At 71.8% G+C, this 56,376-nt stretch carries 50 protein-coding genes (2 of these 50 running past the window's edge); 27 read left to right on the top strand and 23 right to left on the bottom strand.

Features of this window, described 5'->3' with window-relative positions; genetic code table 11:
- Window positions 1-1,600, bottom strand: the 5' portion of a protein-coding gene (iolD, locus tag DWV08_RS14555; protein ID WP_115414455.1) for a 3D-(3,5/4)-trihydroxycyclohexane-1,2-dione acylhydrolase (decyclizing). 329 nt of this gene lie to the left of the window's left edge; 1,600 of the gene's 1,929 nt are visible here — the first part of the coding sequence; its start codon is at window positions 1,598-1,600; its stop codon lies beyond the left edge, outside the window.
- A 565-nt stretch (window positions 1,601-2,165) separates the two neighbouring features.
- On the opposite strand from iolD, the gene DWV08_RS14560 reads away from it, so the two are divergent.
- From DWV08_RS14560 to DWV08_RS14600, 9 genes are all read left to right on the top strand, one after another.
- Window positions 2,166-3,359, top strand: coding sequence for a Gfo/Idh/MocA family protein (locus tag DWV08_RS14560; protein ID WP_115414456.1), 1,194 nt, complete (start codon window positions 2,166-2,168; stop codon window positions 3,357-3,359).
- A gap of 302 nt (window positions 3,360-3,661) precedes the next feature.
- Window positions 3,662-4,684, top strand: coding sequence for a sugar phosphate isomerase/epimerase family protein (locus DWV08_RS14565; protein ID WP_115414457.1), 1,023 nt, complete (start codon window positions 3,662-3,664; stop codon window positions 4,682-4,684).
- Window positions 4,685-4,836: 152 nt separating this feature from the next.
- Window positions 4,837-5,226 carry a tautomerase family protein gene (locus tag DWV08_RS14570; RefSeq protein WP_115414458.1) on the top strand — a complete coding sequence of 130 codons (390 nt, stop codon included), beginning with the start codon at window positions 4,837-4,839 and terminating at the stop codon, window positions 5,224-5,226.
- A 263-nt stretch (window positions 5,227-5,489) separates the two neighbouring features.
- A complete protein-coding gene (gene iolC, locus DWV08_RS14575; RefSeq protein ID WP_115414459.1) occupies window positions 5,490-6,515 on the top strand; it encodes a 5-dehydro-2-deoxygluconokinase in 1,026 nt (341 codons plus the stop codon).
- Window positions 6,512-7,429, top strand: a complete 918-nt coding sequence (locus DWV08_RS14580) for a Cgl0159 family (beta/alpha)8-fold protein (protein ID WP_115414460.1) — start codon at window positions 6,512-6,514, stop codon at window positions 7,427-7,429. Before iolC ends, DWV08_RS14580 begins: the two co-directional genes overlap by 4 nt.
- A 44-nt stretch (window positions 7,430-7,473) precedes the next feature.
- Window positions 7,474-8,367, top strand: a complete 894-nt coding sequence (iolB, locus tag DWV08_RS14585) for a 5-deoxy-glucuronate isomerase (RefSeq protein ID WP_115414461.1) — start codon at window positions 7,474-7,476, stop codon at window positions 8,365-8,367.
- A gap of 80 nt (window positions 8,368-8,447) precedes the next feature.
- The gene (locus DWV08_RS14590; RefSeq protein ID WP_115414462.1) at window positions 8,448-9,488 is read left to right on the top strand and encodes a Gfo/Idh/MocA family protein; all 1,041 of its coding nucleotides are present in this window, start codon (window positions 8,448-8,450) and stop codon (window positions 9,486-9,488) included.
- Between the two features lie 194 nt (window positions 9,489-9,682).
- The gene (locus DWV08_RS14595) at window positions 9,683-11,161 is read left to right on the top strand and encodes a sugar porter family MFS transporter (RefSeq protein ID WP_115414463.1); all 1,479 of its coding nucleotides are present in this window, start codon (window positions 9,683-9,685) and stop codon (window positions 11,159-11,161) included.
- Window positions 11,162-11,249: 88 nt separating this feature from the next.
- Window positions 11,250-12,005, top strand: a complete 756-nt coding sequence (locus tag DWV08_RS14600) for a GntR family transcriptional regulator (protein WP_115414464.1) — start codon at window positions 11,250-11,252, stop codon at window positions 12,003-12,005.
- Window positions 12,006-12,232: 227 nt separating this feature from the next.
- Here DWV08_RS14600 and DWV08_RS14605 read toward each other — a convergent pair whose 3' ends face one another.
- The 3 genes from DWV08_RS14605 to DWV08_RS14615 are packed head-to-tail and all read right to left on the bottom strand — an operon-like array spanning window position 12,233 to window position 15,725.
- Window positions 12,233-13,150 (bottom strand): nucleoside hydrolase, encoded by a 918-nt coding sequence (locus DWV08_RS14605; RefSeq protein WP_115414465.1) that lies wholly within the window; start codon window positions 13,148-13,150, stop codon window positions 12,233-12,235.
- Entirely contained in the window at window positions 13,147-14,958 is a 1,812-nt protein-coding gene (locus tag DWV08_RS14610; protein ID WP_115414466.1) for a D-apionate lactonase family protein, read from the bottom strand. Before DWV08_RS14610 ends, DWV08_RS14605 begins: the two co-directional genes overlap by 4 nt.
- Window positions 14,955-15,725: an SDR family NAD(P)-dependent oxidoreductase gene (locus DWV08_RS14615; RefSeq protein WP_115414467.1), complete on the bottom strand. Its 771-nt coding sequence runs from the start codon at window positions 15,723-15,725 to the stop codon at window positions 14,955-14,957. Before DWV08_RS14615 ends, DWV08_RS14610 begins: the two co-directional genes overlap by 4 nt.
- Before the next feature lie 206 nt (window positions 15,726-15,931).
- Here DWV08_RS14615 and DWV08_RS14620 point away from each other — a divergent pair, with 206 nt between their 5' ends.
- Entirely contained in the window at window positions 15,932-16,402 is a 471-nt protein-coding gene (locus tag DWV08_RS14620; protein WP_115414468.1) for a VOC family protein, read from the top strand.
- Window positions 16,403-16,465: 63 nt separating this feature from the next.
- Here the strand turns inward: DWV08_RS14620 and DWV08_RS14625 are convergent, their stop codons facing one another.
- Window positions 16,466-18,061: a M81 family metallopeptidase gene (locus DWV08_RS14625; RefSeq protein ID WP_115414469.1), complete on the bottom strand. Its 1,596-nt coding sequence runs from the start codon at window positions 18,059-18,061 to the stop codon at window positions 16,466-16,468.
- Between the two features lie 131 nt (window positions 18,062-18,192).
- Here DWV08_RS14625 and DWV08_RS14630 point away from each other — a divergent pair, with 131 nt between their 5' ends.
- A complete protein-coding gene (locus DWV08_RS14630; protein WP_115414470.1) occupies window positions 18,193-19,557 on the top strand; it encodes an alpha-L-fucosidase in 1,365 nt (454 codons plus the stop codon).
- 57 nt (window positions 19,558-19,614) lie between these two features.
- Here the strand turns inward: DWV08_RS14630 and DWV08_RS14635 are convergent, their stop codons facing one another.
- On the bottom strand, window positions 19,615-20,367 hold the full coding sequence (locus DWV08_RS14635) for a TSUP family transporter (RefSeq protein ID WP_115414471.1): 753 nt from the start codon (window positions 20,365-20,367) through the stop codon (window positions 19,615-19,617).
- 232 nt (window positions 20,368-20,599) lie between these two features.
- On the opposite strand from DWV08_RS14635, the gene DWV08_RS14640 reads away from it, so the two are divergent.
- Window positions 20,600-21,433, top strand: coding sequence for an aldo/keto reductase (locus tag DWV08_RS14640; RefSeq protein ID WP_115414472.1), 834 nt, complete (start codon window positions 20,600-20,602; stop codon window positions 21,431-21,433).
- A 152-nt stretch (window positions 21,434-21,585) separates the two neighbouring features.
- On the opposite strand, the gene DWV08_RS14645 is transcribed toward DWV08_RS14640, so the two are convergent.
- Together DWV08_RS14645 and DWV08_RS14650 are read right to left on the bottom strand one after the other, a co-directional pair.
- A complete protein-coding gene (locus tag DWV08_RS14645) occupies window positions 21,586-23,184 on the bottom strand; it encodes a family 4 glycosyl hydrolase (protein WP_115414473.1) in 1,599 nt (532 codons plus the stop codon).
- The gene (locus tag DWV08_RS14650; protein ID WP_115414474.1) at window positions 23,181-23,951 is read right to left on the bottom strand and encodes a DeoR/GlpR family DNA-binding transcription regulator; all 771 of its coding nucleotides are present in this window, start codon (window positions 23,949-23,951) and stop codon (window positions 23,181-23,183) included. Before DWV08_RS14650 ends, DWV08_RS14645 begins: the two co-directional genes overlap by 4 nt.
- Before the next feature lie 178 nt (window positions 23,952-24,129).
- Between DWV08_RS14650 and DWV08_RS14655 the strand changes: the two genes are divergently transcribed.
- From DWV08_RS14655 to DWV08_RS14675, 5 genes are read left to right on the top strand one after another with little or no spacing between them, the layout of a single operon-like run.
- Window positions 24,130-25,494: an ABC transporter substrate-binding protein gene (locus DWV08_RS14655; RefSeq protein ID WP_115414475.1), complete on the top strand. Its 1,365-nt coding sequence runs from the start codon at window positions 24,130-24,132 to the stop codon at window positions 25,492-25,494.
- 4 nt (window positions 25,495-25,498) lie between these two features.
- Entirely contained in the window at window positions 25,499-26,410 is a 912-nt protein-coding gene (locus tag DWV08_RS14660; protein ID WP_115414476.1) for a carbohydrate ABC transporter permease, read from the top strand.
- Window positions 26,407-27,210: a carbohydrate ABC transporter permease gene (locus DWV08_RS14665; protein WP_115414477.1), complete on the top strand. Its 804-nt coding sequence runs from the start codon at window positions 26,407-26,409 to the stop codon at window positions 27,208-27,210. The genes DWV08_RS14660 and DWV08_RS14665 overlap by 4 nt, the downstream gene beginning before the upstream one ends.
- Entirely contained in the window at window positions 27,210-28,496 is a 1,287-nt protein-coding gene (locus DWV08_RS14670; RefSeq protein WP_241237328.1) for a carbohydrate kinase family protein, read from the top strand. The genes DWV08_RS14665 and DWV08_RS14670 overlap by 1 nt, the downstream gene beginning before the upstream one ends.
- Window positions 28,497-28,527: 31 nt before the next feature.
- Window positions 28,528-29,760: a cation:proton antiporter gene (locus DWV08_RS14675; RefSeq protein ID WP_115414478.1), complete on the top strand. Its 1,233-nt coding sequence runs from the start codon at window positions 28,528-28,530 to the stop codon at window positions 29,758-29,760.
- A gap of 12 nt (window positions 29,761-29,772) precedes the next feature.
- Here the strand turns inward: DWV08_RS14675 and DWV08_RS14680 are convergent, their stop codons facing one another.
- Genes DWV08_RS14680 through DWV08_RS14690 form a run of 3 tightly spaced genes read right to left on the bottom strand, consistent with a single transcriptional unit; the run spans window position 29,773 to window position 31,518 of the window.
- The gene (locus DWV08_RS14680) at window positions 29,773-30,270 is read right to left on the bottom strand and encodes an SRPBCC family protein (protein ID WP_115414479.1); all 498 of its coding nucleotides are present in this window, start codon (window positions 30,268-30,270) and stop codon (window positions 29,773-29,775) included.
- Complete coding sequence (locus tag DWV08_RS14685; protein ID WP_115414480.1) at window positions 30,267-30,965, bottom strand: DUF899 domain-containing protein; 699 nt, start codon at window positions 30,963-30,965, stop codon at window positions 30,267-30,269. The genes DWV08_RS14680 and DWV08_RS14685 overlap by 4 nt, the downstream gene beginning before the upstream one ends.
- Window position 30,966: 1 nt before the next feature.
- Complete coding sequence (locus DWV08_RS14690; protein WP_115414481.1) at window positions 30,967-31,518, bottom strand: dihydrofolate reductase family protein; 552 nt, start codon at window positions 31,516-31,518, stop codon at window positions 30,967-30,969.
- 83 nt (window positions 31,519-31,601) lie between these two features.
- Here DWV08_RS14690 and DWV08_RS14695 point away from each other — a divergent pair, with 83 nt between their 5' ends.
- The gene (locus DWV08_RS14695) at window positions 31,602-32,267 is read left to right on the top strand and encodes a TetR/AcrR family transcriptional regulator (protein ID WP_115414482.1); all 666 of its coding nucleotides are present in this window, start codon (window positions 31,602-31,604) and stop codon (window positions 32,265-32,267) included.
- 361 nt (window positions 32,268-32,628) lie between these two features.
- Here DWV08_RS14695 and DWV08_RS14700 read toward each other — a convergent pair whose 3' ends face one another.
- Both DWV08_RS14700 and DWV08_RS14705 read right to left on the bottom strand, forming a co-directional pair.
- Window positions 32,629-33,366, bottom strand: coding sequence for a sulfite exporter TauE/SafE family protein (locus DWV08_RS14700; RefSeq protein WP_115414483.1), 738 nt, complete (start codon window positions 33,364-33,366; stop codon window positions 32,629-32,631).
- Window positions 33,367-33,456: 90 nt separating this feature from the next.
- Window positions 33,457-34,683 (bottom strand): amidohydrolase, encoded by a 1,227-nt coding sequence (locus DWV08_RS14705; protein ID WP_338142899.1) that lies wholly within the window; start codon window positions 34,681-34,683, stop codon window positions 33,457-33,459.
- Window positions 34,684-34,967: 284 nt separating this feature from the next.
- On the opposite strand from DWV08_RS14705, the gene DWV08_RS14710 reads away from it, so the two are divergent.
- Window positions 34,968-35,150 (top strand): hypothetical protein, encoded by a 183-nt coding sequence (locus DWV08_RS14710; protein ID WP_115414485.1) that lies wholly within the window; start codon window positions 34,968-34,970, stop codon window positions 35,148-35,150.
- A 22-nt stretch (window positions 35,151-35,172) separates the two neighbouring features.
- Here DWV08_RS14710 and DWV08_RS14715 read toward each other — a convergent pair whose 3' ends face one another.
- Complete coding sequence (locus DWV08_RS14715; protein WP_115414486.1) at window positions 35,173-35,835, bottom strand: class I SAM-dependent methyltransferase; 663 nt, start codon at window positions 35,833-35,835, stop codon at window positions 35,173-35,175.
- A 171-nt stretch (window positions 35,836-36,006) separates the two neighbouring features.
- Between DWV08_RS14715 and DWV08_RS14720 the strand changes: the two genes are divergently transcribed.
- Together DWV08_RS14720 and DWV08_RS14725 are read left to right on the top strand one after the other, a co-directional pair.
- Window positions 36,007-37,311 (top strand): acyltransferase family protein, encoded by a 1,305-nt coding sequence (locus DWV08_RS14720; protein ID WP_115414487.1) that lies wholly within the window; start codon window positions 36,007-36,009, stop codon window positions 37,309-37,311.
- A gap of 42 nt (window positions 37,312-37,353) precedes the next feature.
- On the top strand, window positions 37,354-38,316 hold the full coding sequence (locus DWV08_RS14725) for an HNH endonuclease (protein ID WP_115414488.1): 963 nt from the start codon (window positions 37,354-37,356) through the stop codon (window positions 38,314-38,316).
- Window positions 38,317-38,567: 251 nt separating this feature from the next.
- Here the strand turns inward: DWV08_RS14725 and DWV08_RS14730 are convergent, their stop codons facing one another.
- The 7 genes from DWV08_RS14730 to DWV08_RS14760 form a co-directional block, all read right to left on the bottom strand.
- Window positions 38,568-41,708, bottom strand: coding sequence for a DEAD/DEAH box helicase (locus DWV08_RS14730; RefSeq protein ID WP_115414489.1), 3,141 nt, complete (start codon window positions 41,706-41,708; stop codon window positions 38,568-38,570).
- Window positions 41,708-42,136: a (deoxy)nucleoside triphosphate pyrophosphohydrolase gene (locus DWV08_RS14735; protein WP_115414490.1), complete on the bottom strand. Its 429-nt coding sequence runs from the start codon at window positions 42,134-42,136 to the stop codon at window positions 41,708-41,710. Before DWV08_RS14735 ends, DWV08_RS14730 begins: the two co-directional genes overlap by 1 nt.
- A gap of 151 nt (window positions 42,137-42,287) precedes the next feature.
- Window positions 42,288-42,938 (bottom strand): VOC family protein, encoded by a 651-nt coding sequence (locus tag DWV08_RS14740; protein ID WP_115414491.1) that lies wholly within the window; start codon window positions 42,936-42,938, stop codon window positions 42,288-42,290.
- A gap of 178 nt (window positions 42,939-43,116) precedes the next feature.
- Window positions 43,117-45,027, bottom strand: a complete 1,911-nt coding sequence (locus DWV08_RS14745; RefSeq protein ID WP_241237329.1) for a glycoside hydrolase family 127 protein — start codon at window positions 45,025-45,027, stop codon at window positions 43,117-43,119.
- Between the two features lie 8 nt (window positions 45,028-45,035).
- Complete coding sequence (locus DWV08_RS14750) at window positions 45,036-45,851, bottom strand: carbohydrate ABC transporter permease (protein WP_115414493.1); 816 nt, start codon at window positions 45,849-45,851, stop codon at window positions 45,036-45,038.
- The gene (locus tag DWV08_RS14755) at window positions 45,848-46,675 is read right to left on the bottom strand and encodes a carbohydrate ABC transporter permease (RefSeq protein WP_162801586.1); all 828 of its coding nucleotides are present in this window, start codon (window positions 46,673-46,675) and stop codon (window positions 45,848-45,850) included. Before DWV08_RS14755 ends, DWV08_RS14750 begins: the two co-directional genes overlap by 4 nt.
- A gap of 160 nt (window positions 46,676-46,835) precedes the next feature.
- Window positions 46,836-48,116 carry a sugar ABC transporter substrate-binding protein gene (locus DWV08_RS14760; protein WP_115414495.1) on the bottom strand — a complete coding sequence of 427 codons (1,281 nt, stop codon included), beginning with the start codon at window positions 48,114-48,116 and terminating at the stop codon, window positions 46,836-46,838.
- A 123-nt stretch (window positions 48,117-48,239) separates the two neighbouring features.
- On the opposite strand from DWV08_RS14760, the gene DWV08_RS14765 reads away from it, so the two are divergent.
- The 3 genes from DWV08_RS14765 (at window position 48,240) to DWV08_RS14775 (ending at window position 51,823) form a co-directional block, all read left to right on the top strand.
- Entirely contained in the window at window positions 48,240-49,265 is a 1,026-nt protein-coding gene (locus DWV08_RS14765) for a LacI family DNA-binding transcriptional regulator (RefSeq protein WP_241237330.1), read from the top strand.
- A gap of 169 nt (window positions 49,266-49,434) precedes the next feature.
- Window positions 49,435-50,475, top strand: a complete 1,041-nt coding sequence (locus DWV08_RS14770; protein WP_115414496.1) for a M14 family zinc carboxypeptidase — start codon at window positions 49,435-49,437, stop codon at window positions 50,473-50,475.
- 205 nt (window positions 50,476-50,680) lie between these two features.
- On the top strand, window positions 50,681-51,823 hold the full coding sequence (locus tag DWV08_RS14775) for an intradiol ring-cleavage dioxygenase (RefSeq protein ID WP_115414497.1): 1,143 nt from the start codon (window positions 50,681-50,683) through the stop codon (window positions 51,821-51,823).
- A gap of 66 nt (window positions 51,824-51,889) precedes the next feature.
- Here DWV08_RS14775 and DWV08_RS14780 read toward each other — a convergent pair whose 3' ends face one another.
- Window positions 51,890-52,114, bottom strand: a complete 225-nt coding sequence (locus DWV08_RS14780) for a hypothetical protein (protein WP_115414498.1) — start codon at window positions 52,112-52,114, stop codon at window positions 51,890-51,892.
- A 135-nt stretch (window positions 52,115-52,249) separates the two neighbouring features.
- On the opposite strand from DWV08_RS14780, the gene DWV08_RS14785 reads away from it, so the two are divergent.
- The 3 genes from DWV08_RS14785 to DWV08_RS14795 all read left to right on the top strand — a co-directional run bounded on the left by DWV08_RS14785 (window position 52,250) and on the right by DWV08_RS14795 (window position 55,747).
- Window positions 52,250-53,317: an aldo/keto reductase gene (locus tag DWV08_RS14785; RefSeq protein WP_206516750.1), complete on the top strand. Its 1,068-nt coding sequence runs from the start codon at window positions 52,250-52,252 to the stop codon at window positions 53,315-53,317.
- Window positions 53,318-53,363: 46 nt separating this feature from the next.
- Entirely contained in the window at window positions 53,364-54,815 is a 1,452-nt protein-coding gene (locus DWV08_RS14790) for a sulfatase family protein (RefSeq protein ID WP_115414500.1), read from the top strand.
- Window positions 54,816-54,949: 134 nt separating this feature from the next.
- Window positions 54,950-55,747 carry a sulfite exporter TauE/SafE family protein gene (locus DWV08_RS14795; RefSeq protein WP_115414501.1) on the top strand — a complete coding sequence of 266 codons (798 nt, stop codon included), beginning with the start codon at window positions 54,950-54,952 and terminating at the stop codon, window positions 55,745-55,747.
- 17 nt (window positions 55,748-55,764) lie between these two features.
- Here the strand turns inward: DWV08_RS14795 and DWV08_RS14800 are convergent, their stop codons facing one another.
- On the bottom strand, window positions 55,765-56,376 hold the 3' portion of the coding sequence (locus DWV08_RS14800; protein ID WP_115414502.1) for a hypothetical protein. 192 nt of this gene lie beyond the right edge of the window; 612 of the gene's 804 nt are visible here — the last part of the coding sequence; its start codon lies beyond the right edge, outside the window; the stop codon is at window positions 55,765-55,767.

Genomic DNA, 56,376 nt, shown 5'->3' on the forward strand with positions numbered 1-56,376 from the left:
GCTGGCTGCCGTGCGACTCGGAGAGCGAGCCGATCGAGGACCAGCCGTGGTTCTGGAGGATCACCAGGATCACCTTCACCCGCTCGGAGACGATGGTGGCGATCTCCTGCGGCGCCATCTGGAAGGTGCCGTCGCCGATGATCGCGACCACCTCGGACTCCGGTGCGGCCATCTTCGCGCCCAGCGAGGCGGGCAGCTCGTAGCCCATGCAGGAGAAGCCGTACTCGAGGTGGTACTGCAGCGGCGAACGGGCCTTCCACAGCGCCTGCAGGTCGCCGGGCATGGAGCCGGCGGCGTTGATCACGATGTCCTGATCGCCCATCATCTCGTTGAGCGCGCCGAAGATCTCGGTCTGGGCGGGCAGCTCCTGATCGTGTGGGGCGAAGCAGGGGGCCACCAGCTCCTCCCACTCGGCGCGCAGGGCGCGGGCGCGGTCGACGTGCGCGGAGGGGGCCCCGTACTCGGCCAGCGCCTCGCGCAGGGCGTCGAGACCGGCGCGCGCATCGGCCACCACCATGGTCGCGGAGTGCTTGGCGGCGTCGAAGGCCTTGACGTTGAGGTTCACGAAGCGCACGTCCGCGTTCCGGAAGGCGGTGTGGGAGGCGGTGGTGAAGTCGGTGTAGCGGGTGCCCACGCCGATCACCACGTCGGCCTCCGCGGCGAGGTCGTTGGCGGCGTTGTTGCCGGTGGCGCCCACGCCGCCCACGCACAGCGGATGGTCGGCGCTGAGCGCGCCCTTGCCGGCCTGGGTGTCGAGCACGGGGATCGAGGTGGCGTCGGTGAACGCCGCCAGCGCCTCGCTCGCCTCGGAGTAGATCGCACCGCCGCCGGCGATCACCACGGGCCGCTGCGCGGAGCGGATCACCTCGACGGCGCGGTCGAGGGCGGCGGGCTCGGGCACCGGGCGGCCCACGTGCCAGGTGCGCTCGCGGAAGAACTCCAGCGGCCAGTCGAAGGCCTCGGCCTGGACGTCCTGCGGCAGGGAGAGGGTCACCGCGCCGGTCTCGGCGGGATCGGTGAGCACGCGCATGGCCTGCAGCGCGGCGGGGATCAGCTGCTCGGGCCGGGAGATGCGGTCGAAGTAGCGCGAGACGGGCCGGAAGGCGTCGTTGACGGAGACGTCCCCGCCGGTCTCGTCCTCGAGCTGCTGCAGCACCGGGTCGACGGCGCGGGTGGCGAAGATGTCGCTGGGCAGCAGCAGCACCGGGATGCGGTCGATCGTGGCCAGCGCCGCGCCGGTGACCATGTTGGTGGAGCCGGGGCCGATGGAGGCGGTGCAGGCGAAGGCCTGCATCCGGTTCTTCGTGCGGGCGTAGGCCACGGCCGTGTGCACCATGTTCTGCTCGTTGCGGGCCATGTGGAAGGGCATCGGCGCCTGGCCCTCGGCCGGCTCCAGGGCGTTCTGCAGCAGCGCCTGGCCGAGGCCGGCCACGTTGCCGTGGCCGAAGATCCCGAACGCGCCGGGGATGAGGCGGTCGCGCACCCCGTCCCGCTCGGAGTACTGGGCGGCCAGGAACCGCACCAGCGCCTGGCCGACGGTCAGGCGGACCGTGCCGGCGGGGCGGTCGCTCCGGTCGGGCGCCGTGGGGTTCTCGCTCATGCTGCCTCCGTTGTGCAGGCCCGCCGCGCGGGGGCGGGGCGTGGGTGGCACCGTCGGACGCGGTCCACTCGACGGTGAGTTCGTCAGCCCCCAGCATGGACCGCCCGTGGCGACATGTCAAGACAATGTCAGGACAAGATTCTCCGCGACGTTCGCCCTGTTCGGAGCGGTTTCGCCCGGCTCCAGCACGCCTCGAGGGCTTCCGGAGGGCCGAGATGCCGTGCTAGCTTGCCGCCAGGTTCGTACGGCGAAGCCCAAAAGACCGGACAAGCCAGCCAGTCGTTGCCGACGAAGCCTGACATATCGGGCGCTCCGGCGCCCCGCCGCACGTCAGCCGGCCGCACTCTGGCCGGCCGCACGTCAGCCTGCCGCACGCCCGCCGACTCGCACTCCGACGACGGGGTGCGGATCCCGGCCTCAGGAGGGGCCACCGCCCCGCCTTGGCGTCGGCCCGCTCGAGCCCCACCCGCACGCCGCCCCTCGTAGGTCGCTCCCCGCGAGCCCGTCCGCACACCGCTCCCGCGCACCGCGCGCCTCGCACGACCTCCCCAAAAGGATGTGCCCCATGGCCACCACCCCGCTCTCCGTCGCCGTGATCGGCGCCGGCATGGCCGGCCGCACCCACGCCAACGCCTGGCGCCAGGCCGGCACCGTCTACGACCTGGGGCTGCCGCCGGTGCGGCTGGCCGCGATCGCCGACGCCCACCTGCCCTTCGCGGAGGACGCCGCCGCGCACTACGGCTACGAGAAGGCCGTGGGCGACTGGCGCGACGTCGCCGAGGACGACTCCATCGACATCGTCTCCATCGTGGTGGGCAACGCCCTGCACCGCGAGATCGCCGAGGCGATGGCCGCCGCCGGCAAGCACGTGCTGTGCGAGAAGCCCCTGGCCGGCACCCTCGAGGACGCCGCGGCGATGGCCGAGCTCGAGCAGCGCCACCCCGACCTGGCGCTCGCCACCGGCTACACCTTCCGCCGCAACGCCGGAATCGCCATGCTCGCCAAGCTCGCCGCCGAGGGCGCGCTCGGCACGATCGCCCACCTCGACGCCCGCTACTGGACCGACTACGGCGCCGACGAGAACGTGCCGATGGCCTGGCGGTACAAGGGCCCCATGGGCTCGGGCGCGCTGGGCGACGTGGGCTCCCACCTGGTGGACTCCGCCGAGCTGATCCTCGGCCCGCTGGTGGAGGTCTCCGGCGCGCAGCTGGTGCAGACCATCACCGAACGGCCCGTCGCCTCGGACGCGGTCGCGGGAGGCCGCGGGGTCACCGCGAACGCCGACGCCCCCAAGGAGCCCGTGGAGAACGACGACGTCGCCACCTTCACCGCACGCTTCGCCTCCGGCGCGGCCGGCACCTTCTCCGTGTCCCGCGTGGCCCAGGGCCTGCCCAACTACAAGGCGCTGACCGTGCTGGGCACCGGTGGGACCGCCAGCTGGTCCCTGGACCGCACCGGCGAGATCCAGGTGGCGGACCGCACCTCCCCGGAGGGTCTGGGCGGTCTGCGCCAGGTGCTGGTCAACCCCGAGTTCCCCTACTTCGCGAACGGCTCTTCGATGGCCTTCGGCGGCGTGGGCCTGAACCAGATCGAGCAGTTCACCTACCAGGCCCACGCCTTCCTGCAGCAGGTCGCCGGCATCACCGAGAACGCGCTGCCGCGCTGCGCGAGCTTCGCCGACGGCTACCGTCAGATGCGGATCCTCGACGCCGTGGCCCGCTCGGCCGCCGCCGGGGGCGCCGCGATCACCCTCGACTGAGGCCGACGGGGCGGGCCGCGGCCGCCGTGCGTGTCGGCCGCCGCTCCCGTCGGCCGCTCGCACGCCGACCCGCTCGCCCGCTCGACCCCATCGCCCGCCCGTCGCGCCCACCCATCCCGATACGCGGCGCAACTGTCGGATTCCGAGCCACTTTCGGCGCGGATCTGGTTCAGAATCCGGCACTTCGCACTTCGCACTTCGCACTTCGCACTTCGCACTTCGCACTTCGCACTTCGCACTTCGCACTCCACCTCGTCTCCGCCGCCGACCCGTCGGCGGCACACCCCGAAAGGGCCCCCGCCATGGCACTCACCTACGGCGCCTACACCGCCTGCCTGCAGGGCCGCACGCTCGAGGAGGCGCTGGACGTCCTCGCCGCCGCCGGGCTCTCCGGCGCGGAGATCAACACCGGCGGTTTCATCCCCGCCCCGCACGCCCCCGTGGACCTGCTGCTGGCCAGCGAGCGGGCGCGCACCGACTACCTGCGGATCTTCAAGGAGCGCGGCATCGCGCTCACCGGTCTGACCGTCTCCGGCAACCCGCTCTCGCCCCTGCCCACCGAGGGCCTGCCGCGCGCCCACGACCTGCGCCGCACCATCGAGCTGGCCGGGAAGCTCGGCGTGCGCGACGTGGTGGCGATGTCCGGCACCCCTGGCACCGACGCGGGCGCCCGCTACCCGGCGTGGATCGTGAACCCCTGGAACGGCATCGACCTCGAGATCCTTGAGTACCAGTGGTCCGTGGCGGTGCCCTTCTGGAAGGAGATCGACGCCCTCGCCCGGGAGCACGACGTGCAGGTGGCGCTCGAGATGCACCCGCGCAACCTGGTGTTCTCCCCGCTCACCTTCGAGCAGTTCGCCCAGCGGGTGGAGCCCACGAACATCGGCGTGAACCTCGACCCCTCGCACCTGTACTGGCAGCAGATGGACCCTATCGCCTGCATCGAGCGGCTCGGCCGGCACATCACCCACGTGCACGCCAAGGACACCGCCGTGCTGCCCGGCGCGGCCCTGCGCGGCGTGCTGGACACCGTCTTCGGCCCGGTGCCGGAGGATCCCGCGCAGCGCACCCCCACCGGCATCGGCCACTACTGCTCCACCTGGCCCGAGGACCCGGCCTGGCGCTTCGTGGCGCTCGGCGAGGGGCACACCCCCGGCCAGACGCACGACGTCGACTACTGGGCGAGCGTGCTCGCGGCGCTGGCCGCCGTGAACCCCGCGCTGAACGTCAACATCGAGCACGAGGACGCCGCCTACTCGCAGGTGGACGGCCTCGAGCGCGGCGCCCGCACCCTGCTGGCCGCCGCCGAGCGCGCCGGCGTCTGAACCGGCGCGAGCGCTCGGGGCGTCCGGCGCGCTCGCGCCGCGCACGTCGCACAGCGCGGCCTGCGCCGCCCCGCGCGTCCACGCACCCGGCGCGTCCGCGCAGCCCGCACCCCCACCCCACCCTCACCCCACCCCTCCAGAAGGAGCCCGTCATGCCCCTCGTCCGCATCACTCAGCAGGACGTCCGCACCCCCGAGCAGTCACGGCAGCTGGCCGACATCGTCCAGGACGTCATGCTCGAGCACTTCAACGCCCCGCCCGGGGACCGCTACCAGATCCTCGAGACCCACCCCGCGGGCGCGATCATCGCCGAGGACACCGGTCTCGGCATCGAGCGCAGCGACGGCGTGGTGATCATCCAGGTCACCCAGCAGGGTCGCAGCACCGAGCAGAAGGAGGCGATCTACGCCGCCCTCGCCGAGCGTCTGGGTGCCGCGGAGCTGGTGCGCCCCGAGGACCTCATCATCTCCGTGGTCCACAACGACCGCGAGGACTGGTCCTTCGGGTACGGCCGCGCGCAGTTCCTCACCGGCGAGCTCTGACCGCCCTCGGCGGGCCGTCGGCGCACGTCGACGGCCCGCCCCACCGGCCGGCACCAGGCCGCCCGGCCCGCCCCGTCGGCCGGCTCGGCGCCGCCCCACACCCACCTCACACCCCTTCCGAACAATCTTCAGGATATGTCTGGACAAAGACGGGGCCCCATGTGATCATGGGAGCATCCCCGGACCGCCGGCCACCGTCGCCCACGGCAGCAGTCGCCTTCGGCACCGACTCAGGTTCTCAACGCAGGGAGGCATGGAGACCCATGGCAGCAGACCTCGACATCATCACGTTCGGCCGCAGCGGCGTGGACATCTATCCGCTGGAGATCGAGAAGGGCCTCGAGGACATCCACAGCTTCGGCAAGTTCCTCGGCGGCAGCCCGATGAACGTGGCCGTCGCCGCGGCTCGTCTCGGCCATCGCCCCGGCGTGATCACCGGCGTGGGGCAGGACCCCTTCGGCCGGTACGTGGTCAAGGAGATGGAGCGGCTCGGCGTGGACAGCCGCTTCGTGGTCGAGAACGACCGCCTCAACACCCCGATCACCCTGTGCGAGATCTTCCCGCCGGACGATTTCCCGCTCTACTTCTACCGCCAGCCCTCCGCGCCGGATCTGCAGGTCGCCCCCGAGCACCTCGATCTCGACGCCCTCCGCGAGGTGCCGCTGTTCTGGTTCTCCGGCACCGGGCTGTCCGAGGAGCCCAGCCGCGCCGCGCACCTCGCGGCCCTCGAGGCCCGAGGCCGCACCGCCCACACCGTCTTCGACCTCGACTACCGGCCCATGTTCTGGTCCAGCGTGGAGGAGGCCCGCGAGCAGTACCGCGAGGCGCTGAAGCACACCACCGTCGCCGTGGGCAACAAGGAGGAGTGCCAGGTCGCGGTGGGGGAGACCGAGCCCGAGCGCGCGGCGGACGCCCTGCTCGAGGCCGGCGTGCAGCTCGCGATCGTCAAGCAGGGCCCCAAGGGCGTGCTCGGCAAGACCGCCGACGAGCGCGTGGAGGTGGCCCCGAACATGATCCAGGTGATCAACGGCCTCGGCGCCGGCGACAGCTTCGGCGGCTCCCTGTGCCACGGCCTCCTGGCCGGCCAGGACCTGGAGACCATCCTCACCCGCTGCAACGCGGCCGGCGCGATCGTCACCAGCCGCCTGGAGTGCTCCACCGCGATGCCCACCGGCGAGGAGATCGACCTCATGATCGCCGGCGGCGACCCCAACCACGGGCAGACCGTCGAGGAGATGCTCACCGCGCTGCGCAGTCGCGGCACCGTCCAGGCAGGAGCCAGCGCATGAGCGCCACCGCCACCGATTCCTTCGTCTCCTCCTACGAGGAGGTCACCCGGGTGCGGATCGAGGATCCGGGCCGGTTCGCCCGCCTCGCCGCCGCCCGGACGCGCCGCACCGTCGCCGACACCGACGGCACGATGATGATCATCGCCGCCGACCACCCGGCCCGCGGAGCCCTCGGCGTGGGAGCCCGCGGCCAGGCGATGGCCTCCCGCACCGAGCTGCTGGACCGCATGCGCGAGGCGCTCGCCGTGCCCGGCGTGGACGGCGTGCTGGGCACCGCGGACATCCTCGAGGACCTGCTGGTCATGGGTGCGCTTGAGGACAAGATCGTGTTCGCCTCGATGAACCGCGGCGGCCTGCAGGGCGGATCCTGGGAGATCGAGGACCGCTTCACCGCCTACGACGCCGCCTCCATCAAGCAGGCCGGCTTCGACGGCGGGAAGATGCTCACCCGCATCGACCTCGAGGACGACCGCACCTCCTTCATCCTCGAGGCGAGCGCGCAGGCCGTCACCGACCTCGCCCGCCACGAGCTGATCGCGATGGTGGAGCCGTTCATGTCCTCCCGGCCCGGCGGGCCGGGCACGAAGGTGGTCAACGACCTCTCCCCGGAAGCCGTCATCCAGTCCATCCACATCGCGCAGGGCCTCGGCGCCACCAGCGCCTACACCTGGCTGAAGCTGCCGGCGGTGGAGGACATGGAGCGCGTCATGGACGCCACCACCATGCCCACCCTGATCCTCGGCGGCGATCCGGCCGACGACGACCCGGAGACGCTGCGCGCCTCCTGGGGCAGGGCCCTGGCCCGGCCGAACGTCCGCGGACTGGTCGTGGGCCGCACCCTGCTGTACCCGGCGGGGGACGATGTCGCCGCGGCCGTGAGCGCCTCGGTGGACATGCTCCGCAGCGTGTCCTGACCCCGATCCGCGACCACCACCCGCTCGAGACGAGGAGAGAGTCCATGTCCAGCACGACCACCGGCGAGTTCCACCTGCCGGCCGGCTCCACCGGCCGCGGGAACTACGAGACGATCATCGACCCCGGCGCCCGCGAGGGCTGGGTCCACACCGGACTGCGCGTCCTCGCCCTCGCTCCGGGCGGCAGCGAGGTGGTCACGGCGAACGGCGTCGAGGCGATGGTGGTGCCGCTGAACGGGGCGTGCGACGTCTCCGTCGGCGGCGAGTCCTACGCGCTGCGCGGCCGCACGGACGTGTTCGCCTCCGCGACCGACGTGCTCTACGTGCCCGTGGGCTCCCAGCTCACGCTCTCCTCGCCCGGCGGCGGCCGCTTCGCGCTCGCCACCGCGGTGGCCACTGGGAACCATTCCGTCACGCTGATCCGTGCGGAGGACGTGCCGGTGGAGATCCGCGGCGGCGGCACCATGACCCGCAAGGTGCGCAACTTCGGCGCCGTGGGCGCGTTCGACGGCATGGACTCCCTGATCGCCTGCGAGGTCATCACCCCCGGCGGCAACTGGTCCAGCTACCCCGCGCACAAGCACGACGAGACGATCGACGACGGCGAGCATCGTGAGAGCGAGCTCGAGGAGATCTACTACTACGAGATCCAGGACGGTCCGGCCGGGCCCGGCTTCGGCTACCACCAGACCACCGCCAGCGGCGAGGACCGCCCGATCGACGTGCTCACCGAGGTGCGCACCGGCGACACCGTGCTGGTGCCCCACGGCTGGCACGGCCCCTGCGCCGCCGCCCCCGGCCACGACATGTACTACCTCAACGTGATGGCCGGCCCCGAAGTGGAGCGGGCCTGGAACATCACCGACCACCCCGCGCAGACCTGGGTGCGCGGCACCTGGGAGGCGGCCGGGACCGACCCCCGGCTCACCGCCGACTGACACCGACCCACCGGCACCGGCCCCGACCGAGGACGGCCCGCACCCCACCGCACGCCCCTCGTCACGAAGGAGAGACGATCATGACCTCAGCAGCACAGGACACCGCCCCCGCAGACCTCCGCGTGGGTGTGATTGGCGTGGGCCAGATGGGCGCCGACCACGTGGCCCGGATCAGCCGGCGCATCAAGGGTGCCCGCGTCAGCGTGGTCACCGACTACTTCCGCGACAAGGCCGAGGAGGTCGCCGCGACCGCCCCCGGCTGCCGCGTGGTGGACAGCCCCGAGGAGCTCATCGCCGCCGACGACGTCGACGCCGTGCTGATCGCCAGCCCCGGCACGTTCCACCGTGACCAGGCCATCGCCTGCATCGAGGCGGGCAAGCCGGTGCTGTGCGAGAAGCCGCTGGCGATGAACCCCGAGGACGCCTACGCCGTGGTCGAGGCGGAGAAGGCCGGCGGCGCCCCGCTGGTCTCCCTCGGCTTCATGCGCCGCTTCGACGCCGGCTACGCCGACCTCAAGGACGCGATCGCCGGCGGCGAGCTGGGGCAGATCAGCATGCTGCACTGCAAGCACCGCAACGCCACCACCCTGCCCGGCTTCTCGGACACGATGATGGTCTACGACTCGGCCGTCCACGAGGTCGACGCGATCCACTACTTCCTCGAGGAGGAGATCGAGGCGGTGCAGGTGGTGTTCCCGACCCCCGGCCCGCGGGCCGACGAGGGCCAGCACGATCCGATGCTGCTGCTGTTCCGCACCGCCTCCGGCGTGATCGTCACCGACGAGCTGTACGTCAACACCGACGCCGGCTACGAGGTGCGCACCGAGGCGATCGGCTCGAAGGGCATCGCCACCATCGGCCTCGAGTCCGGCCGGGTCACCACCCACCTCGCGGGCGCCCGCTGGGGCGGCGCGATCCCGAAGGACTTCCGGCCCCGCTTCATCGACGCCTACGACGCCGAGGTCCAGGCCTGGGTGGCCGCCGTGCAGGACGGCACCAACATCGCCGAGCGCTCGGCCACCTCCTGGGACGGCTACCTGGGCGCCGCCGCCTGCCAGGCCGCCGAGAAGGCCCTGACGGCCGACGGCTTCGTCCCGGTCACCACCCGGCCCCGGCCCTGAGCGTCTGACCGGCCCCGTCGGCCGACGCGAGCAGGCTCGGCGACCGGCGGACCCCGTCGGCCGACGATCCCCACGCGGAGACGTCCGCCCCCCCCCTCCCGGGGGCGGGCACCCCCGAATCCACCCTCGGCGCGGACCCTCGCGGTCCCTGCCTGCCTTCGCTCACCCATTTTCCGACTGACAATGGAGTCGACATGTCACACAGTCCCGTCCCCCCGGTCTCACCGGGCACCACACAGCTCCCGCCGCTGACCGCCGGCCCCTACCGGCGGCGCCTGGGCCGGGTGGCGCTGATCGCCACCCTGGGCGGCCTGCTCTTCGGCTACGACACCAGCGTGATCAACGGCGCCGGCGGCTTCATGTCCGAGGACCTGGGGCTCAGCCCCCTCGGCCTCGGCGTGGCCGTGAGCGCGCTGCTGTTCGCCAGCGCCGTGGGCGCCCTCACCGGCGGCCGGATCTCCGACGCGATCGGCCGGCGCACCACCATCCTCATCATGGCCGTGCTGTTCATCGTGGGCGTCGCCCTGGTGGTCACGGCGCCCGGCCTCACCCTGGTCGTCGCCGGACGCATCGTCCTGGGCCTCGCCGTGGGCACCGCCTCCGTGGTGGTGCCGGTGTTCCTCGCCGAACTCGCCCCCTACGAGATCCGCGGCTCCCTGGCCGGGCGCAACGAGTTCATGATCGTGCTGGGGCAGCTGCTCGCGATCATCATGAACGCGATCATCGGCAACCTCTGGGGCGAGCAGTTCCCCGGGGTGTGGCGCGCGATGTTCCTGCTCGCCGCGGTCCCCGCGGTGTTCCTGCTGGTGGGCATGCTGCGGATGCCGGAGTCGCCCCGCTGGCTGCTGGACAAGGGCAGGCGCGACGAGGCGCTCGAGATCCTCACGAGGCTGCGTCCCGAGAACCGGGCCGAGCCCGAGCTGGAGGACATCGCCCGAGCCCGCCACGCCGAGTCGCAGCGTGTCTCGATGGACCTCAAGAGCATCCTGCGCAACAAGAACCTCGTGAAGATCGTGCTGATCGGCTGCGGCCTGGGCATCTTCCAGCAGACCACCGGCATCAACGCCATCCAGTACTACGGCGAGCGGGTGCTCGAGGTGGCCGGCTTCGCCCGCGGCGGCGCCCTCATCGCCAGCATCGCCCCCGCCACCATCTCCGTGGTCGCGGCCGTGGTCGCGCTGCAGATGATGGACCGCGTGAGCCGCCGCAAGACCTTCCTGTGGGGCTACGGCCTGGTCTCCGGCTTCCACGTGCTGATCGGCGCCACGGCCCAGCTGATGCCGGAGACCGACGCGAAGCCGTTCGTGCTGCTGGCGCTGATCACCGCGTTCGTGGGCTCCATGCAGCTGTGCCTGAACGTGGCCACCTGGGTGACGCTCTCGGAGATCTTCCCGCAGAAGATGCGCGCCTTCGGCATGGGCATCAGCGTGTTCATCCTCTGGATGACCAACTCGATCCTGGGGCTGTTCTTCCCCACCATCATCGCGGCCCTGGGGCTGTCCTCCACGTTCTTCGTGTTCGCCGGCCTGAACGTGGTGGCCTTCCTGTTCGTGCTCAGGTGGGTGCCCGAGACCCGTGGCCGCACCCTCGAGCAGCTCGAGGAGGACGTCACCACCGGCGAGATCTACCTGCCCCGCGCCTCCCGCGCGGAGGCCCGCTCCGACAAGAGCTGACCCTCGCCGCAGAGCCCGGGACCGGACACGCTCCGGTCCCGGGCCGTATATTTGTCCAGACCAATGCACGGCGACGAAGGAGTGCACCATGGCCACGATCCCTCCCGAGGGGACGCTCGTCCGGATCGAGGTGGACAGGTCCTCGTCGACTCCGCTCTACCTGCAGCTGGCCAGCGGGATCGAGGAGGCCATCCGCGGCGGGGATCTGCCGGCGGGCAGCCGGCTGGAGAACGAGCTGGCGCTCGCGAAGCGGCTGGGGCTCTCCCGCCCCACGGTGCGCCAGGGCATCCAGGAGCTGGTGGACAAGGGCATGCTGGTGCGCAAGCGCGGCGTGGGCACCCAGGTGGTGCAGGCGCCGGTGAGCCGCCAGGTGGCGCTGACCTCGCTGTACGACGATCTGCGCACCGCCGGCAAGGAGCCGCGCACCGAGGTGGTGGAGTACCGCATCGGCCGCCCCTCGGCGGAGGCCGTGAGCCGCCTGCAGCTGGGCGCGGGCGAGCAGGTGCTGGACCTGATCCGGGTGCGCTACGCGGACGGCGAGCCGCTGGCGGTGCTGCGCAACACGATCCCCGAGAGGATCGCGCCCTCGCGCGAGGCGCTCGCCGCCTCGGGCCTGTACGCCTGCCTGCGGGACATCGGCGTCGCCACCGTGCTGGCCCACGAGCGGATCGGCGCCACCGTCGCCGACGAGGAGCTCTCCGAGCTGCTCGAGGAGCAGGTGGGCGCGCCGCTGCTCACCATGGAGCGGAAGTCCTTCGCGAACGACGGCACCGTGGTGGAGTACGGCAACCACGTCTACCGCGCCTCGCGGTACTCCTTCGAGGTGACGCTGGTCGACTCCTGAGGGGCGCGGACGGCTGCGGCCGCGGCGGCGCCGGCAGAACTGTGCGGATATGAACCACTTCTGGCACGGAAGTGGTTCATATCCGCACAGTTCTCGGGGCGGGCCGGGCGCAGCGCGGGCCGGGCGCAGGGCGGGTCGGGCGCAGGGCGGGTCGGGCGCAGGGCGGGTCGGGCGCAGGGCGGGTCGGGCGCAGGACGGGCCGGGCGCCCCGGCGACCCCGCCGCAGGTCAGGCCGCGGCGCGGCGGAGCTTCGCGAACATGTCCTCGAGCAGGTAGCGGCCGTCGTACATCTCGCACACCCGCACGGTGCCGCCGGTGCCGGGAAGCAGCCCGCCCTCGACGCCGAAGGTGGGAGCGGGCCGGGTGCGGAACAGACCGCCCAGCGGGTTCAGCATCAGGCCGACGGCGGGGGAGTCGCCCAGCGCCCGGTGCTCGATCGGGCCCTGATGCCAGGTCGCGTTCCACTCGATGAGCTGGTCCACGAGGTAGCGGCCCAGCGCGCCGCAGGGCGCCACCTTCTCCTCGAGCTCCGCGTAGCCGACGGAGGTCATCACGTACGCGGTGCGCGGCACCTGCCAGATCGTCATGCCGGAGCGGAACACCACGTTCGCGGCGGCGATGTCGTTGCCGAGGTTGAACTCGCAGCGCTCCCCGGGCTCGCGCACGTCGTAGCCGGGCCCGCCGATCCAGATCACGGTGGTGTCGGTGCGCGCGATCGTGGGGTCCAGCAGCAGCGCGGAGGCCATGTCGGTGAGCGGGCCGAGGAACGCGATCCGCAGCGGCCCGGCGTCCTGCCGGTGCGCCTCCTCGAGAATGAGGCGGGCCCCGGGGGAGTCGACGGGCGTGGCCTCGTCCGGCAGCGCGGCGGCGGCGCCGTTCTCGACCCGCACGTCCTCCCGCCCCATGAGATCCAGCAGGCGGTCGATCTCGGCGCGGCTGTCGAGCATGCTCGTGGTGGAGCGGTGCTCCCCGAAGTGGGCGGCGATCAGGCCGCGCATGTCCAGGGTCTCGGAGAGCAGGGCGTGGACGATCGCGAACTGGTCGTCGGCCTCGTTCTTCGCATCGGTGTTCAGGATGACCCGCAGCGTGCGGGGCGCGGACGGAGGCTGCGAGGCGGCGGGCGGCTGTGGGACGGCGGTGGTCACAGGGTCCTCCAGGAGACGGGATCGAGGTGGAGCGGGGCACGGGCGTCCGGCACGTGCACGCGGCGCGGCCGCGAGGCGAGGTTCGCGAGCAGGAGGGTGCGGCCGTCACCGATCGCCCAGACGAGGCCGTCGACGGAGCGCCCGGTGAGCAGCGCGTTCTCCGCCCGACCCAGTGCGGCGAGCGGCGCGGGCACCTGCTCATAGGTGAGGGAGGCGATTCCGGGGACGGACAGCGCGGCGGCGCTCGCCACGGTCCACGCCTCGTGCAGCGCGGTGCCGGCGCGGGGATCGGCCGGCGGGGCCGGTGCAGGCACGGGCTGCGGGCTGGTCGCGACGTTCGCGAACCGCGGCCGCAGCGAGATCGGGCCGACGTGCACCGGCAGCCCCGGCGCGCGGGCCGTGACCTGCTCGGCGAGCAGGCGCTGCATCGCGACCGCCTCGAGCAGCTGCTCGGTCTCCAGGGTGTGGAACAGCGGCGTGGTCGCGAACGCGAGGGCCGACGGCTCGGCGGCGAACACGGTGTCCCACTCCCGGTTCAGCTCCGTGAAGTGCGAGCGGGCCCCGGCGACCACCGGGAGGCCGGCGGGCACCACGGCGCGCAGCGCGGCGTCGAGCTCCGGCGTGGTGACGTGCCGGGCGGCATCGGCGATCCCGACGAAGCGCGGCCTCGCGCCGCCCGCGACCGCCGCTCGGAGGCGGCGTCCCAGCTCCGCGAGGGCCGACGGGTCCGCGGGGGAGGGGCAGGCGATCCAGAGCGCGAGGTCAGGATGCGCTTCGAGCGCGGTGTCCAGGCGCTGCGGCCAGTCCGGATCGGCCAGCTCGAGGTTCAGGTGGCCGGTGCCGATCGCGGGCACGGCGCCGCCGCGATGCCACGTCAGCTCCTCGCCAGGCGCGGGCTCGGCGACCGGAGCGGGGTCGGCGGCGGGGCCCGGCTCCGCGGCCGACGGCGCGGCGCTCGCCGGCGCGGCCTGCGACGACGCGCCGACCTCGTCGGCCGACGGCGACGCGGTGAGCACGAGGGACTGCCCCACGTGCTCCCCGGCCGCGAGCGTGTACGGGAAGGGCAGGTCCAGCGGGCGGGAGTACGTCTTGTAGGAGGCGTCGGTCCAGTTGCGCTGGTCCTCCATCTCGAACACGTCGCCCTCGAGCGCGAGGCGCAGGGCGAATCCGCCGGCCTCCCCAGCGGGGGTGCCCGATTCCCAGGCGAGGCCCGCGATGTCGCGCGCCGGCTGGTGCGGGCTGACCTGCTGGGGGAACGCGAGCGCGGAGGTGGCGCCGTCCGGGTGTGTGACCTGCAGGGGCGTTCCGGCGAGGTGCGGAGGGTGCAGCACCACCAGGCCCACCCGGTTGGTGGGGGAGGCGCCGAGCGCCTCGAGATCCAGGTTGATCCGCAGGGAGTCCCCGTCGGCCGCGACGCGGAGCGAGCCCGCGAGGTCGAGGCCGAGGTCGTGGATCCGCAGGTCGAGCGTGAGGGAGTCGCCGTCGACCGTGACCGCGACCTCCCGCGGCCAGGCCGTCGCCCAGTCCACGTCCCGGGCCACCGCGCGCACGGCGCGCAGCACCACGTGGCCGTCGCAGCGCACGTCGGCCAGCTCATCCCCGCGCACCTCGAGCGACCAGCGCCCGGAGGCCCAGCGGCCCCCGGCGGAGGCGCCGTCGGCCGGGACCTCCTGGGCGGCGTGAGCGGTGTCGGCGGACCGCTCGGCGGGAGCAGTACCGGGGGAGGTGGGCCAAACGGAGGGAACGGCGCCGGGGGAGGCGGGCCCGGAGGCGCCGACGCGGGGTTGCCGGGCGTCCGCGGTGCTCACACCGAGGTCATGCCGCCGTCGACGCGGAACAGCGCGCCGGTGGCGAAGGCGGCGTCGTCGCTGGCGAGGAACACCATGATCCCCTCGACGTCGGCCGGGGTGCCGGGACGGCCCATCGGGATCCGGCCGATGATCGCTCCCCGCTCGGCCGGGTCGTCGGAGATCGTCGTGACCAGCGGTGTCTCGGTATAGCCGGGGACCACGGCGTTCACGCGGATGCCATCGGCCGCGTAGGCGGCGGCGACGGTGCGGGCGAGGCCGTGGATCCCGGCCTTGGTGGTCGCATAGGAGGTGAAGTCGTTGCCCTCGCCGGTCAGGCCCGTGGGGGAGCCGGTGAGGATGATCGAGCCGCCGCCGGCGGCGAGCATCGCGCGCACGGCGTGCTTCACGGTGAGCATGGTGCCGGTGAGGTTCACGTCCACGGTGCGCTGCCAGACGGCGAGGTCGAGCTCGGCGATCTTCGCGTCCTGGCCGAACAGCTGCACGCCGGCGTTCGCGACCACCACGTCCGGGCTCCAGCCGGATGCGGCGAGCTCCGCGAACCCGGCCTTGACCGAGGGCTCGGAGGAGATGTCGACGGTGAGCGGGAGGGTGGCGCCCTCGCCGAGCTCCGCGGTGAGAGCGCGGGCGGCGGCCCGGGCGGCGTCGGCGTCGCGGTCGGCGATCACCACGCGGGCACCCTCCCGGGCGAAGCGAGTGGCCACGGCCAGGCCGATGCCGGAGGCGGCGCCGGTGACGAGAGCGGTGCGGGAGGCGAGACGAGACATCGTTGGGTCATCCGTTCACGAGGGGATGGACGCAGTGTGCCAACCGGTTGACCGGATGGCAAGGGGGTGGTGGACAGGTGGTGGACCACGAGTGCTCCCGCCCGGCGTACTCTGCCGGGGCGCAGCCGTTCCGCGCGGGCACCCTCGCGACTAGCCTGGGCCCGAGCCCCCGCGATGCCGCGGGGCCGCGACCAAGAGGATCCGCCATGTCCGAGAACGCTGCCTCCCAGAACTCCGGCGCGGACGGCGCCGATGCGGCCGACGCCCCCGACCAGAACTGGTCCACCGGCCGCCCCGTCCACTTCGAGATTCAGGCCGCCGACCCGCAGCGCGCGGTCGCGTTCTACACCTCCGTGTTCGGCTGGACCACGGAGGACTGGTCCGAGTTCGCGGGCATGCCGTACTTCGGGCTGAGCACGGGCAGCGGCCCCGGCATCGACGGCGCGATCCTGGGCCGCCCCGGCGGGGAGAACGCCGAGGTGGGCGGGCCGGTGATGGGCGCCGTGCTCACCATGGGCGTCGCCGACTTCGACGAGACGGCGGAGAAGATCACCGCCGCCGGAGGCACCGTCGCGCTGCCGAAGTACGCGCTGCCGGGCATGGCCTGGCAGGGCTACTTCCACGACACCGAGAACAACGTCTTCGGCCTCCACCAGCCCGACCCTGAAGCGAAGTGACCCCCGGCGCGGACCGACGGTGAGGCCAGTCGTCTCCGACGGTCCGCGTCCTCGCCCGTCCTCTCAGGCGCCACCCCCGCGGCGCACGTCCGCCGTGGTCGGCGCCGGGATCTCCGCGTCGAAGGGGATCATCGGCCGGTCGATCCGGGAGTGGCCGAGCCGCAGCAGGTCCTGGTCCACGCCGCCCGGGGTCAGGGCCAGCAGCCAGTCCGCAGCAGACTCGTACTGGTCCGGCTCGAGGTAGCCCATCTTCACGGTGACCACGTCGAACCCGGTCATCGACAGGCCCAGCCGGGCGAACATCCCGTGCGTCGCCCACTGGGAGCGGCGCCCCGTGACCACCACGGTCAGCCCGGTCCGCGCCGCGCCCTCCAGAGCGACGGGCGCGCCCGCTGCGTCGGCCGATGCAGTCTCGACGTCCAGCACCCGCAGTGCCGCCGCGCGGCCCGTCGGCCCCGACTCGTCCAGCGCCGCGACCTCGACCGCGAGCGGCACCGGCCCCGGCTCCCGGGCATCGATTCGGCCGCCCACCTGCACCGCGAGCCGCCCGCCGACGCCCGCCTCCCAGGCCGCGTCGGCCGTCGCGGGGTCCACGAGCGAGACCATCAGGGCGCTCACCTCGTCGGCGCGGATCTCGGACCGTGCGGCGAGGCGGGCAAGGCAGTACGTCGTGTCGTCGGCCCCGCCGGCGCCGGGGTTGTCCCCGGAGTCGGAGATCCAGAACGGGCGGGCGTCCGACGCGATCGCCTGCTCGAGGCACTCGTCGAAGGCGCCGGTGGGGGCGACGAACTCGAACTCGTGCCGCGCCTCCCACAGGGCGGTAGAGAGCTCGAGCGCCGCCTCCTCGACAGCCTCGGCGCCGTCGCCGACAGCGACGATCGCGGCCTGGCAGCGCGGCTGGTCCGCCCAGGCGAACCCGATCCAGCAGGACACGTCGGTGACGCCGTCGCGCGCGGTGAGCTCGGGGATCCTGGCGTACAGCGACCGGGCCGGTTCGATGCGGGTGGAGGTCTTCTCGCCGGGCAGCAGGATCGGCACGTGCACCAGCGCCTTGTGCGGCCGCGCCCCGCCATCCCGCACCCGCGCGGCTGCGGCGACCAGGTCTCGCAGGCCCCGCTCGCGGGTCTCCCACGCGTCGATGTGCGGGGCGTGGCGGTAGCAGGTGAGCAGGTCACAGGCCTCGAACAGGGTGTGGGAGACGTTGCCGTGCAGGTCCATCGCGGTGCCCACCACCACGTCCGGCCCGATCGCGGCGCGGATCGCGGTGATCAGGTCTCCCTCGGCGTCGTCCAGGCCCACCACGCTCATCGCGCCGTGGATGTCGAAGAAGAACCCGTCCAGCGGCACCTCGGCATGCGCGGCGGCGAGGCCGTCCACGATCTCCGCCTTCCAGCCCTCGTAGACCTCGCGCTCCACCTGCCCGCCGGGCAGGGCCCGTGCGTGCAGCACGCCCACGAACTCCGCCGAGTCCCGCAGCGCCCGGCCCTGCGCGGAGCCGTCGGTGAAGAACGGGAAGCGTTCCAGGATCTCCTCCGTGCCGCGCCGCACCTCGAAATCGGCCGCGCCGGAGCGGTACGGGGTGAAGGTCGAGGACTCGATCGCGATCCCGGCGAGGGCGAGGCGTGGGCGGGCGGGCGAGGACTGCGGAGAGGCAGACATGGGGGCTCCGAACGGCTTAAGCGATTGATAGCGTGGCGTCATCCTCGCACCCGGTCGGGCCGGGCCGCCAGGCCCCGGCGGCTCCGTCGGCCGGCCGTCGACGAGGACCGCATCGGGGACGAGGACGCCCCATGATCAGCTTCGAGGACCGCCACGGCCCCGCGGACGCCGCCCCCGCCTCCGCCTACCCGGATCTCGCCGTCCCGGACTGGTACCGCGACGCGAAGCTGGGCGTGTTCGTGCACTGGGGCCTGTACTCCGTGCCCGCCTGGGCCGACGTGCTGGACCGCAGCGACGTCACCGCGGAGACCGCCTACGCCCGCCACCAGTACGCCGAGTGGTACGCGAACACTGTGCGCATCGAGGGCAGCCCCACCCGGGACCGGCACGAGCGGCTCTACGGCGTGGGCCACCGCTACGAGGACTTCGCGGACCAGTGGCGCCCGGAGGCCGGCGCCGCCGAGGGGATCACCGCGCTCGCCGCCCGCGCCGGCGCCCGCTACCTCGTGCCCACCACCAAGCATCACGACGGCTTCTGCCTGTGGGACTCCGCCACCACGCCGTTCACCGCCGCCCGGCGCGGGCCCGGCCGCGACCTGATCGCCGAGTTCGCCGCCGCCGCACGCGCCGAGGGGCTGCGCCTCGGGCTCTACTACTCCGGCGCGCTGGACTGGCACGTCAGCGACTTCCCACCGATGACCTCGCACGGCGACCTCTTCGCGCTGCGCCGCAACGACCCCGCCTTCGCCGCCTACGCCGCCGCGCAGCTGCGCGAACTCGTCGAGCGCTTCGCCCCCGACCTGCTGTGGAACGACATCGACTGGCCCGACGCCGGCAAGCACCCCGGCCCCGACTCGCTCGTGCAGCTGCTGACCGAGCACCTCGCCGCCGTCCCGGACGGCCTGGTCAACGACCGCTGGGGCGTGCCCGCCCACGGCGTCCTCACCCGCGAGTACCAGGACATCGACACCGTGCAGGACGAGCCCTTCGAGGCGACCCGCGGCCTGGGCCTCTCCTTCGGGTACAACGCCGACGAATCCGCCGCCCACGCCCTGGACGGCGCGGCGCTGATCCGCCTGCTGGTGGACGTAGTCTCGAAGAACGGGAACCTGCTGATCAACGTGGGGCCGCGGGCCGACGGGTCGGTGCCGCCGCTGCAGTCCGCGGCGCTCGAGCAGCTGGGGGAGTGGCTCGCCGTGCACGGGGACGCGCTCTATGGCACCCGGCCCTGGTTCCACGAGGCGGTGCGGGTGCCGCCCGAGGGGGTGCGCTTCACGCGCGGGATGGCGGACGACAGGGGAGAGGTGCTGCACGCCCTGCTGCTGGACCCCGCCGCCGGGCCGGTGACGCTGGATGCGCCGGTGAGCGCCGCGGTGCGGGAGATCGCCCAGGTCGCCGGCGGTGCGGGCGAGAGGATCGTGCTCGATCCGGGTGCGTCGCAGGGCCCGGTCGCCGTGCAGTCGTTCGCTCTGCGGCCAGGCGTCGAGGGCGGCTGAGCTGCGGACGTGGGCGCTGAGCGCGTGCCCTGGTGCCGACGGTCTCCGCCGCCGACCTCAGGCCAGCAGAAGCCGCACCCCTGTCCACAGCGACAGCGCCGCGCCCACGAATCCCAGCACGATCACCAGGCGGTGGATCCCGAGTTCGCCCAGCCGCTTCTGCAGCAGCTCTCCGAGCCCCACCGAGGCCACGAGGGAGGCGAGCATCGCCGTCCACACCCACCAGGGCATCTGGGGCAGCTGGCCGTCGTCCCACGCCCACTTCGAGCCGAAGGAGACCAGCGAGACCAGGATCCACAGCGGCTGCAACGTGGCCACCATCGGCAGCGCAGGCCACCGCGACAGCACCGCGTAGACGGTCGCGGCCGGTCCGCCCACGCCGCCGAGCACGGTGCCCAGCCCGATCCCCACCCCGGTCGCGAGCTGGGCGGGGCGCCCGTCCACGGTGGTGTCCACGCGGGCCAGCAGCACCGAGATCACCAGGCTCAGCAGCACCAGCGTCGCGACCACCAGGTACAGCGGCGCCGGAGGGGAGATCGAGGAGAGCCAGGCCGCCCCGGGCATCACCGCGATCGCGGGCAGCCCCAGCCACAGCACCTTCCCCCACTCGATCTGCGACCAGACCCTGGGCAGCATCACCATCGGCACCAGCCCGCCCAGGAGATTCGCGAGCATGATCCCCTCGTGCGCGCCGATCAGCACCACCGCGTAGGGCGCGAACACGATACCGAGCCCCATCCCCGCCACCCGTTGGATGATCGCGCAGGTCAGAACCAGGGCGATCAGGGTGAGGGAGAGGGTGAGCGTCACCCGGCCACCGTAGCGAGCAGGGTGCCGCGGCGCGGTGCCGTCCACCGCAGGCAGGTGCGCGCAGCGCACGGGGGAGAGGGCCGAGGGTGGGGCCGGTGCGTGCTGAGGGAGCAACGAAGGTGGGCAGGCGAGCACGGCAGGGAAGGCGGGCCGGACAGAGCGGTCAGGAATGCTGTCGGTTCTGCGCGGGCCGACGTAGGGTGTCGCGGGTAACGCTTACCGAGGAGGCCCCATGACCACTGTTCCCACCCTGTCCTTCCACGACGGCGCCGCCGTCCCCCAGCTCGGCTACGGCGTGTGGCAGGTCGAGGACGACGTCGCCGCGGACGTCGTGGTCCAGGCGATCAACGCCGGCTACCGCCACATCGACACCGCCGCCGGGTACCAGAACGAGGGCGGTGTGGGCCGCGCCGTGAAGGCGGCGGGCGTCCCGCGCGAGGACCTGTTCCTCACCACCAAGCTCGCCAACGGGGATCAGGGCTTCGACTCCGCCAAGCAGGCGCTGGAGACCTCCCTGGCCGCCCTGGACATGGACTACGTGGACCTCTACCTCATCCACTGGGCGAGCCCGCAGCGCGGCACCTACCTCGACTCCTGGAAGGCGCTCATCGAGCTGCAGGCCGAGGGGAAGGCGAGGTCCATCGGCGTCTCGAACTTCCCCGCCGAGCAGCTCGAGGAGATCATCGCCGCCACCGGCGTGGTGCCCGTGATGCACCAGATCGAGCTGCACCCCGCCTTCCAGCAGGCCGAGTTGCGCGCCCTCCACGCCGAGAAGGGCATCCTCACCGAGGCCTGGTCGCCGCTGGGTCAGGGCGGCGACATCCTGCGCGACCCGGTGATCACCGACATCGCCGCCGCTCACGACGCCGACCCCGCGCAAGTGATCATCGCCTGGCATCTCGCGATCGGGAACGTGGTGATCCCGAAGTCCGTGACCCCCGCGCGGATCGTCTCGAACTTTGCCGCCGCCGATCTCACGCTCACGGACGAGGAGGTCGAGCGGATCGCCGGCCTGGACCGCGCCGACGGGCGCATCGGCCCGGACCCCGCCAACCCCGGGTTCTGACGCCGCACGCCGCGGGCTGCCCCGAGCGTCTGCGAGCAGCGGGTCGAACGTTCGCGAACTCCACCCCGCACGTTTGCGGAAGGTCGGGTCGAACGTTTGCGACGCATAGGTCGAACGTTCGCGACGCTCAGGTCGAACATTCGCGGACCCGCTCAGCCCCGCCGGAACAGCGTCGCGATCTGCGGGTGCCCCGCCTCGTAGCCCTCGAGCAGTTTTCGGCCGAGCTTCGGGGAGCTGACCAGCGGGTGCATGGAGAAGCCCTGCCAGGCCGCCTCGCGGGAGCCGGTCGTCGCCGCCTCGAGGATCTTCCGTTCGGAAGCCCGTAGCGCGCTCATCATGCCCAGCCGTCCCAGCTCCACCGGGGCGACGGGCTGGGGGTGCACGCCGTCGCCGTCCACCACGCACAGCACCTCGAGGACGAGATCAGCGGGCAGCTCGGGCACGATCCGCTGCGCGGGCGGGGCGTTCGAGCCGGCCGGGGCGTTGCCCACGTCGAGGATCATCCGCTCGCTGCGGCCGGTCGCGAGGGCGGTCATGAGCCGCATCGCCACCTCCTGGTAGCCGCCGCCGGCGACGTCCTCCTCGCGCCGCTCCTCGTCCCGGGACTCGGCCATGTAGGTCGCCTCCCGCTCGTGGAGGGTCTCGCGCCACAGGTCCAGCGGCGAGGTGCAGCAGGAGGTGGCGTCAGCACCAGCGTCAGCACCGGCACCGGCACCGGCACCGGCACCGGCACCGGCACCGGCATCAGCGTCAGTGCCAGCACCTGCATCGGGGCCAGCATCAGCGCAAGCACCAGCACCGCGCACGTCGGCGTTGCCGCCCTCGCCGAGCTCGGCCGCGGCGAGGTAGAAGTCGCCCTGCTGCTTCGCGAGGAACTCCCCGCGGGTGGTGGCCGCGCCCGTGATCCGTGCGATCGCCTCGGTGGTGTGCAGGTAGTAGAAGAGGTACTCGTTGGGCAGGGCGCCGTCGGCCCGCACCCAGTCCTTCCCGATAAGGCGCGCCTCCTCGATCTCCTCGAGCGCAGCGTCGTCGGCGAGCAGGCCCGGCAGGCGATCCACCCCGTCGATCGTCACCGAGCGCAGCCAGCCCAGGTGGTTCAGCCCCACGTAGTCGACGGCGGCGGGGGCCCCGTCGGCCGCACCCTCGCCCGCTGTGCCCGCGCTCGCCGCCCTCTCGCTCGCCACGAGGTCCGTGCCCAGCAGCCGGCCCACGCGCCGCACCAGGCCGATCGGGGTGTCGCAGATGCCCACCACCCGGTCGCCGAGCACCGTGCGCATCGCCTCGGTGACGATTCCGGCGGGGTTCGTGAAGTTGATGGTCCACGCGTCCGGCGCCAGCTCAGCCACCGCGCGGGCGATGTCGAGGGCGACGGGGATCGTGCGCAGCGCGTAGGCGAGGCCGCCGGGGCCGATCGTCTCCTGGCCCAGGAGGCCGAGCCCGAGCGCGACCCGCTCGTCGATCGTGCGGGCCTCCGCGCCGCCCACCCGCACCGCGGAGAACACGAAGTCCGCGCCGGTGACAGCCTCGCGCAGATCCGTGGTGGCGAGCAGGCGCGGCACGGTCGCGCCGTGCCCGCGCTGCTGGAGCTGCGCGGCGAGCTCCTCGATCACGGCGGCGATGGTGCGCAGGCGCGCCGGGTCCACGTCGTACAGCGCGACCTCGTCCACGGTGAGTCCGGTGGCGGCGGTCGCGACCGCCTCGTACACCAGCGGGACGCGGAAGCCGCCCCCGCCCAGGATCGTGAGCTTCATGGCAGCAGCACCTCCACGTCCTCCCCGTCGGGGAGCGCGATGTCGAAGGGGAGAGGGGGGCGATCGGTGACCAGCGCGGTGAAGCGCGTCAGTCGCGCGACCTCGAGGAACCCCGAGCCGGGGAACTTCTCGTGGTCCGCCAGCAGGTACGCGGCGGCGGCGACGTCGAGCAGCCCACGCTTGATCGGGACCTCGCTGGGGGTGGAGTCGAGCACCGCGCCGTCGGTCCGCACTCCGGCGGCGCCGAGGAACGCACGATCTACCCGCACCTGACCGAGCGCGGACTCGGTGAGCGTGCCCACCATCGAGTCGTAGTTCGGGCGCAGCAGTCCCCCGAGGATCACGATGTCGATGTCGGGGGCGGCGGCGAGCGAGCGCACCACCGCCAGTGAGGCGGTGACGACGGTGAGCGACCGCTCGACCAGCAGCGGGCACATCGCCGCGACAGTGGTGCCGATGTCCAGGGCGATCACCTCGCCGTCCTCGATCAGGGTGCACGCGCGGGCGGCGATCTGCTGCTTGGCGACGGTGGCGGTGCCGGCGACGTCCTCGAAGGAGCGTGGGTCCGCCTCCGGGCGCACCGAACCGCGGATCGCCGCCGCACCGCCCCGCACGCGCCGGAGCGAGCCGGCCTCCGCCAGTGCATCCAGGTCGCGGCGCACCGTCGCCTCGGAGACGCGCAGGTCAGTGCTGAGCGCGGCCACGGTCACGGTGCCCTGACGGCGCAACGCGGCCGCGATCGCCTGATGGCGCTCCTCGCTCAGCATGACGTCACCGTAGCACCGAGTTGTCAATTTCGTGCAGGATCATGCAGATCCGTGCAGTTCTGCGCAGCTCATGTCATGATGGTGGTCCGGACCACGTCGGTCGGGACCGGATCGCACCGGCCGGCGGCGGAGCGCAACGGCCGCGACGGCGCGGCATCGCCCACCTCAGGAGGACATCATGCTTCGACGGAACTTCCTCGGCTCCACGGCCGCCCTGGGCGGTCTGGGCCTGCTGGCCGCGTGCGCCCCCGGCTCCGACTCCGGCGACGGCGGCGGCGACGCCCCGGCCCCGGCGGCCGACGAGGTGGACACCGACATCGCGGCCCTGGGCGAGATCACCCTCACCGTCTGGGACCAGGAGGTGCGCGGCGCCCAGAACGATGCCATCGAGGCGCTGATCGGCGCGTTCCAGGAGCAGTACCCGAACGTCACCGTGGAGCGCACCTCGCAGTCCTTCGACGACCTGCAGCAGCAGACCGGCCTGGCGCTGTCCGGCAACGACGTGCCGGACGTGCTCCAGGTGAACAACGCCCGCGGCGACATGGGCTCCTTCGTGGCCGACGGCCTGCTCACCGACCTCACCGGCTACGCCGAGGCGTACGGCTGGACCGACCGCTTCGCCCCCAGCGTGCTGGGCAAGATGAGCTACTCGAGCGACGGCGTCACCTTCGGCGAGGGCTCGCTGTACGGGCTGGCCCAGACCGGCGAGGTGTGCGGCATCTACTACTCGCAGGCGAAGCTCGACGAGCTGGACCTCGAGGCCCCCACCACCTGGGACGAGGTGTTCTCCCTGGTCGAGGCCGCCGCCGAGGCCGGCGAGCAGCCGATCATGCTGGGCAACCTCGACCAGTGGCCCGCGCTGCACGTGTTCGGCCCGCTGCAGGCGCACTTCGTGGACGCCGAGACCATCGTGACCCTCGGCATGGGCAACGCGGGCGCCGACTGGACCAGCGAGGAGAACGTCGCCGCTCTCACGCGGCTGGCCGAGTGGGGCAGCAGCGGCGCCCTGGGCGATTCCCCGAACGGCCTCGCCTACGACGACGCCTGGCCCGAGTTCACCGAGGGCACCGGCGTGCTCCTGATCGGCGGCTCCTGGCTGGGACCGGACATGGAGGCCGTGATGGGGGAGGACCTGCGGTTCATGGCGCCCCCGCCCGGGGCCGACGGGGCGGTGGCCACCACCGGCGGCACCGGCATCCCCTTCTCGATCCCGTCGGCCGCCGCGAACCCGGCCGCGGCCGCCGCGTTCATCGACTTCATCACCAGCGATGACGCGATGGCGATGATCGCCGAAAACGGCGGCATGCCGGTGAACCGCACCGCCGAGCTCGCCCCCGACTCCGGTGTCAACAAGGACATCTACGAGGCCTTCGACGCCGTCTCCACCGAGGGCACGCTGCTGCCCTACCTCGACTACGCCACCCCCTCCTTCGCGGACACCGCCGGGGCCGTGATGCAGGAGGTGATCGGCGGGCAGTCCACGCCGGAGGAGGCCGCCCAGACCCTGCAGGACGACTACGGCGCGTTCACGGAGGGGTCCTGACCCGATGAGGCCCGGACAGACCGGGGCGCGGCGGCGGCACCGGCCCTCCGCGGTCGCCCGCTCCGCCGCCACGCCCTACCTGTTCCTGCTGCCCGCCCTGCTGGTCTACGGCGCGTTCGCGCTGTACCCGCTGGGCCGGGCCGCGCAGTTCTCGCTGTACGAGTGGAAAGGCTTCGGCTCCTCCACGTTCGTGGGCCTGGGCAATTACCTCGACCTCGCCGGGGACGCGGACTTCCGGGCCGCGATCGGCAACGCGCTGATCCTCATCGTGTTCTACGCGCTGATCCCGCTGGCGGTGGGGCTGGTGCTCGCGGCGATCCTGCGCCGCGGGCAGGTGCGGGGGATGGGCTTCTTCCGCACGGTGATCTTCCTGCCGCAGGTGATCGCGCTGGTGGTGGTGGCCGTGGCGTGGCGGCAGATCTACTCCCCGCACGGCCTGCTGAACGATCTGCTGCGCGGGGTGGGGCTGGATGTGCTCACCCGCGGCTGGCTGGGCGATCCCGGCACGGCCCTGGCCGCGGTGGGCTTCATCGGCACCTGGATCGAGATGGGGCTGGTCATGCTGCTGCTCCTGTCCGGGATGAGCCGCATCCCCGCGGAGCTGTTCGAGGCGGCGCGCCTGGACGGCGCCGGCGCCGTGCGCGAGTTCTTCGCGATCACGCTGCCGGCGGTGCGCGGGGAGATCACCGTGGCGCTGGTGCTCACCCTCATCGCGGCGCTGAAGACCTTCGACCTGGTGTACATGACCACCTCCGGCGGGCCGGGCAACTCCACCACGGTGCCCAGCTTCGAGGTGTACTTCCGCGCCTTCGAGCTGCGCGCCGTCGGCTCCGCCAGCGCGGTCGCGATCGTGCTCACCGTGCTGATCTTCGCGCTCAACGTGGCGGTGACCCGGATCGGGGAGCGTGAGGCATGAAGGTCTCCCGCACCGAGACGACGGTCAACTACGCGATCCTGATCGCCTTCGCCCTGTTCGCGCTCGCGCCCGTGCTCACCATCCTGCTCACCTCCGTCTCCGCGCCGCTGGGCCGGCCGGACGGCGTGTACCTCTCCAACTTCGTGGAGGCGTGGACGGTGGGCGGGTTCGGCCGCTCCCTGGGCAACTCCGCGGTGGTGGCCGTGATCGTGGTGGGACTGGCCACCGTGCTCGCGATCGGTGCCGGCTACGCCTTCGGCACCATGCGGTTCCGCGGCGCGACCGCGCTGTTCTACCTGTTCCTGGTGGGGATGATGATCCCTGCCGAGGCGACGATCATCCCGCTGTTCTTCGACCTGCGCAGCCTGGGCCTGACCGACACCTACCTCGCGATCGCGATGCCGCAGGTGGCGCAGTCGATCGCCTTCGGCACGTTCTGGCTGCGCGCCCAGTTCCGGGCCCTGCCCACCAGTCTCGTGGAGGCCGCCGCGCTGGACGGCGCGGGGCCGCTGCAGGCCCTGGTGCGGATCCTCGTGCCCGCCTCCCGGCCCGCGATCGTGACGATGCTGGTGCTGGTGTTCATGTGGACCTGGAACGAGTTCCTGATCGCCCTGATCATGGCGCCGGGCGGGCGGCTGCGCACCGCCCCGCTGGGCCTGGCCACCTTCCAGGGCCAGTACACCGCCGAGACCGCGCTGCTCGCCGCCGGCGCCGTGATCGTGGCCCTGCCCACCGTGATCCTGTTCCTGTTCCTCCAGCGCCACTTCATCCGCGGAATGCTCGAAGGAGTCGCCAGGTGATGACCGACCGCCCCACCGATCCCGCCCCGACCACGCCCGATCCCGGCGCGGCCGCACCGGCCCCCGCCCCGACCACGCCCGACGGCGGCCCGTCGGCCGGGGGCGCGCCCGGCCCGTCGGCCGCCCACCCCGCCCCGTCGGCCGCCCACCCCGCCGCGGGCGCCTCCACCCCGGCGCCTCCGGAGGCCGCCGGCTGTCAGGACTGGGACCCGCTGGCCGGGCAGCGCTCCGACGACGACCCGCCGCTGGACGTGCTGCTCTCCGGCACCGTGTTCTTCGACATCGTGTTCACCGGGATGGAACGCCTGCCCCGGCCCGGCGAGGAGCTGTGGTCCAAGGGCATGGGCTCCAGCCCCGGCGGGATCGCGAACCTCGCCACCGCCGCGGCACGGCTGGGCCTGCGCACCGGGCTGGTGGCCGGGTTCGGCGACGACGCCTACGCCGACTGGATGTGGCACACCATGGCGCACGAGGAGGGCATCGACCTCACCGCCTCCCGCCGCTTCACCGACTTCCACTCGGCGCTGACCGTCTCCATCGCGGCCGAGGGGGACCGCGCCATGGCCACGCACGGCCATGACCTTCCCGTGCCGCTGTCCTCGCTGATCGCCGCCGCGCCCGCCTCCCGCGCCGCGGTGGTGGATCTGGCGGGGGAGACCTCCTGGTGGGCGCAGCTCGCCCAGCGCGGCGCGCTGATCTTCGCCGACATCGGCTTCGACCCCTCGGGCCGCTGGGACACCGCGGATCTCGCCCCGCTCACGCACTGCCACGCCTTCACCCCGAACGCGCTGGAGGCGATGAGCTACACCCGCACCGACAGCCCCGACCGGGCGGTGCGGGCGCTCGCCGAACGGGTGCCGCTGGCGGTGGTGACCGACGGGGCCGACGGCTCCTACGCGATCGACGGCAGCACCGGCGAGGAGGCGTTCTGCCCGGCCGTGCCGGTCACCGCGATCGACACCACCGGCGCCGGGGACGTGTTCGCCGCGGCGATGGTGCTGGGCACCCTGGCCGAGTGGCCGCTCGACGAGCGGCTGCGCTTCGCCTCGCTGTGCTCCGCGCTCGCGGTGCAGCAGTTCGGCGGCTCGCTCGCCGCCCCCGGCTGGGGCGACATCACCGACTGGTGGCGCTGCATGAGCCGCGCCGCCGACGACGGCGACCTGCGCGCCGCCTACACCCGCAGCGGCTACCGCTTCCTCGACGGCGTGGTCCCCGACCACCCCGTGCACGGCCGCCGCCGCGCCCAGGGCACCTTCGCCCTCCGCTCCGACGCCGGGAAGCACTGAGAGCTGACCCCGCCCGCAGTAGTCTTCCCGCATGCACGAGACCTCTCTGCTCGTCGAGAACCTGCTGTCGATGTGGTGGCTCGCCCTGGCGGCGGTGCTGGCGCCCGTCCTGGCGCTGATCACGCGCCGCACCGTCCCGGACGTGGTGTGGCTGCTGGTGCTCGGCATCGTGATCGGCCCCCACGCCCTGGGGCTGGCCGAGGCCACCGAGGCGGTGGAGTTCCTGCGCGAGCTGGGGCTCGGGTTCCTGTTCCTGCTGGCGGGGTTCGAGGTGAACCTCGCGGACATGCGCAGCCGCGCCGGGCGCAGCGCCGCGATGACCTGGCTGCTGTGCGCGGTGCTCGGCCTGGGAGCGGGGATCCTGGTGGCCGGCGGGGACTGGCACGTCGCCGCGGTGCTGGGCATCGCCGCCACCTCCACCGCGCTGGGCACGCTGCTGCCGATCCTCAAGGACTCCGGGGCGCTCGGGGCGCCGCTGGGCCGGGCGGCGATGGTCCACGGCGCCTACGGCGAGCTGCTGCCCGTGCTCGCGATGTCGCTGCTGCTCACCACCCGGGCCACCGGGCAGGCGGCGGTGGTGCTGGTGCTGTTCGCGGCCTTGGCGGTGGTGACGGTGCTGCTGCCGGTGCGGCTCTACCGGCGGGTGCCGCTGCTGGGACGCGCCTTCGCCGCGGCCGCGAACTCCACCATGCAGACCACCGTGAGGATCACGGTGTGGATCTTGGTCACGCTGATGCTGCTCACCGCCGTGCTCGAGCTCGACGTGGCGCTCGGCGCCTTCGCCGCCGGCCTCCTCATGCAGGCGGTGCTGCGCAGCCTCGCCCCGGGCCACGTCGGGGAGATCATGCACAAGGTGGAGGTGGTGGGCTTCGGCCTGCTCATCCCGATCTTCTTCCTCACCAGCGGGATGAGCATCGATGTGGTCGCGGTGCTGGGGGCGTGGCCGCTGCTGCTGGGGTTCCTGGCGATGATCGTGGTGGTGCGCGGCCTGCCGGTGCTGGCCCGGGAGCTGTGGACCAGCACCGACTCGCAGCTCGCGACGACGCGCGAGAAGGCGGCGCTGGGGCTGTACGCCGCGACGGGGCTGCCGATCATCGTGGCCGTCACCCAGATCGCCGCCGGCTCCGGCCTGATCACCACCACCGCCGCCTCGGCGATGGTGATGGCCGGGGCGCTCACCGTGCTGGTGTTCCCGCTGCTGGCCGCACGCCTCACGCGCGGCCTGGAACCGTCGAAGGAGCCGGCCGACGCCGACGCCGGGTGACCCCGCCGCCCGCTACCCCGCCGTCACCGCCTCCTCCAGCGCGGCCAGCGATTCGTCGAGGAAGCTGGGCGGGAACGGCGGCAGGGAGAACTGCTCCCGGAGGAACTCCGGCACCTTGCTCCAGTCGTAGGTGAGGGTCACACGGGTGCCCTCGCCCTCGGCGGCGAGGTCGTAGCGCCAGGTCCAGCCGGCGCTGCCCAGCTCCCCGTCGGGCCCGTACTGCCCGGGCCGCCAGGCCACGGTCCGCTCGGGCTCGAGCGCGATCACCTCGTTGTGCATGTCGTAGCGCCCGCCGGCGTTCTCGTGGAACATCTCGATGCCGAACACCTGCCCCACCTGCGTGAGCGGCGCGGGCTCCGCCTCCAGCGGGCCGCGCACCCAGTCGGTCGGTTCGGTGCGGTGGTGCTGCGCGGGATCGGTGAGCAGGGCGTACACGGCGCCCGGGGCGGCGGCGACGGTGCGGGAGGCGACGTAGCGGGCCTCCGAGGTCGTGGCGGGCTGCGCGCTCATGCCGTGGCCCCCGTCCCGTACAGCGCCGCGACCTCGTCGGAGTCGAGCCACTTGTCGTAGGTGGCGGACTGCGGCCAGCCCTCGGGGGAGTCCTGCCAGTCCTCCTGCCGGCCGTAGGGCAGCAGGTCCACGAAGGCGAAGGTGTGGCTGAGCTGCTCGGTGCCGCGGCCGTTCGTGTGCCAGGTGCGGAACACCCTCTCCCCGTCGCGCAGGAACACGTTCACGGCGAAGCCCTCGCCCGGGCCGGCGCCCACGTCGGTCCCGAAGTCGCTGCCGGCGGTGGAGTACCAGTCCATCCGGTTGCCCACCTTCTCGCGGTAGGCGAGGGCCTCGTCGATCGGGCCCTGGGTGACCACCACGAAGCGGGCGTCGTACTTGTGCAGGAACTCGGTGCGGGTGAACTGGGAGGTGTAGCCCGTGCAGCCGCCGCACTGCCACTCGGCGCCCGGGGACCACATGTGGTGGTAGGTGATCAGCTGCGTGGCGCCGTCGAACAGGTCCGGCAGGCCCACGGGCCCGTCGGGGCCCTGCAGCGTGTACTGCGGCATCTCCACCATCGGCAGGCGGCGGCGCTGGGCGGCGATCGCGTCGAGCTCGCGGGTGGCGGCCTTCTCGCGCACGCGCAGCGCGTCGAGCTCGCGCCGCCAGGTCTCTGGGTCGGTGACGGGCGGGAGGGCGGGGGCGTGGTCGGTCATGTCAGTCCTTCCTGGGGGTCCATCGGGTGTAGGTGACGCCGGAGCTGAAGGCGCGGTGCTCGAGGAGGGTGAGGGGCGTGCGGTGGCCGGCGGGGAACAGTCCCCGCCCGCGGCCCTGCACGTAGGGGTAGGTCCACAGCCGGTACTCGTCCACGAGCCCGGCGGCGATGAGGGTGTGGCACAGCCGGATCGAGCCGGTCAGCGAGATCTCCCCGCCCTGCCCGCGGGTCAGGTCCCGCACGGCCGGGACCGGGTCGCCGGCCAGGATCGTCGAGCGCTGCCAGGCCGGGTCGGTCATGGTGGAGCTGACCACGTACTTCTCGATCGCGTTCAGCTCGTCGGTGATGCCGGTGGTGTCCTCCTCCTGCTGCGGCCAGAAGCCGCGGAAGTCCTCGAAGGTCTGCCGGCCCAGCAGGATCGCGTCGCAGGCGGCGCTGTCGCGCTGCAGGATCTCGGCCTGATCGGGTGGGGAGTCGGTGGGGTCGAACCAGTCGTCGAGCATCTCGACCGCGCCGTCGACGGTCATGTTCTGCGTGATCACCAGGGGTCGCATCGGCGCCTCCTCGGGTACCGTGGATGTGAACACCATCCACATTGATGTGCACAAGGTAGACTTCCTGCCCCGGAGGGTCAAGAGTGACCGAGAGATCCCGCCCGTACCACCACGGCGACCTGCGCGCCGCCCTGGTGGACGCGGCGCTGGGGATCGCCCGCATCGGCGGGCCGTCTGGGGTGTCGCTGCGGGAGGCGACCCGGCGCGCGGGCGTGAGCCCGTCGGCCGCGTACCGGCACTTCGCCGGCCGCTCCCACCTGCTGGACGCCGTGGCGAGCGAGATCCAGCAGCGCATGGCCGCCCGGATGCGCGAGCGGATGCGCGCCCCGGCGCACGCCGACGCCCAGGAGCAGGCCCTGCAGTCCCTGCGCGGGGTGGGGCTGGGCTACATCGGCTTCGCCGTGGACGAGCCGGGATGGTTCGAGACCGCGTTCTTCGGCAGCCTGCGCGAGGGGGCGGCGGCGGGGATCGCCGTGGCGGCAGACGGAGCCGACGGGCCGGTGGCTGCCGAGGGCGACCCGCCCGCGGTGCCGCCGCCGTTCGCCCTGCTGGTGGAGGCGCTGGACGAGTGCGTGCGCGCCGGCGTGCTCGCCCCGGAGCGACGGCCGGGGGCGGAGTTCGTGTGCTGGTCGGCGGTGCACGGCTGCGCCGAACTGGTGCTGCACGGACCGCTGCGCGGCGCCGACGAGACCCTGGTGGGCCAGGTCTCGGCCCGGGTGGTGGACGACATCATCGCCGGGGTCCGCTGAGTCGCGAGGCCGACGGCCGGCGCGGCCCGCGCCACTGCGAGTGCCCCGCGCCACTGCGACCGGCACGCGCCGCCACGGCCACCCCGCCCCATCACGGCCGCCTCGCCGTCGTCGATGGGGAGTTCTCCCCGGGGAGAACTCCCCGGGCACTTGGCCCCATCGCGCCGCTGGTCACGGCTTCGTACAGTGATCTCGGCGGGTGCGGGAACCTCCCGAGGGGGAGCACCGGCACGAGGCTCACGGGCAGCGGGAGCCGCGGGGTCATCGGCGGGGGCCGACGATCCCGCGGCGGGGGACCGCTCCGGAGTGGGCCTCGTGCCCGGTGCGGGGAGGCGGGCCACGGGCCCGGAGACGCGCGGCGTCACAGCCGCAGCAGGCCCTGCCCCAGCGAGAGCAGCGCCCCCACCAGCGCGATCATCACCACCCAGCGCATCGCCCGCGGGCCGTCCACCCGACGGGCCAGCACCGTGCCGCCTGCGAGGCCCACCACCAGCAGGGCCAGCAGCACCGCCCAGCCCGCGGCGGGCAGCGAGGGCAGCGACCACTTCGCCACCAGCGCGGCGATGCCGAGCACGGCGAAGTGCAGCTGCGCCGTGGCGGCGAAGCTCCGATGCTCCCAGCGGGTGGCCAGCGCATAGACCACCAGGCCGGGCCCGCCCACCCCGGCGGTCACGTTCATCAGCCCGGAGGCGAACCCGCCCCCGGCGCCCACCCACAGCGAGTTCGGCACGTCGAGCCGACGCGCCCCCATCGTGAACAGCAGCCCCGCCAGCACCAGCAGGCTGATCGCGATCGCCAGCACCGGGGCCGGCAGCCACAGCACCAGCAGCGCCCCCGGGATCGTGCCCACCAGCCCCGCGGGCACCACCCGCGCGGCCCGGGCCCAGTCCAGGTCACGCCGCACCACGGCCAGGTTCAGCAGCGCCGCCGCGATCCCGCACACGTTGGTGACCAGGATGCCCTCCACCGGCCCCAGCGCCATCACCAGGAACGGGGAGGACAGCAGCGCGAAGCCCATCCCCGTGGTGTGCACCGCCACCGCCCCGGCCAGCACGGCCAGCGCGGCCAGGGCCGCCTGCCACCACTGCGGATCAGTCACGGCGGCCAGCGTACGCGCGGGGGCGCGGTGCGGCGTGGGGGTCCATCCCGCGGCTCGCCCGACGACCCCTGCCGGCGGCCTGCCGTGGCCTCAGCCGGCCCCGCCCAGCCAGGCGAGGGCGGCGCTCGCCGCGGCCTCGGTGCCGGTGCGCAGCGTGGGCTGCGGGTCCGGGGCGAAGAAGGGGCTGTGGTTCGGGGCGGTCTCGCGCCCCTCCACGTACCCGCCCAGGCCCCAGTAGCAGTACGGGGCGCCGAAGGCGTCCGGGATCGCGGAGAAATCCTCGGAGGCGGTGACCGGCTCCATGTGCTCCACGCGATCCGCGCCGAACTGCGCCACGAACGCCTCCCGCACCCGGGCCGTGGCCATCAGATCGTTGTCGGTCATCGGGAAGCGGTGGAAGAGCTCGAACTCCGGCTCGTGCGGGGAGCGGGCCGCGGTGCACTCGGCACGCATCATCCGCTGCACGCCCTCCACCAGGTGGTCGAGGATCTCCTCGCGGTAGGCGCGGACGTTCAGGGCCAGCTCCGCCCGGTCCGGGATGATGTTCGCGCTGGTGCCGGCGTGGAGCGCGCCCACGGTGACCACGCCGAACTCCGACGGCGAGATCTCGCGGGACACCAGCGACTGGATCCGCCCCACGATCGCGGCGGCCAGCACCACCGGATCCACGCCCAGGTGCGGCATCGAGCCGTGCGAGCCGGCGCCGTGCACCGTCACCCGCATCGACGCCGAAGAGCTCAGCACCGGCCCCGGCGCCACCGCGACCCTCCCGGCCACGGGGGAGGTGAGCACGTGCTGGCCCAGGCACACCGCGGGCGTCGGCACCCTGGCGACCAGGTCGTCCTCCACCATGGCGCGCGCCCCGGCCGCGATCTCCTCCCCGGGCTGGAACAGCGCCACGTACGTGCCGCACCAGTCCTCGCGATGCGCGGCCAGCAGCCGCGCCGCCCCCAGGGCCACGGCGGTGTGCACGTCGTGCCCGCAGGCGTGCATCGTGGGCTGGACCTGCCCGTCGGCGTCCTCCTGGGTGGCGGTGGAGGCGTAGGGCAGGCCGGTGGCCTCCTGCACGGGCAGGCCGTCGATGTCCGCGCGCAGCAGCACCGTGGGCCCCGCGCCGTTCTCCAGCACGCCCACCACGCCGCCGCCGATCTCGTGCACCTCGTAGCCGTCGCCGGCGAGCTGCGCGGCGACGATGCCGCGGGTGCGCTCCTCCCGCATCGACAGCTCCGGGTGGCGGTGCAGATCCTCGTACAGCGGCACCTGCCAGGACGCGAGGGCGTCGAGCGCGACGGTCATGGACGCGGGAAGAGCGGTCACGAGAGTCCTCCTGCGGGGTGGGGTGCCGGAGCCTGCACGGCCCCGGACGGCGGTCTCGCGAGGGTGGTCGGGAGCGCCGCCGCCCTCGAGCGTAGACCCCGGACGACGGGCCGTCCCGGGGCTCGTGTGATTCGGCTGACCCCTGCTGTGGGACTCTTCCGCGCGCCCGCGCGAGGACCCTACTCTTGTCGTGCGTACAAAGACGCGGGATTCAGCGTCTGATCAGGCGGAACTCACCGACCTGACCCGAGCGTGAACCAAGAGCGAGAAGGAGGGACCCAGGCATGGAGTCACAGCATGAGATCGCCGTCGGCCACGAGCTGCGGACGGCCGCCGAGACGGCGCAGATCCCGGTGGTCCCGGCCGCCGCCGACGCGCCCGAGCAGGCACCCACCTGGCGCACCAGCGTGGGCGTGGTGATCGCCCTGGTGCTCGCCTTCGTGGCGATCACGCTCGTCGGGCTCTGAGCACTTCCTGAGGCGGGCGGGCTCAGCGCCGCCGCAGCACCACCACCGCGTCCAGGTGCTCGCCCTCGGTCCCGTCGGGGCCCACGGCCGGGCGCCGACGTTCCTCGGCGAGCTCCACCGCCCAGTCCGCGGCGGGCTGGGCGAGCTGCTCCACCTCGGCGCGCACGTCGATCATCGCCGCGGGATGCTCCGCCGCCCAGGACGGCGGGGCCGCGTGCGAGACCGTGACCAGGTGCCCGCCCGTGCGCAGCGCCGAGGCCGCCCGCTGCAGGATCCCCAGCCTGTCCAGCGCCACCTGCGACTGGAAGAACGAGGCGGTGACCAGGTCGACGGACTCCGCCTCCGGCTGCCAGGCGCTGAGATCCGTCGCCGTGAACAGTGCCTGCTCGAGGCCTCGCCCCGCCGCCTCGGCGCGGGCGCGCTCGATCGCGGTGGCGGAGATGTCCAGGCCGCGGGCCGTCCAGCCCTGCTCCGCCAGCCACAGCACGTCCCCGCCCTCGCCACAGCCCAGATCGATCGAGATGCCCGGCTCGAGCTCCGCCACCACCTGCGCCATCGTGCCGTTGACCGTCCCCGACCACACCCGCTCGCTGCCGCTGTAGCGCTGCTCCCAGTGCTCGGCGGGGGAGAGGGACGGATCAGGCTGGGAGTGCGGGGCGGAGCCGTGGGCGTGATGCGCGGTCATGCCACGAGCCTGGCAGACGTGGCCGGGGTGGGGAAGCGGAGTTGCCGAGATCGGGAGGGAGGGGTGGGGGGAACAAGCGTGTGGCGCCACGGGGGGGGGTAGGTTGTCGCCACATCCTGCGCTCCCGGTTCGCGGCGCCGCAGGAGTGGGGGACGAGTCGCAGGAGGCCCGATGACGAGCACGCGCCCGAGCCGCGCCGAGCAGATCGACGCCGCGACGCCCACGAGCCGCAACCGGGTGGTGGACTTCCTCCGCGCCGCCGCGATCACCGTGGTGGTGCTCGGGCACTGGACGATCATCGCGGTGGACCCCGACGGCGGGATCCTCCCGCACGGCGTGCTCGACGGCGCGGAGTGGACCCACCCGCTCACCTGGATCTTCCAGGTGATGCCGATCTTCTTCCTGGTGGGCGGCTACTCCAACGGCCTCTCCTGGCGCTCTGCGCGGCGCAAGGAGATCGGGTACGGCCAGTGGCTGCGCACCCGGCTGCGCCGTCTCGGCATCCCGCTGGTCCCGCTGCTGCTGGCCTGGCTCGTGATCTGGGTGGTCGCCGTGCTTGCCGGCGCGCCGACGGAGACCGTGCAGCTCGCCTCGCAGATGGCGCTGATCCCCACCTGGTTCCTCGCCGCGTACCTGGTGGTGATCCTGGTAGCCCCGCCGTGCCTGGCGCTCTGGGAGCGCTTCGGCTGGTGGTCCGTCGTGGGCGGCGTCGCGCTCGCCGGCGCGGTGGATGCGGTGAGCATCGCCGCCGACCAGCCGCTGCTCGGCTACCCGAACTACCTGCTGGTGTGGGCGGCGTTCCACCAGGTCGGCTACGCCTGGCTCGACGGCCGACTCGCCGGCACCCGCAAGCGCCTGCTGCTCGCCGGGGTCGGTGCGGCCGGCCTGCTCCTGCTCGTGACGGCGGGCCCGTACCCGGTCTCGATGATCACCGCCGGGGGCGACGAGATCTCCAACTCCAGCCCGACCCGCGTCACGATGGCGTTCCTGGGCATGCTCCAGGCCGGGCTCGTGCTGTCGCTGGAGAAGCCGCTCGAGGCTCTGCTGCGCCGGCCCCGGCTGTGGCTCGTCACCGTGCTGGTGAATCAGAGGATCATGACCTGGTTCCTGTGGCACCTCACCGTGATGGTGGGCCTCGCCCATCTGCTGCTCGCCCTCGACGCGCGGGCGCTGCTGCCCGAACCATTGACGGGCCCGTGGTGGGCGACGCGGCCGCTGTGGGTGCTCGCGCTGCTCGCGCTCACGGGGCTGGTGGTGCTGGTGATGGGGAGGTTCGAGTCCCCGCGGGCCGACGAGCGACCGGCCCCGCCGGTGTGGAAGCCCCTCGCCGCCGCCGTGTGCGTCATCGCCGGGCTCGCCGTGATGGCCAGCGTGGGTGTCGCAGGGGAGGGCGGTGTGACCTGGTGGTGGCCGCTGCTGCCGGTGGTGGGGTTGTGGGGGTTCGGGGTTGCACGGGCACTGAAAGCTTGGCCATGAGATTCTCCATCGCCCGAGGCGCCAACATGGGATCATCTGACTATGTGGTCTGAGGGTGACGAGTTGAAGCTTCGCAAAGAAGCTATGCAATGGCTCGCCGCGTGGACAAACGACGGGCTCGACGCGATTTCATACGCCGACCTCGGTGACTTCCATTTTTGCGGCGAAGCGTTCGCGCTAAAAGATCGACAGCTTGGCGTTAGGAAGCCGGCCGGCATGGACAGCGCATTGTCTATTGCCACTGCATACCGAGCGCCGGGCAGAGAGCGTCCTTATGATGATGTTCTCGGTCGTGATGGTCTCATGCGGTACAAATGGGACGGAGATGATCCCAATAAGTATACGAACCGCGGACTTCGCTCTGCAATGAGTGAGAAGCGCCCGCTTATATGGTTTTGGGGTGTTGCTCCAGCGATGTACAAGCCAATATTTCCGGTTTATGTCGTCGCAGAGGAGCCAGAAGACAAGCAGTTCGTCATTGCCACTGACGGGCTTCAGAACATCGAGTCGACGGGGCAAGATGTCGATGAGGTGACAAAGAGGTACGTGCTCCAGGAGACGCGCAGGCGTCTGCATCAGCCGGTTTTCCGCGGGCTAGTGATGCAAGCGTACGGAACTCGCTGCTCGATCTGCAGGCTGCGGCACTCGACGCTTCTGGATGCCGCCCATATCATCCCAGATGCCGACCCTGGTGGGGTTGCGGCGGTGCGAAACGGTATAGCGCTGTGCAAAATTCATCATGCTGCTTACAACTCAGGCATAATTGGCATTTCGCCCGACTATGTGCTCGGGGTGCGTGAAGATGTTTTGAAGGAAATTGACGGACCGATGCTCGAGTTTGGCCTTAAGGGCCTTCATGGAGATAGGCTGAAGGTGTTGCCTTCGTCAAAGAAGGAGCGCCCGGATCGAGAGCTACTGGAGCACCAGTATCGGCGGTTCGAGGCTGGCTCTGTGCCCCGAGCGCTCCGTGTGGATTTTTTGCACTCTAAGGGTTGGGATGGATAGGGGGTATTGTCGGACGAGGTTCGAGTGCGCCTCGGCAGGTTATGGGTTGGAAAATCGTGACTTCGCTCTCTCGGGAGCTTGTCGGCGGGCATTCGGCGATCGGTGTCCACTTATTAGGGGTAAGTTGGCCAGTCCATTGAGGTCGATCCAGATTGCGGAGTTGAAATCGGTGTTTGGTAGCGGCTTGTCCGCATCTTAATTCGGCCTGCGTGAGTCGGTCGGGACAATTATCTTGCGGTGGACTCGTGCGTCTATGCCACCGCTCGAGCCTCCATGAACAGTTCGGCTGGCATCGCCCGATCCAATCGCCACACGATCTGCATCGGTCGCGACCCCGTCGCCTGCTGGAACTGTGCTGTCCCGAGGCAGGTGTAGGGCTCGGTGCCGATGTCGCCCGTTTTCGCACGCCTTACGAAGAGAACCACGCTCGATCCGCGGGCGGCGTGGTTGATGTACCTCTGACCGGTGCGACTCTCCACGCTCGTCGTGCTCTGCGACTCCCAGTGGAAGAGGTCCTGGTTGATCGCGAAGTCGCGATACATGGTCGTGGGGGAGTAGTCCGCTTCGGACTTCTTCAGCGTCACGAGCAGAGCGTCCACGCTCGTGCCCGGCAACCACTTCACCCCTTCGCGAATTGAGCCGGGCGCTCCAGTGTCTAGGGTGCCAAGGCCCAGTCCGGCGAGCAGCTCCTCCCGGGAGTACCGGGCGTGCGATCGCAGCGGTGACTGCGCTGCGGAGCCTGACAGCCGTGCCGGACGAACCCGAGACGACTGGTCCTGGTACTCCAGCACGTGGAGCAGTTCCTCTACCACTGCAGGATGTGCCCGGAGCTGCTCGAGGCCGGTGCGAACACTGTGCTCCCCGGAGGGCCAGAAGGAGAACACGAGCATTGCGGCATAGAGGTCGGTGTCGACTCCGGCCGGAAGAGTGGGCTCGGTGAGGAGCCGGCGGTACGCCCGGATCCGCTCGGGATCGTCGACGTGAGTCAGGGTGCCGACCCGGCGCAAGAGAGAGTCGGCAGTCTCCGAACGCGTCTCCTCTCGGGTGGCGGGGAAGGCCCAGTCCACGAGCGTGGACCAGCTTGCCGAGCGCTTCTCTCCGCTTAGGCTGCGCGTCCCCGGCCCGTATACGTCTGCGAGAGACCGCTCTGCCGCATCGAGGTAGGTGCCCAGGGCGTAGTTGCTCGGTGAGGCATCCTCGGGCTTGTGCTGGCGGACATCTGCGACCAGATCCCTCGTCGAGAGTTTCAGTTGCTTCTTCACGTTCTTGAGCACGATGTCCTGCGCGACGCGATCGAACACGATCTGCGTGCCCGGAGGGAGGAACGGGAAGCCGTCGCGGATGCTGCGCTCGAGTTTGTTCCTCGACAGGCCCGTCAGTGCCCGGTACTTCAGGTCAAAGCGGAAGTTCGTGTGCTGGAGTCCGACGAAGTCGAGCACTGTCAGTACCGCCTTGTTCTCCGCTCGGCGGAGCCCGCGCCCAAGCTGTTGCAGGAAGATTGTCGCTGACTGGGTGGGTCGGAGCATCAGCACGGTATCGACCATGGGGATATCGAGACCTTCATTGAAGAGATCGACGGCGAACAGGCAGACGATGTCGCCGCGGCGCAACTTTGCGAGGCCCTCCTGCCGTTCGTCGGAGCCGGAGTCTCCCGTGAGAGCCAGCGAGGGGAGGCCAGCACGGCGGAACACCTCCGCCATGTAGTGCGCGTGCTCGACGCTGACACAGAACCCGAGTGCCTTCATGCGGCTGGGGTCAGTCACCTTGTCGCGCAGCGCCTGGAGCACCTTGCCGGCCCGCGCATCATTGCCGGTGTACAGGGAGTTCAGCTGGGTGATGTTGTAAGCGCCGCGGGTGAATCGCACCCCACTGAGGTCCACACCGTCCGCGAGGCCGAAGTAGTGGAAGGGGACTAGGAGATCCGCGCTGAGCGCGTCCCAGAGCCGTAGCTCGCTGGCGATCCGTCCCTCGAAGAAGGCATGAGCAACGTCGATGCCATCGGCGCGCTCCGGCGTGGCGGTGAGTCCAAGAAGCTCACGAGGCGTGAAGTACTCGAGAACCTTGCGGTACGTCGCAGCCTCCGCGTGATGGAACTCGTCGATCACGATGATGTCGAAGTGATCGCGAGCCCATCGCTCCAGCTCACCCGCCTGCTGTAGCGATTGAATCGACGCGAACACATGGCGGCGGCGCACGGGCTTGTGGCCGCCGACGAAAAGCTCGCCAAATGCACCGTCCTTCAGAACGTCGCGGTAGGTCCGTAGTGACTGCTCAAGGATCTCTTTGCGGTGCGCGATGAAGAGGATTGTCGGCTGATCAGCCTCCGACGAGCGCAGTCGCTTGTAGTCCAGCGCCGCGACCACCGTCTTCCCGGTGCCGGTCGCTGCGACCACGAGGTTCTTGTGGCGGTCGTGCACCTCGCGCTCGGCGGCGAGGTCATCCAGCATCTCGATCTGATGCGGGTACGGGCGCACATCGAGATGGCTGATGGACAGGCTCGGAGACGAGGAGCGGCCGCTGTTCTTCTCGAGCAGGGCATCCAGATACTCGGCATCTTCGTCGGGGTCGTATGGAGCGAATGCGGCATCGTCCCAGTACGTCTCGAAGGTCGACTCGAACTTGTCCACGAGGCTCGGCGTGGCGAGGCGCGACAGGCGTACGTTCCACTCCAGGCCGTCCACGAGCGCCGCCCTGCTCATATTTGAACTGCCTACGTACGCGGTGGTGTAGCCGCTGGACCGATGGAACATCCACGCCTTGGCGTGCAGGTGCGTGGATTGGGCGTCGTAGTTGACCCGCACTTCGGCGTTCAGCGACCGCACGAAGTGGTCCAGCGCTTTGCGGTCGGTAGCGCCGATATACGTAGTGGTGAGCACTCTGATCGGCACGCCGCGCTCGGCGGCCTCCCGGAGGGCGGATTCCAGTACCCGTATCCCGCTCCACTGCGCGAACGCGCACAGCAGATCGATGCGATCAGCGCTCGCCATCTCAAGGCGCAACTCCGATCCCAGCTGCGGATCCATCCGTGAGTTTGTGAAGAGCGCGACGTCGCTGAGCGGTGTGGACGGCCGCGGCACGCGGGGAGCGTCTGGTGTGCTCACCGACGTGAGGAGCCGCGGACCCGGGGAGACCGACGGATCCATTGGTGCTTCCGGCAAGGTCTGCAACAGCCGGTTCGCAAGGGCGATACGGTCCTCGCGCGGCGCGGCGATCAGGGCCTGCTCGACAGTCCGCGCGACGTGCTGCGTGAGAACGTGGGCGACGTCTTCATCGTCCACATCCTCCGTCGGCGTGAGGAAGCCTCTTTCCTCCGCGCTCTGCACCGACTCCGCCAGCCCAGTGGTGATAAGCAGCTCGTAGAGCCCGGGGTCAAGTGCCTGCTTGCTCTCCATCACGCCTCCTCAGCCTGTGTGCGAAGAGCGTGGAGCCGTTCAGGAAGGACGCTGATGATCGGGACGTCGCCAGGGGCCCACTCGAGAGATGCGAGGTCGTCGAGCGGTACCCACTGCATCGCGTCGTGATCGCTGCTCGAGACGGGATCAGTGCCGCAGAACTGCGCTGAGTAGCAGGCGAGCTCAATGCGGGATGTCCCTATGTTGGTGAGGCTCCGCTCGACTAGCGGCCCCACGGAGATGTCGATGCTCAGCTCTTCCTGGAGCTCTCGTCGCAGCGCAGCCTCGGGCGATTCGCCAATCTCGACCTTGCCGCCCGGGAACTCCCACAGGCCACCGGCGCTGCGGTCGGCATTCCGTCGCGCGGCGAACACCGCCCCGCCGCGTTCGACGATAGCGCCCACGACGCGGATGACTGCCTTCTCCACCGTGGTCACTCCTCTTCCGCGAGCCGATGCTGCCGATCGTACGAGGAGGTAGTGACACGTGCAGGGGAAACTGAGGAGTGAACGCCGAAGGAGCTATGCCCGAGACGGCGCTGGGTGTTCACAAAGGAAAGGGGAGCGGGCTCCCCACCCCTCACACCTCGATCTCGCGCCTGTCCTCCGTCCGCACCACCAGCACGAACCGGGAGCCGTGCCCCTCACGGATCTCGGCGAGGCGGTCGTCCAGCCCCAGGGCGGCGGTGGCCTTGCGCAGCGGTTCGGGCTTGACCTCCACGCGGGTAAAGGAGACCAGCTCCAGGGAGGGCAGGTCGCCCAGGCCGGGCTGGTCGGTGCTGCCCCAGTCGATGAGGAAGGGCAGGCCGTAGTTGATCGGCGGCTTCGCCTGGGTGAGCCGCCATTGCAGCTCCTGCCCGTCGGGCGTGGTGCGCGAGAGGGACTGCACCTCGCCCAGCTCCACACCGTTTTCCCGGGCTCGCTCCACCACCTGGTCGATGTTCTCGGGGTGGGCGGCGTAGGTGAGGAGGGTGGGCTTCTTCAGCCGGTGGATGTGGAACATCTTCGGCAGCTCCTCGCCCTCCCGCTCGGGGTCGGGGCCCACCAGTTCCAGGTAGTGGGGGCGCTTCTCGCCGTCGACGGTGAGGGCGATGAGCGCATTCGCGGTGCCGACGGGGTGGCGGCCGCCGGGTGCGGCGGTGACGCCGGTGAGATCGCGGAACCAGTCCACGAGCTCCTCGAGGGAGGGGCCGGCGATGACGATGTGGTCCAGCAGCGGGGGAACGTCCATGACCCCGACGATATCCGCATCGGGCATGGCATCGAGACGTGCCCGTTGATCAGTGCCCGGTGACCCCGCGCACCCGCCAGCCGCCCGGCCTCCTCGATCGCGTCGGGCGCCCCGTGCAGGACCGCGGGGTCCTCCTCTGCCGGCCGGCCGCCGGCTTCAGCCGGCGGCCGGGGCTGGGTCAGTCCGTCGGGAGGAACACCCTCATCGTGCCTGCACCGCGATTGCCCCACTCGCGATACGGCTGCAGCCGCACCTGACGCGACCCGCCGGTGGGCAGAACCGGCGCGGTTGTGGCCACGTAGGGCCAAGGCCGCTCCACGACGCTGCGGCGCGAGATCGTCGCCAGCACCTGCCCGTCGACCACCTCCAGCCCGGCCGCCGCGTCGAGGACGGCATCCTCGACGTCATCGCCGAGGTCGACCGATTCCAGGCAGTGGACCAGGGGACCGCGCTCCACGGCGACCTGCCCCCGCACCGCATCGATACGGGGATCGGGCCGGCTGAACCGTGCCGGCATCGGAAGCGACAGCGTCACAACCTCGCCGGCCGTCCAGGAGCGGGTGATCGACAGCCTGCCCGCGCCGGCATCGACCTCCACGGGCTCGCCGTCCACCTGCGCCGTGGCACCCTCGCACCAGGACGGCACGCGCAGCCCGAGAGTCCAGGTGCCCGCGCCGGCCACCACCTGGACCTCCACCTCGCCGTCGGCCGGGTAGTCGGTGGCGACCCGCAGCTCGACCCGTCGATCGGCCACGGTCGCCCGCACCGTCCCGGTGACGAACTGATGGATCACCAACTCTTCCTCGCCGACCGTCGCCACATAGGCGGGCAGGGATGCGAGCGTGCGCGCGATGTTCGTCGGGCAGCAGGAGACGGTGAACCACGGCGCGCGCTGGCTCGAGCTCGCGCGGGGAGTGGGCCGGTCGGCCTCCGGGGTGGAGCCCTCCGTGCGCTGATGGAGCGGGTTGACGTAGAAGAACGCGTCCCCCTCGGCGGAGACGCTCGCGGTGACCACGTTGAACAGGCATCGCTCGATCACGTCGGCGTAGGCCTCGTCCCCGGTCCACAGCAGCAGGCGGTGCGCGACCTGGATCGCCGCCACCCCCGCGCAGGTCTCGCAGTAGGCCACATCCGGCGGCAGCTCGTAATCCTCCCCGAAGGACTCGTCCATGTGCCGCGAGCCCATCCCCCCGGTGATGTAGGTGCGGCGGGCCAGGGTGCGATCGAACTGGGCACGGATCGCCTCGACCTTCGCCGCGTCGCCGGCCTCCACGGCCGCATCGATCGCGCCGGCCGCCAGATACAGTGCGCGCACCGAATGGCCGCGCAGGACTGCCGCCTCGTAGACGGGCTCGTCATCCTGGAAGTACTGCTGGCCGAACTCGATCTCACCCAGCAGGCCGCGGCCGCGCAGCTCCAGGAATCGGGTGGCCAGCGCGGTGTACCGAGGCTCCTCGAGGGTGCGGCCCAGCTCCACCAGCGCGGTCTCCACCTCCGGGTGCCCGCCCACGGCGTCGCGCCCGCCCTCGCCGAACACCTCGCACAGATGGTCGGCGACCCGCACCGCGGCCGCGGTGAACGCGTCGGGCCCGGTGGTGCGCAGGCGGGCCACGGCCGTCTGGAACATGTGCCCGGCGCAGTACAGCTCGTGACCCCACTCGAAGTCCGAGTACCGGGGCTCCTGCCCGTCGTGGCCGAAGCGGGTGTTGAGGTAGCCGTCGCTCTCCTGCGCCGACGTGATCACCTCGGTCAGCTCCTGGAAGCGGCGCTCCATGTCCGGATCGCCGGTGCGGCCGATCTCCCAGGCCATCGCCTCCATGAGCTTGTAGACGTCGGAGTCGGAGAACTCGCGGCCCTGACGAACGGCGGCGATGGTCCCGTCGACGACGGCACTGAAGTTCCCGACCCAGCCCAGCTTTTCCATCCACGACTGGGCGTGCGGGATCGTGGTGCGCGCGTTGCGCTCCAGGTACGGGGCCCAGGACCCGCCGGTGATGGTCACCGCCTCGAGGCCGAGCGGGAGGTGTGCGCCGGCATCGGAGCGGATCGGGCCCATGGGCGAGGTGTGGGTGAGGGGTGCAGCAGTCACAGAAGATCTCATTTCACGGCGCCGACGGTGAGACCGTCGCGCAGGAGTCGGTAGCTGAAGGTGTAGACGATGAGGATCGGGACGGCAGTGAGCACGGCCAGGGCCATGAGACCGGGCCAGTCGATCCCGAAGGCGGAGACCTGCTGAGCGAGCAGGGCGCTGAGCGGATAGGTGCCGGGGGAGAGGAAGAAGTTCACCGCGTACAGGAACTCGCCCCAGGCCAGCAGGAACACGATCGTGCCGGTGGTGGCCACGCCGTTGCGGGCCACGGGCAGGGCGATGCGCAGGAAGGTGCCCAGCCGCGCGGTGCCGTCGATCGCCGCGGCCTCCTCGAGCTCGACCGGGACCGTGCGGAAGAACGGCCTCAGCAGGATGACGGCGAACGGCGTCAGCAGCGCGGCGTCGGCGAGGATGACGCCGCCCAGGGAGTCCAGCAGGCTCCAAGAGCCGAACAGCTGGAACAGGGGGATCACGGTGGCGGTCTGCGGGAGCATCTGCAGCACGATCAGCGCGCCCAGCAGGACGGCGACGAGCCAGCCCCTCGTGCGAGCCAGCCCGTAGGCAGCTGGAACGGCGATGAGCAGGACCAGCGCCGTCGTGCCGACAGCGATGAGGATCGACTGGCGCAGCGCCGTGAACAGCTCCGAGTTCAGAGCGTTCGCATAGGCGTCCAGCGAGGGCGTGAACAGGAACATGCTGGCTCGGTCGAACACCAGCGAGGAGGGTTTGAGGCTGGTCAACACGATCCACAGCAGCGGGATGCCGTAGAGCATCGTGAGCAGCACCTTGATCAGGATCTCGCCGAGTCCGGCTCTCTGGCTCATCGTTCCTCCTTCAGGATGCTGCGGCTGTACAGGACGGCCAGCACGACCACCAGCAGCACCGCGATGACGGACGTGGAGGCGCCCAGCCCGAAGTCATAGCGGCTGAAGGCCTGCAGGTATCCCAGGAACGGCAGCGTGTTGGTCGCCGTGCCGGGCCCGCCGTAAGTCATCACGTAGATGAAGTCGAAGCTGCGGAAGCCGTAGACGATCGTGAGCACCAGCAGCACCAGCGCCGTGGGCCTCGCGGCAGGGATCATGATGTGCCGGATCTCCTGCCAGCGTGTGGCACCGTCGAGCGCCGCGGCCTCGAAGATCTCCGGGCTGATCCCCAGCAGCGCAGCCCGGAACACCAGGGCGTTGAAGGGGATCACCGCCCAGGTGGTCACCAGGGCGACGGAGATCAGCGCCCACGTCGCGTCGTAGAGGAACGGGATCGGCTCCGCGCGCAGCGGAATCAGCAGCACGAGCGTGTTGACCAGCCCGTCCTCGGCGAACAGGAACTTCCACACCGAGCCGTTGACCACCGGCGGCAGCGCCCAGACGAACACCATCCCGGCCAGGATGATCGCGGACCAGCGGCCCGTCGTGCGCAGAGCGATCGCGGCGGCGAGCCCGAGCGCCATGCCGATCCCGGTCACGATCGCGGCGACCACCACGGTGCGCACGATCGCGTCGGTCATCGCACCGCTGGCGAAGCCCTCCAGGTAGTTCTCCGGTCCCACGAACGGCCACTGCTGGTTCAGCGTGGCCGACCCGACGTCGGAGACGCTCATCCGCAGCAGCTGGACGATGGGGACCGCCGAGAAGAAGAACAGGAACGCCACCCCCGGCACCAGGAACCATGCCCTGGTGCCCAGAGGGCCTCCGCCCCGGGCTCTCCTCCGGCGCGCGCCCGTGGGCGGAGCGGGGTCGGCCGCTCTCCGCGTCGCGGGTCTGATGTCGGCGTTCGCCGTCATCGGTACCTCCTGGGTCAGTGGTGACGGCTCAGGCCGAGAGGGACTCGAGCAGCTGCATCACGGTCTGGGACGCCGCCTCGGGATCCTGCTGTCCGCCCAGTGCGGAGCTCCACGCCTGGCCGACGGTGGTCTGCACGTCGGCGACCGCCTCGGGCGGGATCGCGGCCGACGGGTAGGTCGCCCCGCGCTCGGCGACCGTCTCGGAGAACGGGGTCAGCAGGGCGTTGTCGGCCACGGCCGGGTCCTGGTTCGCATCCTCGCGCGCCGGGATGTAGCCGACGTTCTCGACGGCGGCCAGCTGGCCCTCGCTGCTGTAGAAGGTGGAGGCCAGGTACTGCCATGCCAGCTCCGGGTTCTGGGAGAAGGCGCCGACGGCCTGCCCCTCGCCGCCGAGGTAGACCTGGCCGGCCCCGCCCACGGGCAGAGGCACGACCGTGTACTCGAACGTGGCGTCGGACTCGGCCAGGGCGATCTGCCAGTTCCCGTTCGCGGCGAACAACGACTGGCCGGCGAGGAACTGCTGGAACGGGACGGTCTGATCCCAGGTGGTGGCCTCCCTGGAGAGATAGCCCTTCTCGACCCAGTCGTGGACCATCGCGAAGCCGTCGGTCAGCGCCTGCTCGTCGGGCGACTCGTAGGTGAAGCCCTGGCTGCTCAGCCACGGATAGGCCTGCCACTCGCCCTGGGACTGGGGCAGCCCCGACACGGTGATGCCGGCCAGGCCGCTCTCCTGGGCAGCTGCCATGGCGGCCTCGAGCTCGTCGATGGTCGTGGGCGGCTCCAGGCCCAGCTCATCGAGCCTGTCCACGTTGCACCACAGGCCCAGCAGGTTCACGTAGCCCTGCACGGCGTAGAGGGTGCCGTCGATGGTGTGCTGGACCGAGTCGGGGAACTGGCCGGCGTCCTCGAAGGCGGCCCACTCCTCGTCGATGGCCTTGAGCCCGCCGCCGAGCGCGAGGACCGCGGCCTCGGCGCCGTTGAACACCACGACGTCGGGGCCGGTCTGGCTGCCGGCGGCGTTGACGACCTTGCTGTTGAGCTGGTCGTACGGGACGAAGACGTTCTCGACCGTCGCACCCTCGTTCTCGGCCTCGAACATCTCCTTGTACTGGTCCATCAGGGCCACCTGGTTGTCCTCGGCGAAGTAGTGCCAGACCGTGACGGTGTTGCCGCCCTGCGAGGCGTCCTCGCCCCCGCCGCCGCCGCCGCCCGATCCGGAGCTGCCGCACGCGGCGAGAGCGCCGGTCGCCGCGAGTCCGGCCGTGCCGGCCAGGAAGGACCGCCGCTTCATGGGGTTCGTGCCTGTCATGTCTAACCTCCTCGTTAGTGCCCGGGACCGCCCCGGGCGAGCGAAACTGGCGAAACCGTTTTCGGTAACGTACAGTGGCGCGCATCTCACGTCAAGGGGTCGTCGAGCTGGAGGCTGAGGAGGATGGCTGTGGACAATGGGCACATGGGGAACGGAGGTCCGCGACTGCGCGACGTCGCCGAGGCTGCGGGCGTCTCGGTGGCCACTGCGTCGAAAGCGCTCAATGGCAGGCAGGACGTGTCGGCTGCGACCCGGGACAAGGTGCTCCAGGCCTCGCGGCTGCTCTCTTTCCGTCCCAACCGCGCCGCGCAGCAGCTGCAGGGCGGGGCCTCGGGCACGGTGGGTCTGATCGCCAGCGACCTCGACGGCCGCTTCTCGATCCCGATCATGATGGGCGCCGAAGACGGTTTCGGGATAGAGAACGTCTCGGTGTTCCTCACTGATGCCCGCGGCGATCTGATCCGTGAGCGCCATCATCTCGAGGCACTCATGGCGCGCGGCGTCGACGGCTTCATCTTCGTCGGCAGTCGCACGGATCCGCGCCCGCCGATCGCGATGGAGGTGCCGGTCCCCGTCGTGCACGTCTACGCCCCGAGCTCGGAGCCGAACTCGCTCTCGTTCGTCCCCGACAACGTCGACGCCGGTCGCAAGGCGACCCAGCACCTCCTCGACCTCGGCCGCCGCCGGCTCGCGCTCATCTCTGGGGATCCGGACTACGTGGCGTTCACGGACCGTCGTGCCGGAGTCGGCGAAGTGCTCGATGGCGCCGGCGTCGAACTGGTCGCGCCGGTCCGCTCCGGGGAGTGGTCAGAAGCATGGGGAAGGCGGGCAGTGCGCGATCTGATGGCGAGCGGGACGGACTTCGACGGCCTGATCTGCTCCAGTGATCAGATCGGCCGAGGCGCGCTGGAGTCCCTGGCGCGGGCGGGAGTCTCGGTGCCGGACGATGTGGCCGTGGTCAGCCATGACAACTGGGAGGTCCTCGCCACGCAGTGCACCCCCCAGCTGAGCAGCGTGGACATGCAGTTCCGGAAGCTGGGCCATATGGCCTCCCAGGCTCTGCTCCGCATGATGGGCGGGGAGAAGGAGTCGGGCGTGGTGACACTGCCGTGCTCTCTTGTCGTGCGGGAGTCGACGCTCGGCGTGTGACCGCTCGACGGCGGGATTCCCGCCGTCACGGCGATGGCCGGAGCGCGCGCCGGAACAGGTCGAACGCATGCTACCATCCACGTAGGCCCGGGTCATCGTGATGCCCGGATCAGGCAAACACTGCACAAATCGCGTTGCCCCGCCGGTGCGAGTTCGATGAGGTCGGAGCATGAACGAGTTCACACGACGCACCGCCCTCGGCGCCCTGAGCGCCCTTCCCCTGCTGTCCGTTCCCGTGGCGGCCGGAGCCGTCGGCAACGGCCCCAGCTGGAACGGCAACGGCAACATCACCACCGCCCACCTCTCCACCTATGACGATGTGGCCGCCTTCCTGCAGAAGGAGGCGCAGAAGCAGCCCGCGATGGAGCTGAGCGTGATCGGCCAGTCGGTGAAGGGCCGCGACCTGTACCTCGCCTCCTGGCTCTCGGCGCCGGAGAACCCCACCGTCCTGTTCCTCACCCAGCAGCACGGCAACGAGCAGCTCACCACCGAGGGTGCGCTCGAGGTGGTCAAGCACCTGGGCACCGGCCGCCTGCGCGAGGTGCTGGACGGCGTGAACATCCTGATCGTCCCGATGCTCAACCCGGACGGCGCCATGGGTGACGTGGACTTCTCCCTAGAGGGCTACCTCGCCCACGGCGACCGCCACCTCACCCGCTACAACGCGGTGGAGGCGGATCTGAACCGCGACCACGTGGACCGCCTCCAGCCGGAGACCCAGGCGCTGCACGAGAACGTGCTGGGCGCCTTCGAGATCGACTACATGATCGACCTCCACCACCAGGGCGCCAACCGCGCCCTCGGCGACGAGCTGGTCTCGGGCTCGATCCTCCACCCCACCACCCCGAACGCCGCCCCGGAGCTGGTGGAGCGCTCCAAGCGCCTGGGCTCGGTCGTCTACGACGCGGTGGACTCCACCGGCTGGGGCCTGATCGGGAAGTACAACGGCGGCTCCGCCGAGACGATCAGCCGCAACGGCCTCGCCGTCGAGTACGACATCGCCACCCTCCTGTTCGAGATGCGCGGCATGTCCGATCACACCCGCGAGGACTACGTGCTCGGCGCCCGCAGCAGCGGCTACCTGATCCGGCAGACGGTCCTCACCCTCGAGGCGACCGTGCGCGCGATCGCCGACGGCTCCATCGAGAGCGCGGACATCTCCTTCTGGGACACCCTCCCCACCCAGGAGACCTACACCCCCGACGAGTGACCCGCCCCGCGGCTCCCGCCGCGGCGTGATCCGTCCGAGCGGCCGCCCTCCGGTGGACACCGGGGGAGCGGCCGCTTCGCTGCGCCCTCCCTGGCCCAGCGAACTCTCGGCGAACGCCCCTGGAGAGCACGGCGGAGTGACAGGCCGTCCCCAGCAGGACTTTCTACGGTGCCCGCTCCAGCCCCGGAGATGAAGAGGACCCGCCATGACCGCCAGCGCTCCCCGCCCCGCCCGCCGCTCCCGCTCCGCCCGTCGGCCCTACCCGGAGGCCCGCGAGCACGCCGCCGGCCGCGCCCCTGAGGGCGAGGCCCCCGCGAGCTTCGAGGGCCGCCCCCTCCACCATCCCGAGGAGGACGTCGAGGACCAGGGCCTCGCCTTCGACGTCGCCACCGTGGTCTCCCGCCGCGGGGCGCTGGGCGCGCTCGGCGCCGGCAGCGTGGTGGCCGTGCTCGCCGCCTGCAGCACCGGCTCCACCACCACCGGCACCGCCGCGAGCGACGGGGGAGGGGCGAGCGACGGCGGCGGCACCACCGACTCCTCCTACACCGAGATGCCCACCGAGACCGCCGGCCCCTACCCGGGCGACGGCTCCAACGGGGCGGACGTGCTGGAGACCAGCGGTGTGGAGCGCAGCGACATCACCACCAGCATCGACTCCGGCACCGCCGTGGACGGGGTGCCGCTCGCGCTCACCCTGACCGTGATCGACATGGCCGGCGGCGACGTGCCCATGGAGGGCGCGGCCGTGTACCTGTGGCAGTGCGACGCCGCCGGGCAGTACTCGATGTACTCCGAGGGCGTGGAGGAGGAGACCTTCCTGCGCGGCGTGCAGATCACCGACGACGCCGGCCAGGTCTCCTTCACCTCGATCGTCCCGGGCTGCTACACGGGCCGCTGGCCGCACCTGCACTTCGAGGTGTTCCCGGAGGCGGAGTCGATCGTGGACGCCGGCAACGCCCTCCTCACCTCCCAGATCGCGATGCCCGAGGCGGCCTGCGACGACGTGTTCGCGCTCGAGGAGTACGCGGGCAGCGCCGAGAACCTCGCCCAGCTCACCCTGGAGACCGACACCATCTTCTCCGACGGCTACGACCAGCAGCTGGCGAGCCTCAGCGGGGACGTGGAGACCGGCTACTCCTTCACCCTCGACGTCCCGATCGACACCACCACCGAGCCCGAGGCCGGCGGCATGGCCGGCGGCGCGATGGGCGGCGAGCCGCCGGAGGGCGGTCAGGGCGGTCCCGGAGAGGGCGGCGCCCCGCCCGAGGGCGCGCCCGGCGAGGGCGGCCCGGGCGGGGACGCGCCCGCGGGAGCGCCGTCGGACGGCGGAGGCGACGAGCAGGCCTGACACGGCCCGGCCGGTGCGGCGGCGCGGGAGCGTGCCGCCGCACCGGCGCCGACGGGGCGGCCCTGCTCAGAACCCGAACAGGACCATCCGGCTGAACACCAGGAAGACGCCGGAGAACACCATGAACACCACGCCGAACCCGGCGCGACGCAGCTGCGGCCACGGCGACATCCGCCGCCCGTCGCGCGGGGCGACGAACAGCTCGGGCCGGTCCCGGTCGTGGAGCACGGTGACGGTGCTGCCCGTGCGGTCCAGCATCCCGACGTCGCTGACGGCGGGGACCTCGCGCACACCCCGCCCACGAGGGTACGGGCACGTCGCTGCGGCGGTGGGCGGAACGGACCTGGAAGACTGGCGCACCTGGAAGACTGGTCCGAGCGCCGCGGCCGGCGGTGCGCCCGAGCGATGGCGAGGTCGATGATGTCCATGCAGTACCGCACTCCCGCACGGCTGGGCCGGGCGCTGTCCGTGATCGGCCAGGGCTGCTGGCAGATCGGCGCCGACTGGGGCGAGGTCTCCGACGCCGCCGCGCACGAGGTGCTCGCGGCCGCGCGGCGCGCGGGCGTGACCTTCTTCGACACCGCCGACGTCTACGGCGACGGCCGCAGCGAACGCCTGGTGGGCGCGATGCGCGCGAGGGCGGCCGCCGACGCCGACGGGGGAGCGGACGGCACCGACGGCGGGGCGGACGGCGCCGGCGGCGGCGAGCCCGGGGAGCTGCCGTTCGTGGCCACCAAGGCCTCCCGCCGCGCGGAGCCCTTCGCCCCGGAGTCCTTCACCGAGGAGAACCTGCGGGCCTGGGTGGAGCGGTCCCGGCAGAACCTCGGCATGGACACCCTCGACCTGGTGCAGCTGCACTGCCCGCCGCCGGAGATCTACCGCGACCAGGCCACGTTCGACGTGCTGGACACCCTGGTGGCCGAGCGGCGGATCGCCGCCTGGGGCGTGAGCGTGGAGACCTGCGAGGAGGCGCTGCTCAGCCTGGAGCGCGAACACCTCGCCTCGATCCAGATCATCCTCAACCCCTTCCGGCTCAAGCCCCTGGACGAGGTGCTGCCGCTCGCCCAGGAGAAGGGGGTGGCGGTGATCGCCCGCGTGCCCCTCGCCTCCGGCCTGCTCACCGGGAAGTTCTCCGCGGAGACCCGCTTCGCGGAGGACGACCACCGCCGTTTCAACCGCCACGGCGAGGCCTTCGACCAGGGCGAGACGTTCTCCGGCGTGGACTTCGAGGCCGGGCTGGAGGCCGTGGCCCGCCTCGAGGAGGCGCTGGCGGGGCAGATGCCGCTGCCCGAGGCGAGCCTGCGCTGGATCCTGGGCCGTCCCGGCGTGACCGCCGCGATCCCCGGGGCCAGCAGCGCCGCCCAGGCCCGCGCCAACGCCGCCGCCGGCACCGCGGCCACCCCGGCGCAGCAGGCCGTGCTGGACCGCTTCGACGAGGCCGTGCAGGAGACCTACGACGCCCTGCTGCGGGAGTCGATCCACCCGCGCTGGTGAGCCACCCCGTCGGCCGCTCGCTCTCCACCCACCCCAGGAGCCTCGCATGACCCGTCCCAACATCGTGTTCATCATGAGCGACGACCACGCCGCCCACTCGATCTCCGCCTACGGCAGCCGGGTGAACACCACCCCGCACATGGACCGCCTGGCCGCCGAGGGCGCGCTGATGGAGGCGGCGTACTGCACCAACTCGATCTGCACCCCCTCGCGCGCCTCGATCCTCACCGGCACCTACAGCCACCTGAACCGCGCCTGCTCGATCTACTCCGAGTTCGACTACCGGGTGCCCACCTTCCCCGAGGTGCTGCAGGGGCGCGGGTACCGCACGGCGCTGTACGGGAAGTGGCACCTGGGCCGCTCGGAGCGGTCCCGGCCGCGCGGCTTCGACGACTGGCGCATCTTCCCCGACCAGGGCGAGTACGTGGACCCGGTGATGCAGGGCCCGGACGGCGAGGAGCGGATCGAGGGCTACGCGACGGACATCGTCACCCGGCAGAGCCTCGACTTCCTCGAGAGCCTCGATGCCGACGAGCCGTTCTGCCTGCTGGTGCACCACAAGGCCCCGCACCGCCCCTGGATCCCGCACCCCCGCTACCAGGACCTCCACCAGGTCGGCACCATCCCCGAGCCCGAGACGATGTGGGACGAGCACGAGACCCGTGCCCAGGTGGTGCGCGAGGTCGCGATGCAGCTGGACGACCTGCGCCCCTCGGACTACAAGGACGAGCTGCCCGCCGAGCTGGAGGGGGAGGACGAGACCGCGCGCCGGGCCCGGACCTCCTGGAAGTACCAGCGCTACATGCGCGACTACCTGCACTGCGTGCAGGCGGTGGACGACTCCGTGGGCGAGATCCTCGAGCACCTGGAGGCGACGGGGCTGGATCAGAACACCCTCGTCATCTACACCTCCGACCAGGGGTTCTTCCTGGGCGATCACGGCTGGTTCGACAAGCGCCTGATGCTCGACGAGTCGCTGACCATGCCGATGCTGGCGCGCTGGCCGGCGCAGATCCCGGCCGGCACCCGCGTGGCGGACATCGTCTCGAACGTGGATGTCGCCGCGACCCTGCTGGAGGCCGCCGGGCAGGAGCCTGCGGATCTCCCGGACCAGCAGGGCCGCAGCTTCCTTCCCCAGCTGCGCGGCGAGCAGGTGGAGGACTGGCGCCAGGCCGTCTACTACCGCTACTGGGAGCACGACGACCCCGAGCACCACGCCCCGGCCCACTACGGCGTGCGCACCCCCGCCCACAAGTACATCCGCTACTACAACGACGGCCTGGGCTCGCCCGGCTCCTCCGACAGGGTGATGCCCGTGGAGGACGAGCTGTACGACCTCGCGGCCGACCCCCGCGAGATGACCAACGTGGCCCACGACCCGGCGTACGCCGAGGTGCTCGCGCAGATGCAGGCCCTCACCGCGCAGCTGCAGGAGGAGTACGGAGACGCCCCCTACGAGGGCCCGGACACCCCGCGCCTGGAGTGGCCGCACGTGTGAGCCCGGCGGCGGCCGCGCTGGGCGCCGGGCCGACAGGCGCGCGGCTCACGGGCGCGTGAGCCGACGGGTGCGGGGCCGGGCCGCGCTGGGACGGGGCGGCGCGGCATCGCCTGCCGCTGGTAGGTTCGCTGACCGTGTCCGAACTCCTCGCGCTGCTCCCCGCCCTGAGCGTCGGCTCCTGGCTGCTGGTGATCGCCGGCGCGCTGGTGGTCGGCTTCTCCAAGACCGCCCTGCCGGGTGCCGGCACCATCGCGGTGGGCCTGTTCGCCCTGGCCATGCCCGCGAAGGAGTCCACCGCCGCGCTGCTGCTCCTGCTCATCGTGGGGGACATGACCGCGCTGTGGGTGTACCGGCGGGAGCCGGACTGGCGCACCCTGCTGCGCCTGCTGCCCAGCGCCATGATCGGCGTGGTGCTCGGCGCGTTCTACTTCGCGCACGTGGACGGCGCCGGGGTGCGCCTCACCATCGGCGTGATCCTGCTGGTCCTCGTCGCGGTGACCGTGTGGCGCCGCGGCGCCGCCGCACGCCGGGACCCGTCGGCCGCCCCGCCCGTCAAGGGCTCCCGACCCGGCGCCGCCGCGACCGCGCAGGGCGTGGGCTTCGGGCTGCTGGGCGGGTTCACCACCATGGTCGCCAATGCCGCCGGGCCCGTGATGTCGATGTACTTCTACGCCATGCGGATGCCGGTGCTCACCTTCCTGGGCACCTCCGCCTGGTACTTCGCGATCGTGAACCTGTTCAAGGTGCCGTTCTCCGCCGGGCTGGGCCTCCTCTCCCGCGGCACCCTGCTGATGGACGCGCTGCTGATCCCGGTGGTGCTGCTGGGCGCCGTGCTGGGTGCCCGGGTGGCCCGGCGCATCCCGCAGAAGGTGTTCGAGAACCTCATCCTGGGGCTCACCGTCGCCGCCGCGATCGGCCTGCTGGTGATCTGACCGCGGGGCGGTGGAGCTCACCCCGCGGTGAAGCCCTGCGCCGCCACGTCCTCCGGGGTGCCCGCGTAGAGCACCTCGCGCACCTCGACCTCGACCGGCTCGGACCGGCCCACGCCGAGATCCACCGTCCACACCGCCCCCTCGACCTCGAAGTACCGGCTGGCGGTGGTGAGGTCCAGCAGCAGCGCCGCTCCCTCGCCGCAGTGCATCCAGCTCTGGCGGCCGGCATGGTGCTCGAGATCGTCACGCGGCACCGGGGCGCAGGTGGTGCCGTCGGCGAGGATCACCATCAGCGGCAGGGGATCCTCCGGCGCGGGCGCGGTGAACCCCTCGATCCCCGGGGAGCGGATGCGCACGGCCGTCTTCTCCATGGGGTCGCGCACGCAGAGCGCCCGGTCGTCGCTCTCCTGCTTGCAGGCCAGCAGCCGATCCTCCGGTGCGCCGCAGGTGAAGTAGTCCTGCCCGAGCGCCCAGCGGGAGATCACCGGCGGCGAGTCCCCGCACGCGTCCCCCTCGAGCTCCTCGTGCAGGGCCCACGTCCCGTCCGGCCAGATGCCGGTGATCTCGGTGGCGGTCACCGGCGCCCGGCGCGTTCCGGCCTCCCCGGGAGTGCCGGTGCCGGACGGTTC

The organism is Brachybacterium saurashtrense (assembly GCF_003355475.1).
GTDB lineage: Bacteria > Actinomycetota > Actinomycetes > Actinomycetales > Dermabacteraceae > Brachybacterium > Brachybacterium saurashtrense.

Excerpts from the sequence above, each read along its gene's own strand:
- DWV08_RS14595 (WP_115414463.1), top strand. The coding sequence starts at position 9,683 with ATGTCACACAGTCCCGTCCCCCCGGTCTCACCGGGCACCACACAGCTC.
- DWV08_RS14655 (WP_115414475.1), top strand. The coding sequence starts at position 24,130 with ATGCTTCGACGGAACTTCCTCGGCTCCACGGCCGCCCTGGGCGGTCTG.
- DWV08_RS14640 (WP_115414472.1), top strand. The coding sequence starts at position 20,600 with ATGACCACTGTTCCCACCCTGTCCTTCCACGACGGCGCCGCCGTCCCC.
- DWV08_RS14770 (WP_115414496.1), top strand. The coding sequence starts at position 49,435 with ATGAACGAGTTCACACGACGCACCGCCCTCGGCGCCCTGAGCGCCCTT.
- DWV08_RS14675 (WP_115414478.1), top strand. The coding sequence starts at position 28,528 with ATGCACGAGACCTCTCTGCTCGTCGAGAACCTGCTGTCGATGTGGTGG.
- DWV08_RS14560 (WP_115414456.1), top strand. The coding sequence starts at position 2,166 with ATGGCCACCACCCCGCTCTCCGTCGCCGTGATCGGCGCCGGCATGGCC.
- iolC (WP_115414459.1), top strand. The coding sequence starts at position 5,490 with ATGGCAGCAGACCTCGACATCATCACGTTCGGCCGCAGCGGCGTGGAC.
- DWV08_RS14590 (WP_115414462.1), top strand. The coding sequence starts at position 8,448 with ATGACCTCAGCAGCACAGGACACCGCCCCCGCAGACCTCCGCGTGGGT.
- DWV08_RS14665 (WP_115414477.1), top strand. The coding sequence starts at position 26,407 with ATGAAGGTCTCCCGCACCGAGACGACGGTCAACTACGCGATCCTGATC.
- DWV08_RS14580 (WP_115414460.1), top strand. The coding sequence starts at position 6,512 with ATGAGCGCCACCGCCACCGATTCCTTCGTCTCCTCCTACGAGGAGGTC.
- DWV08_RS14750 (WP_115414493.1), bottom strand. The coding sequence starts at position 45,851 with ATGAGCCAGAGAGCCGGACTCGGCGAGATCCTGATCAAGGTGCTGCTC.
- DWV08_RS14715 (WP_115414486.1), bottom strand. The coding sequence starts at position 35,835 with ATGACCGCGCATCACGCCCACGGCTCCGCCCCGCACTCCCAGCCTGAT.
- DWV08_RS14625 (WP_115414469.1), bottom strand. The coding sequence starts at position 18,061 with ATGTCTGCCTCTCCGCAGTCCTCGCCCGCCCGCCCACGCCTCGCCCTC.
- DWV08_RS14570 (WP_115414458.1), top strand. The coding sequence starts at position 4,837 with ATGCCCCTCGTCCGCATCACTCAGCAGGACGTCCGCACCCCCGAGCAG.
- DWV08_RS14650 (WP_115414474.1), bottom strand. The coding sequence starts at position 23,951 with ATGCTGAGCGAGGAGCGCCATCAGGCGATCGCGGCCGCGTTGCGCCGT.
- DWV08_RS14680 (WP_115414479.1), bottom strand. The coding sequence starts at position 30,270 with ATGAGCGCGCAGCCCGCCACGACCTCGGAGGCCCGCTACGTCGCCTCC.
- DWV08_RS14630 (WP_115414470.1), top strand. The coding sequence starts at position 18,193 with ATGATCAGCTTCGAGGACCGCCACGGCCCCGCGGACGCCGCCCCCGCC.
- DWV08_RS14730 (WP_115414489.1), bottom strand. The coding sequence starts at position 41,708 with ATGGAGAGCAAGCAGGCACTTGACCCCGGGCTCTACGAGCTGCTTATC.
- DWV08_RS14765 (WP_241237330.1), top strand. The coding sequence starts at position 48,240 with ATGGCTGTGGACAATGGGCACATGGGGAACGGAGGTCCGCGACTGCGC.
- DWV08_RS14615 (WP_115414467.1), bottom strand. The coding sequence starts at position 15,725 with ATGTCTCGTCTCGCCTCCCGCACCGCTCTCGTCACCGGCGCCGCCTCC.
- DWV08_RS14710 (WP_115414485.1), top strand. The coding sequence starts at position 34,968 with ATGGAGTCACAGCATGAGATCGCCGTCGGCCACGAGCTGCGGACGGCC.
- DWV08_RS14790 (WP_115414500.1), top strand. The coding sequence starts at position 53,364 with ATGACCCGTCCCAACATCGTGTTCATCATGAGCGACGACCACGCCGCC.
- DWV08_RS14775 (WP_115414497.1), top strand. The coding sequence starts at position 50,681 with ATGACCGCCAGCGCTCCCCGCCCCGCCCGCCGCTCCCGCTCCGCCCGT.
- DWV08_RS14785 (WP_206516750.1), top strand. The coding sequence starts at position 52,250 with ATGCAGTACCGCACTCCCGCACGGCTGGGCCGGGCGCTGTCCGTGATC.
- DWV08_RS14720 (WP_115414487.1), top strand. The coding sequence starts at position 36,007 with ATGACGAGCACGCGCCCGAGCCGCGCCGAGCAGATCGACGCCGCGACG.
- DWV08_RS14645 (WP_115414473.1), bottom strand. The coding sequence starts at position 23,184 with ATGAAGCTCACGATCCTGGGCGGGGGCGGCTTCCGCGTCCCGCTGGTG.
- DWV08_RS14725 (WP_115414488.1), top strand. The coding sequence starts at position 37,354 with ATGTGGTCTGAGGGTGACGAGTTGAAGCTTCGCAAAGAAGCTATGCAA.
- DWV08_RS14760 (WP_115414495.1), bottom strand. The coding sequence starts at position 48,116 with ATGACAGGCACGAACCCCATGAAGCGGCGGTCCTTCCTGGCCGGCACG.
- DWV08_RS14690 (WP_115414481.1), bottom strand. The coding sequence starts at position 31,518 with ATGCGACCCCTGGTGATCACGCAGAACATGACCGTCGACGGCGCGGTC.
- DWV08_RS14600 (WP_115414464.1), top strand. The coding sequence starts at position 11,250 with ATGGCCACGATCCCTCCCGAGGGGACGCTCGTCCGGATCGAGGTGGAC.
- DWV08_RS14565 (WP_115414457.1), top strand. The coding sequence starts at position 3,662 with ATGGCACTCACCTACGGCGCCTACACCGCCTGCCTGCAGGGCCGCACG.
- DWV08_RS14670 (WP_241237328.1), top strand. The coding sequence starts at position 27,210 with ATGACCGACCGCCCCACCGATCCCGCCCCGACCACGCCCGATCCCGGC.
- DWV08_RS14740 (WP_115414491.1), bottom strand. The coding sequence starts at position 42,938 with ATGGACGTTCCCCCGCTGCTGGACCACATCGTCATCGCCGGCCCCTCC.
- DWV08_RS14620 (WP_115414468.1), top strand. The coding sequence starts at position 15,932 with ATGTCCGAGAACGCTGCCTCCCAGAACTCCGGCGCGGACGGCGCCGAT.
- iolB (WP_115414461.1), top strand. The coding sequence starts at position 7,474 with ATGTCCAGCACGACCACCGGCGAGTTCCACCTGCCGGCCGGCTCCACC.
- DWV08_RS14685 (WP_115414480.1), bottom strand. The coding sequence starts at position 30,965 with ATGACCGACCACGCCCCCGCCCTCCCGCCCGTCACCGACCCAGAGACC.
- DWV08_RS14660 (WP_115414476.1), top strand. The coding sequence starts at position 25,499 with ATGAGGCCCGGACAGACCGGGGCGCGGCGGCGGCACCGGCCCTCCGCG.